This window comes from Hymenobacter edaphi, assembly GCF_003258365.1.
GTDB classification, from domain to species: domain Bacteria; phylum Bacteroidota; class Bacteroidia; order Cytophagales; family Hymenobacteraceae; genus Solirubrum; species Solirubrum edaphi.
The window spans coordinates 1-55,715 of the sequence record NZ_QHKM01000011.1 but is presented as its reverse complement, the minus strand read 5'-3'; the positions used below and the strand labels follow the sequence as shown (position 1 = coordinate 55,715).

Annotated in this window: 49 protein-coding genes (1 of these 49 running past the window's edge); 17 read left to right on the top strand and 32 right to left on the bottom strand. The window is 68.1% G+C overall.

Annotated features, from left to right (window positions below):
- A protein-coding gene (locus DLM85_RS22265; protein WP_111480392.1) for an efflux RND transporter permease subunit crosses the window boundary here: on the bottom strand, positions 1-1,994 show its 5' portion. Its footprint begins 247 nt before the window's first position; 1,994 of the gene's 2,241 nt are visible here — the first part of the coding sequence; its start codon is at positions 1,992-1,994; its stop codon lies off the left edge, out of view.
- Positions 1,995-2,204: 210 nt separating this feature from the next.
- On the opposite strand from DLM85_RS22265, the gene DLM85_RS22260 reads away from it, so the two are divergent.
- From DLM85_RS22260 to DLM85_RS22250, 3 genes are all read left to right on the top strand, one after another.
- The gene (locus DLM85_RS22260) at positions 2,205-3,110 is read left to right on the top strand and encodes a UbiA prenyltransferase family protein (RefSeq protein ID WP_133257206.1); all 906 of its coding nucleotides are present in this window, start codon (positions 2,205-2,207) and stop codon (positions 3,108-3,110) included.
- A 4-nt stretch (positions 3,111-3,114) separates the two neighbouring features.
- Positions 3,115-5,748: a PEP/pyruvate-binding domain-containing protein gene (locus DLM85_RS22255; RefSeq protein ID WP_111480390.1), complete on the top strand. Its 2,634-nt coding sequence runs from the start codon at positions 3,115-3,117 to the stop codon at positions 5,746-5,748.
- 183 nt (positions 5,749-5,931) lie between these two features.
- Positions 5,932-6,999, top strand: coding sequence for a hypothetical protein (locus DLM85_RS22250; RefSeq protein WP_111480389.1), 1,068 nt, complete (start codon positions 5,932-5,934; stop codon positions 6,997-6,999).
- An 83-nt stretch (positions 7,000-7,082) separates the two neighbouring features.
- Here DLM85_RS22250 and DLM85_RS22245 read toward each other — a convergent pair whose 3' ends face one another.
- Complete coding sequence (locus DLM85_RS22245) at positions 7,083-7,532, bottom strand: GNAT family N-acetyltransferase (protein WP_111480388.1); 450 nt, start codon at positions 7,530-7,532, stop codon at positions 7,083-7,085.
- A 161-nt stretch (positions 7,533-7,693) separates the two neighbouring features.
- Between DLM85_RS22245 and DLM85_RS22240 the strand changes: the two genes are divergently transcribed.
- On the top strand, positions 7,694-8,596 hold the full coding sequence (locus DLM85_RS22240; RefSeq protein ID WP_165822253.1) for a LysR family transcriptional regulator: 903 nt from the start codon (positions 7,694-7,696) through the stop codon (positions 8,594-8,596).
- Positions 8,597-8,859: 263 nt separating this feature from the next.
- Here the strand turns inward: DLM85_RS22240 and DLM85_RS22235 are convergent, their stop codons facing one another.
- Genes DLM85_RS22235 through DLM85_RS22225 form a run of 3 tightly spaced genes read right to left on the bottom strand, consistent with a single transcriptional unit; the run spans position 8,860 to position 12,647 of the window.
- On the bottom strand, positions 8,860-10,062 hold the full coding sequence (locus DLM85_RS22235) for an aminoglycoside phosphotransferase family protein (RefSeq protein ID WP_111480386.1): 1,203 nt from the start codon (positions 10,060-10,062) through the stop codon (positions 8,860-8,862).
- Positions 10,055-11,185, bottom strand: coding sequence for a DUF3419 family protein (locus DLM85_RS22230; protein ID WP_111480385.1), 1,131 nt, complete (start codon positions 11,183-11,185; stop codon positions 10,055-10,057). The genes DLM85_RS22235 and DLM85_RS22230 overlap by 8 nt, the downstream gene beginning before the upstream one ends.
- Before the next feature lie 16 nt (positions 11,186-11,201).
- Positions 11,202-12,647, bottom strand: a complete 1,446-nt coding sequence (locus DLM85_RS22225) for an AMP-binding protein (RefSeq protein ID WP_111480384.1) — start codon at positions 12,645-12,647, stop codon at positions 11,202-11,204.
- Positions 12,648-13,052: 405 nt separating this feature from the next.
- Here DLM85_RS22225 and DLM85_RS22220 point away from each other — a divergent pair, with 405 nt between their 5' ends.
- On the top strand, positions 13,053-14,078 hold the full coding sequence (locus DLM85_RS22220) for an alpha/beta hydrolase family protein (protein WP_111480383.1): 1,026 nt from the start codon (positions 13,053-13,055) through the stop codon (positions 14,076-14,078).
- Between the two features lie 25 nt (positions 14,079-14,103).
- On the opposite strand, the gene DLM85_RS22215 is transcribed toward DLM85_RS22220, so the two are convergent.
- The gene (locus tag DLM85_RS22215; protein WP_111480382.1) at positions 14,104-16,569 is read right to left on the bottom strand and encodes a TonB-dependent receptor; all 2,466 of its coding nucleotides are present in this window, start codon (positions 16,567-16,569) and stop codon (positions 14,104-14,106) included.
- A gap of 147 nt (positions 16,570-16,716) precedes the next feature.
- On the opposite strand from DLM85_RS22215, the gene DLM85_RS22210 reads away from it, so the two are divergent.
- Positions 16,717-17,454 (top strand): MarR family winged helix-turn-helix transcriptional regulator, encoded by a 738-nt coding sequence (locus DLM85_RS22210; RefSeq protein ID WP_111480381.1) that lies wholly within the window; start codon positions 16,717-16,719, stop codon positions 17,452-17,454.
- 71 nt (positions 17,455-17,525) lie between these two features.
- Here the strand turns inward: DLM85_RS22210 and DLM85_RS22205 are convergent, their stop codons facing one another.
- From DLM85_RS22205 to DLM85_RS22150, 12 genes are all read right to left on the bottom strand, one after another.
- The gene (locus DLM85_RS22205; protein ID WP_111480380.1) at positions 17,526-19,187 is read right to left on the bottom strand and encodes a M28 family peptidase; all 1,662 of its coding nucleotides are present in this window, start codon (positions 19,185-19,187) and stop codon (positions 17,526-17,528) included.
- Between the two features lie 77 nt (positions 19,188-19,264).
- On the bottom strand, positions 19,265-19,939 hold the full coding sequence (locus DLM85_RS25190; RefSeq protein ID WP_133257204.1) for a DUF6000 family protein: 675 nt from the start codon (positions 19,937-19,939) through the stop codon (positions 19,265-19,267).
- Between the two features lie 42 nt (positions 19,940-19,981).
- Complete coding sequence (locus DLM85_RS22195) at positions 19,982-20,593, bottom strand: hypothetical protein (RefSeq protein WP_111480378.1); 612 nt, start codon at positions 20,591-20,593, stop codon at positions 19,982-19,984.
- A gap of 121 nt (positions 20,594-20,714) precedes the next feature.
- Entirely contained in the window at positions 20,715-21,074 is a 360-nt protein-coding gene (locus tag DLM85_RS22190) for a hypothetical protein (RefSeq protein ID WP_111480377.1), read from the bottom strand.
- 25 nt (positions 21,075-21,099) lie between these two features.
- A complete protein-coding gene (locus tag DLM85_RS22185) occupies positions 21,100-22,404 on the bottom strand; it encodes a PAS domain-containing protein (protein WP_111480376.1) in 1,305 nt (434 codons plus the stop codon).
- 182 nt (positions 22,405-22,586) lie between these two features.
- On the bottom strand, positions 22,587-23,033 hold the full coding sequence (locus DLM85_RS22180) for an SPOR domain-containing protein (RefSeq protein ID WP_111480375.1): 447 nt from the start codon (positions 23,031-23,033) through the stop codon (positions 22,587-22,589).
- Between the two features lie 111 nt (positions 23,034-23,144).
- Entirely contained in the window at positions 23,145-24,047 is a 903-nt protein-coding gene (locus DLM85_RS22175) for a fatty acid desaturase (RefSeq protein WP_111480374.1), read from the bottom strand.
- Between the two features lie 378 nt (positions 24,048-24,425).
- Complete coding sequence (locus tag DLM85_RS22170) at positions 24,426-24,704, bottom strand: hypothetical protein (protein ID WP_111480373.1); 279 nt, start codon at positions 24,702-24,704, stop codon at positions 24,426-24,428.
- 130 nt (positions 24,705-24,834) lie between these two features.
- The gene (locus DLM85_RS22165) at positions 24,835-25,806 is read right to left on the bottom strand and encodes a D-2-hydroxyacid dehydrogenase family protein (RefSeq protein ID WP_111480372.1); all 972 of its coding nucleotides are present in this window, start codon (positions 25,804-25,806) and stop codon (positions 24,835-24,837) included.
- Positions 25,807-25,830: 24 nt separating this feature from the next.
- Complete coding sequence (locus DLM85_RS22160) at positions 25,831-26,337, bottom strand: hypothetical protein (RefSeq protein WP_133257203.1); 507 nt, start codon at positions 26,335-26,337, stop codon at positions 25,831-25,833.
- Between the two features lie 181 nt (positions 26,338-26,518).
- The gene (locus DLM85_RS22155) at positions 26,519-27,586 is read right to left on the bottom strand and encodes an SIMPL domain-containing protein (RefSeq protein ID WP_111480370.1); all 1,068 of its coding nucleotides are present in this window, start codon (positions 27,584-27,586) and stop codon (positions 26,519-26,521) included.
- A gap of 171 nt (positions 27,587-27,757) precedes the next feature.
- Positions 27,758-28,207, bottom strand: coding sequence for a GNAT family N-acetyltransferase (locus DLM85_RS22150; protein WP_111480369.1), 450 nt, complete (start codon positions 28,205-28,207; stop codon positions 27,758-27,760).
- A gap of 142 nt (positions 28,208-28,349) precedes the next feature.
- Here DLM85_RS22150 and DLM85_RS22145 point away from each other — a divergent pair, with 142 nt between their 5' ends.
- On the top strand, positions 28,350-28,874 hold the full coding sequence (locus DLM85_RS22145) for a hypothetical protein (RefSeq protein WP_111480368.1): 525 nt from the start codon (positions 28,350-28,352) through the stop codon (positions 28,872-28,874).
- An 84-nt stretch (positions 28,875-28,958) separates the two neighbouring features.
- Here the strand turns inward: DLM85_RS22145 and DLM85_RS22140 are convergent, their stop codons facing one another.
- On the bottom strand, positions 28,959-29,909 hold the full coding sequence (locus DLM85_RS22140; protein ID WP_111480367.1) for a 3-oxoacyl-ACP synthase III family protein: 951 nt from the start codon (positions 29,907-29,909) through the stop codon (positions 28,959-28,961).
- Between the two features lie 216 nt (positions 29,910-30,125).
- On the opposite strand from DLM85_RS22140, the gene DLM85_RS22135 reads away from it, so the two are divergent.
- A complete protein-coding gene (locus DLM85_RS22135) occupies positions 30,126-30,557 on the top strand; it encodes an EamA family transporter (protein WP_111480366.1) in 432 nt (143 codons plus the stop codon).
- A gap of 182 nt (positions 30,558-30,739) precedes the next feature.
- Here DLM85_RS22135 and DLM85_RS25620 read toward each other — a convergent pair whose 3' ends face one another.
- A complete protein-coding gene (locus tag DLM85_RS25620; RefSeq protein WP_165822252.1) occupies positions 30,740-31,000 on the bottom strand; it encodes a hypothetical protein in 261 nt (86 codons plus the stop codon).
- A 106-nt stretch (positions 31,001-31,106) separates the two neighbouring features.
- Here DLM85_RS25620 and DLM85_RS22130 point away from each other — a divergent pair, with 106 nt between their 5' ends.
- Positions 31,107-31,730 carry a DUF4136 domain-containing protein gene (locus DLM85_RS22130; RefSeq protein ID WP_165822251.1) on the top strand — a complete coding sequence of 208 codons (624 nt, stop codon included), beginning with the start codon at positions 31,107-31,109 and terminating at the stop codon, positions 31,728-31,730.
- On the opposite strand, the gene DLM85_RS22125 is transcribed toward DLM85_RS22130, so the two are convergent.
- The gene (locus DLM85_RS22125; protein ID WP_133257202.1) at positions 31,631-32,446 is read right to left on the bottom strand and encodes a hypothetical protein; all 816 of its coding nucleotides are present in this window, start codon (positions 32,444-32,446) and stop codon (positions 31,631-31,633) included. The two genes, DLM85_RS22130 and DLM85_RS22125, sit on opposite strands and share 100 nt — an antisense overlap.
- A gap of 260 nt (positions 32,447-32,706) precedes the next feature.
- On the opposite strand from DLM85_RS22125, the gene DLM85_RS22120 reads away from it, so the two are divergent.
- The gene (locus DLM85_RS22120) at positions 32,707-34,689 is read left to right on the top strand and encodes an ATP-binding protein (protein WP_165822250.1); all 1,983 of its coding nucleotides are present in this window, start codon (positions 32,707-32,709) and stop codon (positions 34,687-34,689) included.
- Between the two features lie 47 nt (positions 34,690-34,736).
- Here the strand turns inward: DLM85_RS22120 and DLM85_RS22115 are convergent, their stop codons facing one another.
- A complete protein-coding gene (locus DLM85_RS22115) occupies positions 34,737-36,410 on the bottom strand; it encodes a hypothetical protein (RefSeq protein WP_133257201.1) in 1,674 nt (557 codons plus the stop codon).
- A gap of 193 nt (positions 36,411-36,603) precedes the next feature.
- Between DLM85_RS22115 and DLM85_RS22110 the strand changes: the two genes are divergently transcribed.
- From DLM85_RS22110 to DLM85_RS22090, 5 genes are all read left to right on the top strand, one after another.
- Positions 36,604-38,814, top strand: coding sequence for a TonB-dependent receptor (locus DLM85_RS22110; RefSeq protein WP_111480361.1), 2,211 nt, complete (start codon positions 36,604-36,606; stop codon positions 38,812-38,814).
- Between the two features lie 263 nt (positions 38,815-39,077).
- Positions 39,078-39,788 (top strand): hypothetical protein, encoded by a 711-nt coding sequence (locus DLM85_RS22105; RefSeq protein ID WP_111480360.1) that lies wholly within the window; start codon positions 39,078-39,080, stop codon positions 39,786-39,788.
- A 96-nt stretch (positions 39,789-39,884) separates the two neighbouring features.
- Positions 39,885-40,961 carry a sensor histidine kinase gene (locus DLM85_RS22100; protein WP_111480359.1) on the top strand — a complete coding sequence of 359 codons (1,077 nt, stop codon included), beginning with the start codon at positions 39,885-39,887 and terminating at the stop codon, positions 40,959-40,961.
- Between the two features lie 155 nt (positions 40,962-41,116).
- Positions 41,117-42,589, top strand: coding sequence for a S41 family peptidase (locus DLM85_RS22095; RefSeq protein WP_111480358.1), 1,473 nt, complete (start codon positions 41,117-41,119; stop codon positions 42,587-42,589).
- 113 nt (positions 42,590-42,702) lie between these two features.
- Complete coding sequence (locus tag DLM85_RS22090; RefSeq protein WP_111480357.1) at positions 42,703-43,479, top strand: LytR/AlgR family response regulator transcription factor; 777 nt, start codon at positions 42,703-42,705, stop codon at positions 43,477-43,479.
- Positions 43,480-43,596: 117 nt separating this feature from the next.
- Here DLM85_RS22090 and DLM85_RS22085 read toward each other — a convergent pair whose 3' ends face one another.
- Complete coding sequence (locus tag DLM85_RS22085) at positions 43,597-44,235, bottom strand: chloramphenicol acetyltransferase (protein ID WP_111480356.1); 639 nt, start codon at positions 44,233-44,235, stop codon at positions 43,597-43,599.
- Between the two features lie 338 nt (positions 44,236-44,573).
- Between DLM85_RS22085 and DLM85_RS22080 the strand changes: the two genes are divergently transcribed.
- Positions 44,574-45,290 (top strand): HAD family hydrolase, encoded by a 717-nt coding sequence (locus DLM85_RS22080; protein WP_111480355.1) that lies wholly within the window; start codon positions 44,574-44,576, stop codon positions 45,288-45,290.
- 56 nt (positions 45,291-45,346) lie between these two features.
- Here the strand turns inward: DLM85_RS22080 and DLM85_RS22075 are convergent, their stop codons facing one another.
- The 6 genes from DLM85_RS22075 to DLM85_RS22050 all read right to left on the bottom strand — a co-directional run bounded on the left by DLM85_RS22075 (position 45,347) and on the right by DLM85_RS22050 (position 50,622).
- A complete protein-coding gene (locus tag DLM85_RS22075; RefSeq protein WP_111480354.1) occupies positions 45,347-46,753 on the bottom strand; it encodes a T9SS type A sorting domain-containing protein in 1,407 nt (468 codons plus the stop codon).
- 74 nt (positions 46,754-46,827) lie between these two features.
- Positions 46,828-47,595, bottom strand: a complete 768-nt coding sequence (locus tag DLM85_RS22070; protein WP_111480353.1) for a LytR/AlgR family response regulator transcription factor — start codon at positions 47,593-47,595, stop codon at positions 46,828-46,830.
- Between the two features lie 93 nt (positions 47,596-47,688).
- Positions 47,689-48,717 carry a sensor histidine kinase gene (locus DLM85_RS22065; protein WP_111480352.1) on the bottom strand — a complete coding sequence of 343 codons (1,029 nt, stop codon included), beginning with the start codon at positions 48,715-48,717 and terminating at the stop codon, positions 47,689-47,691.
- A gap of 37 nt (positions 48,718-48,754) precedes the next feature.
- Complete coding sequence (locus tag DLM85_RS22060) at positions 48,755-49,177, bottom strand: hypothetical protein (RefSeq protein WP_111480351.1); 423 nt, start codon at positions 49,175-49,177, stop codon at positions 48,755-48,757.
- Between the two features lie 99 nt (positions 49,178-49,276).
- A complete protein-coding gene (locus tag DLM85_RS22055; RefSeq protein ID WP_111480350.1) occupies positions 49,277-50,122 on the bottom strand; it encodes a hypothetical protein in 846 nt (281 codons plus the stop codon).
- Positions 50,123-50,163: 41 nt separating this feature from the next.
- Positions 50,164-50,622, bottom strand: a complete 459-nt coding sequence (locus DLM85_RS22050) for an ABA4-like family protein (protein ID WP_111480349.1) — start codon at positions 50,620-50,622, stop codon at positions 50,164-50,166.
- 417 nt (positions 50,623-51,039) lie between these two features.
- On the opposite strand from DLM85_RS22050, the gene DLM85_RS22045 reads away from it, so the two are divergent.
- Complete coding sequence (locus tag DLM85_RS22045; protein ID WP_111480348.1) at positions 51,040-51,717, top strand: hypothetical protein; 678 nt, start codon at positions 51,040-51,042, stop codon at positions 51,715-51,717.
- Between the two features lie 124 nt (positions 51,718-51,841).
- Here DLM85_RS22045 and DLM85_RS22040 read toward each other — a convergent pair whose 3' ends face one another.
- From DLM85_RS22040 to DLM85_RS22030, 3 genes are all read right to left on the bottom strand, one after another.
- A complete protein-coding gene (locus DLM85_RS22040; RefSeq protein ID WP_111480347.1) occupies positions 51,842-52,240 on the bottom strand; it encodes a hypothetical protein in 399 nt (132 codons plus the stop codon).
- Between the two features lie 178 nt (positions 52,241-52,418).
- Positions 52,419-54,599 carry a dipeptidyl-peptidase 3 family protein gene (locus DLM85_RS22035; protein ID WP_133257200.1) on the bottom strand — a complete coding sequence of 727 codons (2,181 nt, stop codon included), beginning with the start codon at positions 54,597-54,599 and terminating at the stop codon, positions 52,419-52,421.
- A gap of 231 nt (positions 54,600-54,830) precedes the next feature.
- Positions 54,831-55,415, bottom strand: coding sequence for a hypothetical protein (locus DLM85_RS22030; protein ID WP_111480346.1), 585 nt, complete (start codon positions 55,413-55,415; stop codon positions 54,831-54,833).
- Positions 55,416-55,715 lie beyond the last annotated feature (300 nt).

Here is a 55,715-nt window from a genome sequence, read left to right as displayed (position 1 = left end):
CTGCGCCGGGCCTCGCGGTAGTGGTGGATGTAGTGCACCGTGTCGTCGACGCAGAGGCCGAGCACGATGGCGGCAATGCTGGCCGTGGCCGTATCGAGCCGGATACCGCACCAGCCCATCAAGCCCAGCAGCACTAGTACCGGAAACAGGTTCGGCAGCACCGTGAGCAGGGCCAGGCGCAGGCTGCGCACGTACAGCCACACCAGCCCGAACACGGTGACGATGGAGAGCAGCAGGCTCTGGGTCTGCGAGGTCGTCACGTACTCGGTGATGCGGGCGTACATGGGCTGGTAGCCGGCCGGGCGCACCCGCGCTACCGGCCCGAAGGTGCGGGCGGCCAGGCGCAGCAGCGTGTCGGTTTTGGCCGTGAGCTGCCGCGCCGACAGCATCCGGCCCGCCACGGTGATGCGCCCGGTGCCGCTGGCGCGGTGAATAAACTCGGCCGCCAGCTGCGGGTAATCGGCCGCGAGCCGGCGGTCCACGGCGTTGAGCAGGCTCTGGCTGCCCAGGGCCCGGCGGCCGCGGCCGGGAAACTGCGTTTCCAGCCCGGCCTGGTAGAGCGAGTGAAAGCCGAATACCCGCCCCACGCCCGGCAGCTGCCGCACCGAATCGGCAAAGGCGGCCGCGGCCTGCACCACGGCCGCGTCGTGGAGCCGGTGGCCGGGGCGGGGCTCCACCAGCAGCTCCAGCGGCAGGTAGGGGCCCCAGGTGGCTTCCATGCGGCGGTGGTCCTGCACCACCGGGTGGTCCTGGGGGAAATAGCCGAGCGTGTAGGTGTCGGCTTTGATCAGGAAGATGCCCGCCACCGCCAGCAGCGTAAGCGCGGCCGCTACGGCGGTGAACCGGCCGCGGCGGGCCAGCAGGTAGGCGTAGAAGCGGGCCAGGCCGCGGCTGGTGGAGCGCGTGGCCCGGGGCGCGGGCGTGGTGAGGGGCAGAATGAGGGCGCCGAGCACGAAGGTCAGCACCAGGCACAGGGCAATGCCGAGGGCCGCGAACAAGCCGAAGTTGCGCAGAATGGCCATCGGGCTGGTGACCAAAGCCAGAAAGCCGGCCACGGTGGTGAGCATGGTGGCCAGGCAGGGCGAAAACGTGCGCTGCAGCGCCTGCAGGGCCGAAGCGCGCGGCGGCAGGCCGGGCGCGGCCAGCAGGTTTCGCTCGTTGATGACGTGCATGGCGTCCATGATGCCAAGCAGGATGAGCACCACCGGCAGCAGCACCGTCATCAGGTTCAGCCGGTGGCCCAGCAGCCCGTACACGCCCAGCGTCAGGTAGGTGGCCCCGCCCACGATGCCGAGCACGTACACCAGCAGCCAGCCGTTGCGGTACAGCAGCAGAAAGACGCCGAACATCAGCGCGTAGCCCAGGCCCAGAAACAGCCCGAAGTCGTGCTGCGAGAGGGCATTCAGCCCGGCGAAGATGATGCCCACGCCGCCCAGATACGCCCGCTCGCGGGGCACGTGCCGGTACACCGTGCGCGTCACCTCCTCCAGAATGGCGCCGCGCCGCTCGTCGAAGCCGGGCAGCCGGCGCAGCACCACCACGAAGCGGGCCGTGCGCAGGTCGGGCGAAAACAGCTGCTCCTGCAGCACGGGGTGCGCGGCCAGCGTGCGGTGCACCTGGGCGGGCCGGGCCGCGGGCGGCAGCAGCGGCTGCGGCCCGGTGCGGCCGGGCACCAGCGCGTTGCCGGGCCCGATGACGGCCGCCACGCCCGGCAGCCCTTCCAGCGCCTGGCTCAGGGCCCGGAACCGCCGGAAGTACGCGGGCGTCAGCAGCGGCTGGGCCTCGTCGTGCACCACCACGATGACCACTTCGTCGTTGCCGAAGCGCCCTTGGAAGTCGCGGTAGGCGCGCAGGCTCGGGTCGTTTTGCAGAAACCAGGCTTCCAGGCTGTTGTCGACCTGCACGGCGGCGCGCACGCCGGGCCAGAGCGCCGCGCCCAGAGCCACTAACAGGCCCAGCAGCCAGTACCGGAAGCGGTATACTCCTTCAATCATGCGGTAAAGTAGCGCGCCGGGGGCAGCTTTGGGTGCTGCCAGACCAAGCAGCGCCGAATTGCTAAAGTCAGGCCGCTGCCCGGGTCGATGCGCCAATCAGCCCCGCAGGCGGCACTACGGCGGCTTTATTGGCCCGATCCGCCGTGCAATAAAGTCGGATCCGGCGCGGCATTGGGCGGTGCGGTGGTCCGCAGAAGCTAATTTGGCAGGATGAAAAGTCGAGCGTTGTGGGCCTACCTGCAGGAGCGGTTTCCGCCGGTCAACATGGCCCTGTTTGCCATCCTGTTTCTGACGGTGTACGCCGTGGCGCGGGCCACCCAGCCGGCCGCCGCGGCGCTGGCCGGGTTCGGCGCCCGCGAGGCGCTGGGCATAGTGGCCGTCATTTCCTTTTTCTTCCGCCTGCGCGTCTTCGACGAAATCAAGGACTACGCCGCCGATGCCGTCAATTTTCCCGAGCGGGTGCTGCAGTCGGGCCGCGTGACGCTGGGGCAGCTGCGGCGGCTGGCCGGGGCCGGGCTGCTGCTCGAAGCGGCCTGGTCGCTGTGGCTTGGGCCGGGCACGGTGCTGGCCTGGTTGCTGGCCGTGGGCTACAGCCTGCTGATGCGCTACGAGTTTTTTGCCCCGCAATGGCTGCGGGCCCGGCTGGTGCTCTACGCCCTCACGCACCTGCTCATCATGCCGCTGATCATCGGCTGGGTGTGGGCTGCCTACGCCGCCCGGCCGCTGCTCACGCTGCCCTTGCTGCTGCTCGGGCTGCTGAGTCTGCTCGGCGGGCTGGCCTTTGAAATTGCCCGCAAAATCAAGCCCGCCCCCGCCGAGCGGCCCGGCGTCGACTCCTACTCGCGCACCCTGGGCTACGCCGGCGCCATGGCGGCGGTGCTGCTGGTGCTGCTGGCCGGCACGGTGGTGCAGGGCTACCTGCTGCGGCTGCTGCACGCCCGCAGCTGGCCGTTCGGGCTGATGGCGGCTTTGTTTGCGGCTACTGCGGCGGCCTACGGGCTGAGCTGGCGCCGCCCCGCGGCCCGGCCGCTGAAAGTGGCCGAGCTGCTGGTGTCGCTGTTTATGCTCACCAGCTACGTGGCCATCATCGTGGAAATCGTTGCGCAGGTGCGCTAAGCTCATGGTTCTTGCCATCCACAAACCGGCGGGGCCGGATTACACCATCGGCGGCAAGGCGGCCGGGCTGCGGCGCCTGCAGGCGGCCGGCCTGCGCGTGCCCGATTTCGTGGTCATCCCCGCCGAAGAATTCGACCTGCTGCCGGCGGCCCCGGACGCCACCGACGCGGAGCTAACCGCCCGCCGGCAGCAACTGACGGCATTTGAGCTGCCCGAAACGCTGCTGGCCCTGCTCCGCAACGTGCTGTACGGCTGGAATTTCCCCGCGCAGCCGGTGGTGGTGCGCTCCTCCGTGGCCGACGAAGACGGGCAGCACGCGGCCTTCGCCGGGCTGATGGATTCGTTTCTGAACCTGAGCTCGGAAGCAACGGTGCTGGACGCCGTGGCCCGCTGCGCCGCCTCGGCTTACTCCGAGCGGGCCCTGGCCTACCGCCGGCAGAAGGGGCTGAAACTCGCGGCCCGGCCGGCCGTCATCGTGCAGCGGCAGATTACGCCCGTGGCCAGCGGCGTCATGTTCACGACCTTCCCCGAGTACCCGCAGGAGCTGGCCCTCCACGCCGTCTGGGGTTTTGGTGAGGGGCTCGTCGGCGGGCAGCTGCAGCCCGATGAGTTTTACTTCGAGAAGAAAACCGGCCAGCTGCATCGACAGCTCATTGCCCCGAAGGATGAGCAGCTGGTGGCCCGGCCCGCGGGCGGCCTCGCCGCGCAGGCCGTCGAGGCCGGGCGGCAAACCGCGCCCTGCCTGCGTGCGGCCCAGCTCACCGAGCTATTCGATATCGGCCAGCGGCTGGAAGCGGCTTTCGGCGGCCCGCAGGACGTGGAATTCGTGGTCGACGCGGCCGGGGCGGTGTGGGTGGTGCAGGCCCGGCCCGTCACCCAGCCCATTCCGGAGGTCGTCGTGTACGACAACAGCAATATCCAGGAAAGCTACTGCGGCGTCACCACGCCGCTGACCTTTAGCTTCGCCCGCCGCGCCTACGCCACCGTGTACCGCCAGACCATGCACGCGCTGGGCCTGCCCGCCGCCCAGATTGCGGCCCAGGAGCCGGTGGTGACCAACCTGCTGGGCCTCGTGCAGGGCCGCATCTACTACAACATCAACAACTGGTACCGCGGCCTGCAGCTGCTGCCCGCCTTCCGGCAAAACAAGGACGACATGGAGCGCATGATGGGCCTGGAAGAGCCCGTCGACTTCGTGCAGACCCGCGAGAAAACCCTGGCCGATAAGCTGCGCCTGGCGCCGCGCCTGCTGCTGAACCTCGCGCGCCTGCTGCTGGCCTTTGCCCGCCTCGACGGATCGGTGCGCCGCTTCCACGCCCACTTCGCCGGGCATTACCAGCGCTTCTACGCCCGGCCGCTCTCGGCGCTGAGCCCGGCCGAGCTGCTGGCCGAAAAAGCCCGCCTCGACCAGGAGCTGCTGGGCCAGTGGACCACGCCCATCGTCAACGACTTCTACGTGATGATGACCAACGGCCGCGCCTTGCGCCAGCTGCGGCAGCTGGGCGCCCCGGAGCCCGAGGAGCTGCTGCGCCGCTACCTCGCCGGCGACCAGGACCTGGCCAGCACCCAGCCCACCCGCCGCCTGCTGGCCCTGGCCGCCCAGGTGCGCCCGCTGGATGCGCTGCGCCAGCTCGTCGTGGCGCAGCCCGACGACTTGCCCGCGCAGGTACAGGCGCAGTTCCCCGCCTTTGCCGCCGAAGTGGCCGCGTTCATCGCGCAGTTTGGCGACCGGACGGTGGGGGAGCTGAAGCTCGAAACCCAGACCATGCGCACCCGCCCCCAGATTTTCTACCAGTACCTGCGCAACTTCCTCGTCGGGCCCGCACCCGCCGAGTTCGGGGCTGCTGACAACGCCGTGCTGCGCGGGGCCGAGGCCGAAGTCGAGGCGCTGCTGCGGGGCCGGGGGGCGTGGCAGCGGCGCCAGCTGCGGCAGCGGCTGGGGCAGCTGCAGCGCGCCATTGCCCACCGCGAGTCGCTGCGGCTGGAGCGCACCCGGCTGTTTGGCATGTACCGCGGGCTGTACCTGGCCCTGGGCGCGCAGCTGGTGGCGGCCGGGCAGCTGGCCGCCCCGCGCGACGTGTTTTACCTGACGGAAGCCGAAATCGAAGCGGCCGCCCGCCGGCTGACCGGCGAAACGGCGGCCGAAGCCGGGCAGGTGCTGCCGCCGCTGGTGGCCGAGCGGCAGCAGGAGTTTGCCCGCTACGCCCATCAGCACGCGCCCAGCCGCGTGACGGTGCCCGCGCCGCCGCTGGCCGCCGCATCCACCGCCGAAGATGAAGGCGCCCTGCGCGGCACCGGCTGCTACCCCGGCCAGCTCGCGGGCGAAATCATCGTCGTCACCAGCCCCGACGACGACCTGGCCGTGGCCGGCAAAATCGTGTGCGCCCTGCGCACCGACCCGGGCTGGGCCGCCCTGTTTCCGGTGTGCCGCGGCGTCATCATCGAAAAAGGCTCTTCGCTCTCGCACTCGGTCATTCTGCTGCGCGAGCTGGGCATTCCCACCATCATCAACGTGCCCGGCCTCACGCGGCGCCTGCAAAGCGGCCAGCAGGCGCGCATGGACGGCGCCACCGGCGAAATCGAACTGCTGGCTGAGCGGGCCGGGCTGGCGCCGGGTCAGGAGCCGCAGGCGACGTAGCCGGCGCCAGCCGCAAAGCAGGCTTCCCGGCTGCGTTTGGCGGCCCCAGGTGAGTTGCCGTGGGTATCCGGGGCCGACCTGGTGCCGCAACGTTCCACGCAGGCGGGAAACCTGCTTTATTTCGGACCCCGGCTATGCTCACGTCGTTTCGCTAAACCGGCGCCAGCCGTACCAACACCCCGCATGACTCCTTTGCACCGCCTTCCTTACCACGGTCAGCTGCCCGACGCCTTCTGGGCGGTACCGGCCCGCGTGTACGCCGATCAGCCCTGGCACCCCACCGAAAACCGCATTCTGACGGAACAGCTATTCGCCCAGGAAGCCGAACGCAACGAGCTGATTATCTACACCGACGAGGCTACGCTCCGGCTGGTCGGCATCTTTCCCCACGACTCGGACGAGGCCTTTTTCGGCTTTTGGGAAAGCACCAACGACCCCGCGCGCAACCAAGTCGCTTTCGACGCGCTACGCGCCGATGCCCGGCAGCGCGGCCGGCGGCGCCTCGTCGGGCCGTTGGATTTCAATACGTTTCACCGCTACCGCCTGCGGCTGCCGCCCGCGCCCAGCTGGGGGCAGTTCGACCGGGAACCCATCAACCCCGAGTACTACCCCGCGCTGCTGGCCGGCCTGGGCCTGGTACCCGTCACGACCTTCGAGAGCCGCCGCATCCGGCCCCAGGACGTGCCCGCCGTCTTCACCGAAAAAGACATGCTGCTGCGCGAGCTGGCCCGGATTCCCTTCGACTTTATTCCGCTCAACGAGCACAGCTGGCAGGAGCACGAAACGGCCATTTTCGAGCTGGTGCAGGCTATTTTCGGCGCCAACCCCGGCTACCGGCCGGTGTCGCTGGCGCAGTTTCGGCTGCTCTACAACCCGCAGTACGCCGCCAAGCTGTGCCCGCATACCTCGGTGCTTTTCCGCGACCAGGCCACGGGCGCGCTGGCCGCGCTCAGCTTCTGCCACCCCAACTACACCGAGCTGCACCTGCCCGACAACCGCCCGCCGGTGTTCGAGCGGGACTTCGCGCGGCTGCAGCGCCGGCAGCTGCTGGCCAAAACCGTGGGCGTGCACCCCGACTACCGCCAGCGCGGGCTGATGTCGTACCTGGGCGCCTACGGCATGGTGCACTTCCGCGAGCGGTACGATGACGTCGTCTTCTGCCTGATGCGCACCGGCAACTTTTCTCTGCACTTCACCGACGGCCTGCCCGCCGAAACCGCCCATTACGCGCTGTTTGGCCAGGAGCTGTAAAGCGCCGGCGGTCCTGCCTCTGCAAGTCGCAGGACCGCCGGCGTTGGGAGTCGGAACGCCGCTGCGCGCCGACCAGCCCGCGGCTACACGGCCTTCTGCATGCACACGCTGTTGTCGATGCCGATGTACTGGCCGTAGTTCGGCACGAGCTGGTAGCCGCTTTGCTGGTAAAGGCGGATGGCTTCGGGCTGCTTTTTGCCGGTTTCGAGCACGCAGCCGGCGTAGCCCAGCTCCCGCGCCCAGCCTTCCAGCTCGGCCAGCACGGCCCGGGCCACGCCACGGCCGCGGTGTGCGGGCTGCACAAACATGCGCTTGATTTCCACCGCGGCCTCGTCGTAGGGCTTGAAGGCGCCGCAGCCCACGGGCGCGTCGTCGAGGTAGGCCACTACTACGTGCCGGATGGTGTCGACTTTGTTGAACTGGGCGTAGAACGAGTGCTCGGCGCCGTCGCGCACCTGCAGGTCCTGGTCGAGCAAGCGCACCAGGGCGCGGAAATCGGGGTGGTCGGAGTCGGTGCGGAGGAGGTGCAGCATGGCGGGCGAAAAAGGGGGGGAATCTGCGCAGCGGCTGGGCCTGGGGCCTGCAGGATGCCGGGCAGCTGATAGACAAATGGTGGGTGACCGGGGCAAAACTAGGACTTGCTTTGATGCGCAGCAATGCTGATGTTGCCGCTATTCATGCAGTTATTGCATCGATGAACCTGCACCACATTCGCTACTTTCTGCGCCTGGCTGAGCGCCTGCACTTCTGGCAGACGGCCGAGCTGCTCGGCCTCACGCAGTCCTCGCTCAGCCGCCATATCCAGGGCCTGGAGCAGGAGCTGGGCTTTGCGTTGTTTGAGCGCCGGCAGCGCACCGTGCGCCTGACGGCCGCCGGCGAGCTGCTGCAAACCGAGTGGGCGCGCCTGCTCGCCGAGCTGGAAGCCGTGCAGCGCCACGCCCGGCAGGTCAGCGCCGGCGAAGTGGGCAGCCTGCGGCTGGGCCACGTGGGCTCGGTGGCCTATGCCTGGCTGCCGCGGCTGCTGGCCGGCTTCACGGCCCGCTACCCGCTGGTGCAGCTGGAGCTGCGCGAAATCGGGGCCGCCGACTCGCAGGCGCAGCTGCTCACCTACCAGCTCGACGTGGGCTTCTGGCGCGAGCCCGCCCGCAACCCGGCGCTGGTGTCGGTGCCCATCTTCGATGAGCCGCTGGCCCTGGCCGTGCCCGCCGCGCACCCGGTGCGGGCCGACACGTTCACCTCCCTGGCCGCGCTGCGCGACGAGCGGTTTATCCTGCCTTCGCTCAGCGACGAGGGGGCCTATGCCCAGGCCCTGCGCCGGATGTTTGAGGGCTACGGCTACCAGCCCCGCCGCACCATCACCTCCGATTTTGGCGCCACCATCCTCAGCCTGGTGGCGGCCGGCCTGGGTGTGGCCGTGCTGCCCATGTCCTACGCCGACAGCCCGACGCCCGGGCTGCGCTACCTGCCGCTGCCCCACCACTCGACCGTGTACCTGACCTGCCGGCGGGACGAGCGGTCGGTGGTGGTGGAGAACCTGCGGGCCGAGGCCACACGGCTGGCGGCTGCGCAAGCAGCAGGACCGCATCAGGCGGTATAGGTGGCTGAAAAAACTTCTGAAGAAATGCTGAGCCTGTCGAAGCAGAGCAGTTCTGCTGCTTGGTCGCACTGCTCACTAGCCCAGGGTTGAAACCCTGGGCAATCGATGGGGGTCGGTCCAGGAATGATTAAATCGGAGCAGTAGAGGGGGCTTCGCCGGGCTCAGCAGGCCGCCCTTTGCTGGCGACTCCATTCCCGCAAAACCAGCGCGCCCCGCCCGCCAGCGAGGCGAACGGGGCGCAGGGCCATAATGGAAGCCGAGAATCAGGCGTAGGCCGGCTCCGGGCGCAGGGGCTGCAGCTGGGCCAGCGTGTCGAAGTAGCTGTCGACCACGCGCGGCAGGTAGGGGTAGGGGCCCACGGCGTGCGCCATTAGGTACATGCCCAGGCGGTGCAGGCCGAAATCGAGGGCGGCCAGGCCGGTTACGCGGCGGAAGGCTTCGGCATCGGCGAAGCGGCCGGTGCGGGCGTGCAGCTGCTGGCGGTAGTACTCCAGGTAGTGCGGGCGCAGGTGGTAGCGGTCGGCGTCGAGCACGAAGCTGAGCAGCTCCACCACGTCGTACTGCGGCACGTGGTAGGTGGCCAGCTCCCAGTCGTAGGCGCAGAGCTGCAGGCGGCCATCGGCGGCGCGGCGGAAGCAGGTGTTGCGCGGGTTCAGGTCGTTGTGAATCAGGGTGCGCGGGGCGGCGGCCAGCTCGGCCCAGTACTCGGGGATGCGGGCAATGGCCTCGCGCAGCAGCTCGGCGCGCGCCGGGCCGTAGAGGCCGGAGTGGTGCTGGGCGGCGTTGGCGAGCAGGGCCTGCCAGAGCGGCGTGAGCTGTTGCATATAGGCCGCCGAAGGCAGGTCGGGCCAGGTTACGGGCGCGGCGTCGGTGCCGGCGGGCAGCAGGTGCCGGGCGTGCCAGGCGGCCAGCTCATCCAGGGCCGCGCGCAGGTGGGCATCGGTCCAGGCTTCGGGCTGCATCACCGTGTTCAGCAGCTCCACTTGCTCACCGAGATATTCCATCAGGATGGCGTAGACCTCGGCGGTTTCGTCGTCCTGGTGCAGGCCCCAGATGCGCGGCATCAGCGCGGCATCGGCGTGGTGGGCGTAGAGTGCCAGCTCGCGGTGGTGGGTGTGGTGAAAGCCGCTGCGGGCGGCAAAAGCCGGGTACGTCTGGGCCAGCTCGCCCCCACAGGCTTGGGCCAGTCCCGCCAGCATAGCCGATACCTCGTGGCCGGGCGGCTTGAGCTTGAGCACCATCCGCTCGGTACGGGCCGGCTGCCCGTCCATTTCGAAGGTGACCTGCAGGCCGAAGTGACCCACCGGCCGGCTGGTTTGCCCGGCCGTGAGCACGGCCAGGATGCTGGCGGAGCTGTCGACGGGCAGCGGCTGCACGTCGAGCACGCGCAGCTGGCGCTGCGGGGCGTGGGCGCGCATCAGGCCTTCCACGAAGGGGCGCGCGCAGTAATAGGCGGGGCTATGCATACGCTTGGGAGGGGGAAGAAAGGGGCAGGGAAGGTGCGGGCGCGGCGTCGAGCACGCGCACGTCGCGGAAGTAAAAGCAGCTGCCGGGCAGTTGGGTGCGGGCCGGGGTCGTGGCCAGGTCGGTTGGTTGGGCGGCGTCGCCCTGGGCCTGCAGCAGGTTCCAGTACACGGCGCGCAGCGGGGCCGCCGCGGGGCGGGCCAGCAGGGCCGCGCGCACCTGGGCAAAGTCGGCGGGGCTCACGTATTCGAAGATGTTGGAAAGGCTGGCCTTGCTGATGCTCCGGCCGGCGTCGCTGAGCAGGTAGGCGCTGGCCTCGCCCTGCACGGTGCGCAGGCGGTGGAGGCTGGCGCGCAGCCGGGCGTGGTGGCGGGCCTGGTAGCAGGGCGGCAACACCGCTTCGGGCAGGCCTTCGGGGCCGAAAAAAAAGAAGCGGAAAAAGAAATTGTCGCGCACCAGCTCGGTGCTGAGCTGCCCGGCGAGGCGCTGGTAAAATGCCCGCCCGCCCGATTCCTCGGCGTACTTGAATAGTTTCGGGTCGCGCCCGCGGCTGAGGTTGGCTTCGTCGAAATACGCCACGAACTGCGCCTCGAACGCGGTGCCGTGCAGCTGCTCGCGGAACCAGCGGTACTGCGCGGCCACGTCGTCGAACTCGACCAAGCGGCGCACGCGCTGCTGCAGCGCCGGGCTGAGCGTGGGCAGAAAGCCCAGCAGGTAGCTTTCCAGCTTGCCGGCCGGCAAAATGCCGCCGGGGTGGCTTTCGAAAAAGGGCGCCCAGTAGGCCCGCAGCGCCGGGGGCAGCGCGGGCTCCAGCTGCTGCCAGGTGGGTAGCACGGCGGCCGGCCCGTCGAGGCCGAGCAGGGCGCGCAGCACCCGGTGGTCGTGGTGCCGGATCAGGTAACGCTTCAGCTCCAGCAGGTGCAGCTGCACCGGATTCAGGTCAATGGCCGTGACGCGCCGGGCGCCGAGCAGCAGGGCGTTGAGGGCGTTGCAGCCGGCCGAGCAGATGACCAGCAGCTCGTCGGCGGGCTGCACGTCCAGCGCGGTGGCCAGGGTGCGGTGGCTTTCCCACACCAGCGAGTAGCGCAGACGGTCGAGGGCGACGTTATAGAATTCGGAATGCATCACGGCGTAGGGGCGCTTAGCGCAGTTGGTCGTAGAGGATTTTGGAGTGGTGGCGGCCGTCGACGGGCAGCGCGGTACGGCGGTGCAGCTGCTTGCAAAGACCGGAAGGAAACTGCGCCGCCAGCGCGGCCCGCACCGCTTCCAGCTCGGCCGGCCCCTGCACGTAGACGGCAAAGCCGGTGGCCGTGGCGCGGGCGGCGGCGCGCACCACGCCGGGCAGCTGCTGCAGCACGTGCTCAATCTGGTAGTGCTGCACCCCGCGGTGCAGCGTCTCGTTGCCCTGCCGGCCAGTCAGCCACAGGCACTGCGCGTCGTCGAAGTAGCCGAAGTCGCCGGTGCGCAGCCAGGCATTGGGCTCGGCGGCCACGTGCGCGCCCTGCACCGTGATTTCGCCCACCACGAAGCGGCGGCCGTCGGGCAGCTCAACGCTGGCGCCGTTGCCCTGCAGCCGGCACTGCAGCCCGGCCACCACCGGCCCCACGCAGTAGCCCTGGCGCGGGTCGGCCGGCCGGGCGGTGTCGTAGCGGCGTACGGCAATGGGCTCGGCTTCGGAGGAGCCGTAGATGCCGTACACGGCCGCCTGCGGCAGCTGCTCCTGCAGGCCTTGCAGCAGCCATTCGGGCACCGGCGAGCCGCCCACACCCACGGCGCGCACGGCCGGCAGCGCCGTAGGCTGCTGACGCAAGTGCGTCAGCAGGCGGCTGAAATAAAACACGTTGCCAGTCAGTGTTTCGACGGCTGTGTCGCGCAGCTGCGCCAGCACGCGGGCCGCGTCGAAGCCGCTCAGGCGGGCCCAGGGCACATCAGGCAGCACCGTGACGGCGCCCACGGCCAGGTTGTGGAGCAGCACGTTCGGAAACAGCGGAAAATCGCGCTGCCCGGGCCAGGGCGGAAACACCTGCTTGAGCACCTCGTGCTGGGCCGTGAGCACCTGGTGGCTGCGCCGAATGGCCTTGGGCCGGCCCGTGGAGCCTGAGCTGTGCGACACCAGCGCCGGCAACTCGACGGCTACCGGCTGCGGGGCCAGCGGCACCGTATTGGCTTCGGCGGCCGGGGCACCCAGCAGGCGCAGGCCCAAGCCACGCGTCAGCCAACCAAAGCGCCGGGCCAGCCGAGCCGGGGCCAGCGCCGCCCGAATGCCGCCGCGCCGCCGCAGGGCCAGCAGCCCCCGTGCCGATACGCCGGCGGGCGGCAGCACCGGCACGGCGCCCAGGCTCATCACCGCCAGCAAGCCGCAAATCAGCTCTACGCCTACCGGCAGCAGTAGCAATACCGGCTGGCCGGCCACCACGCCGCGCTGCCCGAGCAGCTGCTGGTAGGCGCCGATGCGGCCGGCCAGGTCGCGGCCGGTGTAGGTGGCGGTGCGGCCCTGCGGCCCCGTGCCCGGCCACTCCAGCAGCACGGCCTCGGCCTGCTGGCCGAGGGTGCGGTGGACGTGCTGGTAGAAGTTGGGGACGGTCATGGCAGCAAAGCGAAGCGGTATTCCAAAGCTGAGAAATCAACCGGACTTACCCACCCCGAATCATGGCCTCCGCCTGACTTTTAAACATGGCACTAGCCGCGACTGGGGTACGCCCGCGGTGCCAACGAGTGCAGGAGTGAAAAAGCTGCTGGCGGGGTTGCAATAATGAATTGTACTGGTAGAATCAGCTGCCGGCAAGCCGCTTTATCAAGGCCAAAATGCTGCCTGTATCTGACTTTTGCTTAGGGTAGATAAACGGCAGAAAAAGACCAAAACCACCCGAATATGTGAGCGGAAGCTCCTAGCCACCGGGTGGCTTGCTGGCCTCGGGAGCATCGCGGCAGTCCAGTGCAAGCCCTCGGCAAAGCGGCGCGGGCTACCTTGCCGGCTTTCCGTTATTCAGGCATGATTCGCTTGCTGCTCACCACGCTGCTCGTCGCCGCCGGATTTTTACCGCTGGCCGCGCAGCCCACTATTAAAAGACCGGCCGACTACGGCTACCGCCACCTGCGCGTGCCCTACGGCCCCGACACCGTCGACGTGCTCATTCTGTCGAAGCCGGGGGAGGAGCAGCGGCGCAAACCCCTGCTGCTGTTCGTGCAGGGCTCCTTGCCCAAGCCGCTGCTGCTGGTGCACGACAAGGGCACGTATCCGCTGTTCCCGTTCAAGGGCAGCGGGCTGTACGATGCCTTTCACCTGGTTATCATCAGCAAGCCGGGCATTCCGGTGGTAGCCGACGTGAAAACGTTGCAGCCCAACTTCAGCTACTTCGACCCGCGCACCCAGGCCCCGCCGCTGGCGTACTGCCAGCGCAACCACCTCGATTACTACGTGGCCCGCAACGCGGCCGTGCTGAAATACCTGGTGCGACAACCGTGGGTGGATGCCCGCACGGTGGTAGCCGCCGGGCACTCGGAGGGCAGCACCGTGGTGGCGAAAATGGCCGCTACCGACCGCCGCCTCACCCACGTGGTGTCGTTGAGCGGCAACCCCGCCGGGCGCATGGCCACCATGCTAGCGCAGCAGCGCGGGGCCGAGGGCGCCGACGCCGCGGCGCTGTTTCGCTACTGGCAGCACGTCGTCGACCATGCGGCCGAAGTCACCTGCACGCCCGCCGACGCACCCAAGACCACCTATTCGTTTTCGGTGCCGCCGGCGGAGTACTTGCGCCGCAGCCGCGTGCCCGTGCTGGTGCTCTACGGCACCCGCGACGCCGGCGCGCCCTTCAACGACGCCTTCCGACTGGACCTTATGCGCACCCGCAACACCCGCGTGACTTTCCACGACTACCCCGGCCTGGAACACAATTTCTTTGCCTTCAAGGACGGCCGCATCAACTACGACGATTACCGTTGGGACGAGGTGGCCGCCGATTTCGGGCGCTGGGTGCAGACCGGCCGCGTAGCCGCAGAACCGACCACGCGGCCCTAGACGCAGCGCGGCACGGCGGGCAGGGCTAAAACTCGAAGATGAAGCCGATGGTGGGCGTGGTCAGCGCGTCGTCATCCGTCAGCAGCAGCGGAATGGCGTTCGAGCCGTCGGGGCGCACCGGCTGGCCATCGGTGCTGGCAAAGTCGGAGTTGTCTTCGAGGCGCTGGAAGGTGTAGCTGGGCTGGCTGGGGTTGACGATGGCCAGCGCGTTCTGCAGGTCGATGAAGAGGTCGAGCGTGGTGCGGCGCCAGTTGATTTTCTTGTCGAGGCGGAAATCGAGCTGCTGGAAGCTGCCCAGGCGCAGGGTGTTCAGGCGGGCGTAGTCGGGCACGCCGCGGCCGGTGGCCAGGTAGCTGGCCCGCGAGACGGCCTCGTCGTAGGGCGTGTAGGGCGAGCCGCCGGCAAAGCGGTACTTCAGGCCCAGTTCCCAACCGCGGCCGAACTTGTAGCCGAAGAGGGCCGAGGCCAGAAAGCGCGAATCCCAGGCTGAGGGCACGTATTGCCCGTTCAGTCCGCTAAACTCCGAGCGGAAGGCCGTCAGCGAGGTCACCGCAAACACCCGCCGGGTGAGCTTCTGCTGGAAGAAAAACTCCACCCCGAAGCTGCGGCCCCGGCCGGTGCTCGTCACTGCCTCATTGCCCAAAGCCGCGAAGTCGCCGCCCAGGTTGGCCAGCGAAATTCCGTCGCGCACCGACACCGGGTAGTGGGCGTAGCGCTTGTAAAAGCCTTCGAGGGTGAAGCGCGTGGCCGGGCCGGGCAGCCACTCCAGGCCGGCCACGTAATGGTCGGCGCGGATGTAGCGGCTGGGCTTGTTTACCGGGTTGCCCGCCTCGTCGCGGAAGCCCAGGATGGTGCTGGGCGGAATCTTGTAGTAGCGGCCTACCGAGGCGTTCAGGTTCCACTTATCGGCCAGCCCGTAGGAGGCCGACAGGCGCGGCGAGAGGGTGCGCAGCGGGTTGGCGCCGTCCTCGATGAAGGTGTTGCCGTCGGCGCGCAGGCCGGCCGATAGGGTAAGCCGGTCATCGGGCAGCAGCGTGCGCGTGACTTGCCCGAAGGCGCCGTAGCGCAGGAAGTTCAGGTCGGTCTGAAAGCGCACGTCCACGTTGGGCGACACCACGTTGCCCTGGGCGTCGCGCACCTCGCGGCGCAGGCGGGCGAAGTAGCGGCTGTCGTACTCGATGAACTGCGCCGAGCTGCCGTAGGCCCACTGCCACTTGCCCCGGGCCTTGTTCACGTCGAGGCGCAGCTTGTTTTCGGCCTCGCCCGAGCGGGTCAGCAGCACGCGCTTGGCCTCGTCGCCGGTCTGCCCGTCCTGAAACTGGTCGAGGCTGTTGTGGAGCTGGGTACGGCTCAGCGCCAGGTTCAGGTAGCCCTGGTCGATAAGCCGGCGCAGGGCGGCGCCCACGGTGTAGTTCCACTGGTCGACGCTGGGATTGGAGCGCAGCACGTACTCCTTGTCGGGCGAGGAGTTGCGCGGCACGGCCAGCCGGAACTTGTCAATGGCCCCGATGCCGAGCGTGGTCAGGGTGGTTTTATCGGAGAGCTTGGTGGTGGTTTTGAACTGAAAGTCCCAGTAGTTGGGCCGGATGGGAATGTCAATCAGCCGGAACAGGTACTGCAGATAAGAGCGCCGCGCCGAGGCCAGAAACGTGGTTTTCGGAGCCAGCGGGCCTTCCAGCGTGCCGGCCACCTCGGTACCGCTCAGGCGCACGTTGCCCTGCAGGCGGTCGGGGTTGCCGTCGCGCTGCCGAAACTGGAATACCGACGACAGCACGTTGTCGTAGCGCGCCTCGAAGGCCGAGGTACTCAGGGTCACGTCCTCGATAAACGACACGTTCAGAATGCCCGTGGGCCCGCCCGCCGAGCCCTGGGTCTGGAAGTGGTTGATGACGGGCACCTCGATGCCGTCGAGGTAAAACACGTTTTCGTTGGGCGCCCCGCCCCGAATGATGATGTCGTTGCGGAAGCCGGCCGTGCCGCCGGTGCCGCCCCCGCCCACGCCCGGCAGGCTCTGCACCACCTTCGAGATGTCGAAGTTGCCGCCGGGGTTGGAGCGGATTTCCTCCACGCTCAGCCGCTGCACCGACAGGGGCGTTTCGGCCGTGGCGACGCGGATGGCGCGGTTGGCCACCACCTGCACCTCACCCAGTTGCTGGGCCGCCGGGCTCAGCTCCAGGTTCAGGGTGTTGGCGTTGCCGCTGGTCACCACCACGTTGGCTCGCAGCAGCGCGTCGTAGCCCACGAAGGAAGCCCGCAGGTTGTAGCTGCCCGTCGGCACGCCCGCCAGCCGGTAGCGGCCCTGCTCGTCGGTCACCGTGCCAAGGCTGGCGCCTTCCAGCCCCACCGTCACGCCCGGCAGCAGCTCCTGGGTGCGCCGGTCGCGCACGGTGCCGGTGATGATGCCGGTGGTCTGCGCCAGCGTGGCGGGGCTGCTCAGCAGAGTTGCGGCGACGAGGGCCGCGGGCCGCAGATGGGGTAGAAACTGACGCATGTGGAATGTTTTTAGACGTTATCCGGCCGCAATGTTAGCTGATTTGGTCTAAAAACGTTCTATCAAAACATTTGTTTTAAATGTTTTTGTACCTTTCGTCAGCGGCACAGCCGGCTTTAGTTGCGGGCTGCCCGCAGTGCATTTTGTATGAATTACAGCCTTGTCAAGCAGCTGGTGGCCCTGGCTGAAGAGTTTCACCGCGAGTCCGGCGCGGCCGGCACCGACCCAGCCGTCGAGCTGACCGATTTCAGCCGCTGGCTGCAGGCCCGCACCGGGGCCACCGCCGCGCCGCCGCGCCAGTCGGTGGAGCGGGAGCCCAGCCACCCGATGGAAACGGCCGCCTCGGTTATCGGGAAGTTCGTCACGTTTATGTACCGCTACCTGCGCACCTACTCGCGTTTGGCCCTGCTCCACACCCCGCTTATCACCTACGACGACTTTTCGTACCTGGCGGCGGTGTACGGCCGCGGTCCGCTCAGCAAGAGCGAGCTGATAACCCGTAACATCCACGAAAAGCCCACCGGCTCGGAAATCATCCGGCGGCTGCTGGCGGCCGGCCTTATTCAGGAAGCGCCCCACGCCACCGACCGCCGCCGCAAGCTACTGAGCCTCACCGCCGCCGGGCAGCAGGTGCTCTTTGAAGCTTTTGCCAGCATGAGTCAGGTGGCCGCCATGGCCGCCGGCAACCTCAGCCCGGCCGAGCAGGAGCAGCTGGCCTACCTGCTCACCAAGCTCGACGCGTTTCACTTCCCCGTCTTCGCCGCCGCCCGGCCCGCCAGCCTGGAGGAAATGCGCCAGAAGCACTTCCCGCACGTGCCCACCGACTGGCGCCCGGCCGGTTTTGGTGGGCCGCCAGCCGCGCCTGATTCTGAGGCTGGGCGTTAATACAAACGGGCCGCTGGTGTTGTACCAGCGGCCCGTTTGTTGATGGCAGCATCGTGAGGCTAGGGGCGCCGCTACCGCCGCGCGCCGCCGAAACGGCCGCCGAAAAAGTCGCCTTTGTTCCAGGTGGGGCGCGGCGGGTCGTTGGCCACCTGGTAGCCGATGAGGAAGTTCAGCTGCACGTACTTCACGCCCGCCTCGAAGTCGAACAGGCCGTTGATGTCGTCCTGGGGCTTGTGGTAGGTGTCGGCCCGCCACTTCTGCACCAGCTCGCTGAGGTTGTTTTTGCCGTCGGCGGTTTTGTTGCCGTACTTGATGTGCAGCGCCGGAATGCCCTGCATCACGAAGCTGTACTGATCCGAGCGGATAAAGCGGTTCTGCTCCGGCTCCGGGTCGTTTTCGACGCTCAGGTCGAGGTACTTGGCCGCGCGCTGCACCGGCTCCATCAGCGAGGAATGCTGCGCGCCCAGCGGCACCACCGAGAGCAGCGGGGCAATGATGGTGGGCATGTCGGTGTTCACGTCGGCCACAATCTTGCTCTTGGGCACGGTGGGGTTGGCCGCGAAATAAGCCGAGCCGAGCAGACCCAGCTCCTCGCCGGTCTGCAGCACGAAGAGCACGGAGCGCTTGGGCCGCTGCTTGTCCTTGAGCTGCGAGTACAGCCGGGCAATTTCCAGCACCGAGGCCACGCCCGAGGCGTTGTCGTGGGCGCCGTTGTAGATGGAGTCGCCCTTCACGGCTGCCGCCACGCCGAGGTGGTCGAGGTGGGCCGAATGCACCACGTACTCCTTGCTGAGCGTCTTGTCGGAGCCCGGTAGCTGACCCACCACGTTGTAAGACTCAATGTCTTTGTAGGTGTTGCCAAAATCCACCCGCGCCACGGTGCGCAGCGGCAGCGAGGCCGGCTTGCCCCCGCGCAGGGCGCTGAGCACCTTGGCCGTATCGGCCTGGGCCGAGGCAAACAGGCGCTGCAGCGTGGCGGCCGTGGTGGCGCCCACCAGGCGCAAGCCCACGCCCGGCACGTAGCTGCGCGAGGCCGCTACCTTGCCCTTGGCGTCGAGCACGCTGTACACGCCGCGCTTGAAGTTGGGCAGCTGGCCCTTGGGATTGGTGCTGGCCACCAGCACGCCGACCGCGCCGTGCTTGGCCGCGTTCTGCATGATCATCAGCAGATCCTGGCTGGCGGCGGCAATGGTTGAGGGGAACGACTTGGGCGCCCCGCGCACCACTAGCACGATTTTGCCCTGCACGTCGAGGCCCTGGTAGTCGTCGTACTTCAGCTCCGGCGCCGAAATGCCGTAGCCGGCAAACACCAGCGGCGTTTCCTGAAATACCTTGGCCTGCTCGGGATTGGGGTAGTACACGAAGTCCTCGCCGGGGCGCAGCGGGGTGGGCACTTTCTTGTCTTCGATGAGGGCCAGCAGCGGCTCGGGCTGCACGAAAGCCCGGCGCAGGCGTACCTTCTGCACGTAGCTGCCGTTGTCGCCGGCCGGCTTCACCCCGAACGACTGCAGCTGCTTGGTCACGTAGTCGACGGCCATCTGGTAGCCCTCGGTGCCGGGCTGCCGGCCGCGCAGCTTGTCGTCGGCCAGGTACTGAATGTGGGCCTTGACGTCGTCGGCCTTCACCTTCTTCAGGGTTGAGGCGACGGATTTATCGAGGGTGAGGGACTGGGCCGCTGCGGTCAGCGGCAGGCACAGGCTGGCCAGGGCAAGCCAGGAACGGAAATGCATCATAAGGGGCAAGTACGCGGAAAGCACAAACATACGGCGCCGGACGGGGCGCGTTGGGGGCGCAGGCTTTCCCGTCTGAGCTAGTGGCCGAGGTCCAGGCGCATTCGCCGGATAACGGCTGCGCAGGCCTGCAGCTGCTCCGTGGTACGCTGAAGATTCCAGTTTGGCTTGTCGGCCACGAACTTGAGCCAGGCTTCCGCAAACTCAGCCGCCGCGGCCGTGTCGAGCAGGGTCAGCGCTGCCAAGGCGTCATTCTGGTCGAACCACAGATCGGGCCGGCGTAGATAATAGTGCAGGTACTGCTGCAGATAGTCCTTGGCTTCGGCCGTGCCAAACAGCAGCAAGGCCAGACAGTAGCCATCAGCCGCGTAGCATACCTCGCTTTTGAGTAGCAGCCGACCGATGGCATCGGTAAACTGCTGGTAGTTGTTGATAGCGGCGAAGTAAGCGCCGGTGAGGCGTGTGCGCCAGTTAAAATCGCCCAGCAATTGTGTAACAATCTTGGGCGTGATGCGCCGAGCCGCTGCCACAAAAGCGGCGTAACTCGTGGCATCCAGATCGGAAAGCCGCTGCATGTAAAACGGCACCACCCACTGCTCGATAAACTCCGCGCCCAGTGGCGCGTCGTTGCCGGGTACCGCCAGGTTCTCAAACGGATTCCGGGGCCGCCCCGTAGCCCCAGCGGAATGCAACGCCGCACGTAGCTGTTCGGGCGCCAACGGTCCTAGCAGCTTTCGGAGGTTCTCCAGGTTCATTGGCGCCAACTCAGGTATGCGTCGCGTTTCGCCGTCTGGCCCTTACTCCGGCCGCTCCACCGCCACCAGCTGCTGCTGCTGCTTCATAATCTGCAGATCCAGCTGCGTCAGGTCGAAGGGCTCGGCGTCGTAGTTTTCGGGCAGGTCCAGCTGCTCGATTTCGCCTTCGCGGTCGGTTTCGAAGTTGTTCTGCTTGAGCCGCACGCTGTTGCCGTTCACGGCCGTCACCTTCAGCAGGGTATAGTAGCCGGGCGCCTCGGAGCGGATGTGGTAAATGTCGCCGATGTGGGGGTGGGCCAGCCGCTCCTGGTTTTGCACCTGGTGCCAGGCCCCGGCCGCAAAGCTGCCGAGCACCGCCACGCCGGCCAGCAGCAAGCCCAGGCAGTGGCGCAGCGGGGTACGCGTCTGGGCGCGCAGCTCCCGAAACTCGGCTTTGAGTGCCCGGGGCAGCTCCTTGGGGCGCAGCACCAGCTGGCACTGGCTGCACTGCACGCCGCCGGTCTTACCCAGCGGCAGCAGCGGCAGCCACTGCAGGTGGGCGTAGCGCCCGTACACGCTCATGCGCAGCGCATCGGGCGCGCCGCAGCCGGGGCAGGCCGTGGCGGGCACCGCCGTAGTGCTCAGATGCGAGGAGTGGTAGCCGTAGACAATCATCCGAAGTAGCCTTACGCCAGACAGCCGCCGCGGACTCCGGGTCCCGCGGCGGCTGCAAGATAAGCGGCGGCGGCGAAGCGGCCACCGGAAACGGTGATTTTCAGTTGGCTGCGTGGCGGCCTCAGGCGGCAGTGGCGGCCTGCTCCAGGGTGAGCAGTAGGTTTTCGATGCGCGCCGCGTGGGCGTCGACGCGGTCGAGGCCGGCGCGGGCCTCCTCGATCTGGCCGCGGCGGTACTGCTTCACCAGGTCCTGGCCGGTATCGAGCATGCGCTGCAGGGCCCGCTCCAGCTCGTAGGCTTCGGGGCGCGAGCCGTAGGCCGGCCGGATAACGGCGTCGAACCACTGGCCCAACGGGTTGTCGCGCAGCGAGAACAGGGCCGGGTCGGCTTCGCGCACCCCGTAGAGCACCGAGCGCAGCCGCGACTTGAAGAGCACCTGCTTGATCCTGGCTTGCTGAAAATCCAGGTTGCTGAGGTTCATAGAAAAGGAAATAGGCCGCGAAGGATTAATTGCCGGACGGATTGGTGAGGCGTTCCAGGACCTTGCGGGCCTGCACCAGGCTGGTCACGTCGTAGGCAAAGACGGTGATGCCCGCTTTCTGCCCGTTTTCCGAGAACAGCTGGTAGGTGAAGTTCAGGTACAGGGGCTGCCCGCTGCCGTCGGGCTGCTCCACCATGATCATGATTTCGTTGCCGTAGAAGGTTTCGCCGGTGTGGTACACGCGGTCGAGCAAATCCACGAAGCCTTGCTCGATGACTTCCGGCAGGGCTTCCACCACCGTCTTGCCCACCAGCTGGCGCCCCGCGAACAGCTGCTGGTAGGGCGGGTTGACGAAATCGAAGCGGTGCTCGGCGCCGCGCAGAATGCAGATCAGCGCCGGTGCCTGCATGAAGAGGTTGTGGAAGGTTTCGCGCTGGCTTTCGGCCAGCTGGTAGGCCTGGTAGGCCTGGTCGGAGAGGCTGGCCTGCTGCTCGTTGGCGTCGAGCAGCTCCTGCACCATCTGCTTCTGGTTGTGAATGTCGAAGGCGCCGCCCACCCACATGGTAATCTGCCCGTCGGCGTTGCGGCGCGGCTGCGAGCGGGCCAGCACCCAGCGGTAGCTGCCGTCGTGGCGGCGCAAGCGGTACTCCTGCTGCGACTCCTCGCCCGTCTGCACCGACTGCCGCCAGTTGTCCGTCACCCGCTGCCGGTCGTCGGGGTGCACGTCCTCCGTCCAGGCGTGGCCGAGCAGCTGTTCGGTGCTTTTGCCGGTAAACTGCTGCCAGCGCTGGTTGAAGTAATCCACCTCGCCGGCGGGGTCGGTGGTCCACACCATCACGGGCAGGGCTTCCAGGGTGAAACGAGCCCGCTCCTGGCTTTCGGTCAGCTCCTGCTGCATGCGGCGGGCGTGCAGCTCGGCCAGGTGCTGCTCGGTCACGTCCTGGGTGCGCTGCACGATGTACTGCAGGCTGCCGGCCGCGTCGAGCACCGGGTAGTGCGTGGCCTGCCAGTAGCGCTCCTCCAGGCCGCCGCCCTGCTCGGCCGGCCGCTCCAGGTCGTAGCGAATCAGCGGCATGGCGTGCGGCTGCTTGTAGCGGCGCACGTGCTCGTGCGACTCGCGGATGATGTCGGCCTCGTTCTGGCTGGCGGCGGGGTAAGCCTCGAAAAAGGGCTTGCCCACCACTTCGGCGCGGCTTTTCATGGCCACGGCCGCGTGCCGTTCGGTGTCGTCGAGGATGGTTGCGTCGGCGTCCGGGGCGATGACGAGGAAGTTATCGGCCAGGGAGCGGAACAGGTGCTGGTAGTCGATGGAAGGGGCTTGGTCGGCCATGAGGGGGCAGCGAGGGAATCGGAGGATAACGAAGCGGAAGCGTGCCGCGGCGCCCGCCGTGGCACGAAGGTAGTGCCGCTACGCAGGCTAGTACGAAGCTCAACCGTAGACGGACACAAAAAAATCGGCGCGGGTTCCTAAAAACCCGCGCCGATGAAATTGGTTTCGAAGTACCCTGTACCCTACAGCGGGCGCAGCGGCTCGCCGGGGCGGCGCTCGATGATGCGGCTGCGGTGCGGGCGCAGCTCGGCGTCGAGCGCGCTGTCGCCCACGGCGCCGCGGTGGCCGATGCCGATTTCGTGCACGTCGACGGCGCCGGCCGCGTCGAGCAGGTCGCGGGCGCGCTCGGCCTCGGCGTAGGTATCGAGGTGCACGGCCACGAAGCCGTGGCGGCGGGCGTCGTAGCGCGGGCCCGAATGCGCGGCGGGCGGCCCGAAAATGGCCATGATCAGGTGGTGAAACCCGTCGTTTTCGGGGAATTCCCCGGTGGGATTTTCGGTGGTCGTGGTGTCGTGGTCCGACACCTCCACGCTGTCGGCGGCGAAGCCGTGTTGGGTGAGCTGGTCGGCGGCGCGCTGGGCCGCTTCGACGGTGCCAAAGGCGCCGACGACGGTGTGCGGGTGTACCATGAGGGGAAGGAGTTGGGAATGAAGGATGCGCCGCGGCCCGAACGGCCGGCGGGTATTTTTCAGGCTGAACGCAGCAACGGCGCGGCGGGTTGGGCGGGCGGCCGCAGGGGCTTACTTCTGCCACCAGAAGCGCCAGCGCAGCGGGCCGGTGCGGGCGCGGCGGCGCTGGGTGGGCGTGTGGCCCACGGCCTGCACCCGCCACACCAGGCCCAGCCACTGCAGCAGGCGCACGGCGGGCCAGCCCAGGTCCACCTCGTACCAGGCCGTGCTGAGCTTGGCCGACGCGGGGTGGGCGTGGTGATTGTTGTGAAACCCCTCGCCGAAGGACAGCAAACCCAGCAGCCAGTCGTTGTAGCCGCTTTCGGTGGCCTGCTCGATGCGGTAGCGGGCGTAGCCGTAGGAGTGCACCATGTAGTTGACGAACCAGTGGCCCAGAATGGCCGTGCTGATGCGGGCAAAGCCGCAGACCACCGCCACCTCGGGCCCGAACGCCACGGCCAGCAGCGCGATAAAGCCGAGCACGTGCCAGTACCAGGTTTTGTCGAGCCAGCGCAGCCAGGGGTCGTGGAGCACGGCGGCGGGCAGGGGGTAGCGCGCGTCGTCGGCGGGCTGAAAGGCCAGGTGCAGGTTCCAGAAATAGTCGCGCAGGGCCGAGTGGCGGTAGGCGAAGTAGCGCGGGCAGTCGGGCTGGTTTTGCCAGTAGTCGCGGTAGTGGTGCACCCGAATCCAGGCCAGCGGGGCGCCCATGCCCGCCTGCACCGCCAGGTAGGCCAGCACGCCGCGGGTGAGGCGGGAGCAGCGGTAGGCCCGGTGGATCAGCCCGCGGTGCAGCCCGATGGAGTGGCCCACGCCCACCGTCGCGAAGGTGAGCAGGGCCGAGGCCACGAAGCGGGGCCAGGTGAAGGCGGCCGGGGCCCAGAGCAGGGCGGGCACCAGCATCAAATACAGCCAGAGGACTTTCGGCCAACCCACGGCGAGCCGGTCGCCGGGGGCAATAACACGGTCAGCGAGCATAATAGAAGGGGCTTAAATACCTACTGAAGATACGCGGCGCCGGGCGGAAAAACCGGAAATAATGTGCTTTTTTGGGGCCGCGGGGCCGTTCGTTTCACCCCGCGCGCTGGGCACCGGGCGCACAACAGCGGCGCCCGGTTTGTCGTTAGCAACATCCCGTTCATTCACCCTCAACCGTTCCCCAACATGGCTAAAGCGCAAGACGCCCGCAAAGAGAAAAAGAAAGAGCCCACCAAGTCGCCCAAGGAAAAGAAGGCGGCCAAGGACGAAAAGAAAAAGCTGCGCGACCGGAGCGAATAACGCCGCGTCGGATAACAGGCCAACGGGCCGCCCCAGCGTGCTGGGGCGGCCCGTTGTGCGTAGCGGCGGGGGTGAGGCTTACTTGTTGTCTTCCACCGGCACCTTGGCGCCGTACACGCGGTTGCCGCCCACGGCGGCTACGTTCACGTTCAGGGGGCCTTCGAGGCCCGTCACGCGCACGTTGATGGAGCCGTCGTTGTTGACGAGCAGGGGGCGGCTGGTTTGCAGCTCCTGAGCCGGAGCCGCCACGCCGCCGGCCGTAGCGCGGGGCAGCAAGTCGACGCCGCGCAGCACGAGCACGACCAGGCAGAAGGCAATAACGGTGAGCACGGACTTGGTGTACGCGTCGGTTTTCATCGGGAGTAGTGGTTAGCAGGTTCAGCCGGCGGGGCTGCAAGAATCTTTCCGAAATCAACTTCTGCTGCTGGCAAAAGCGCGGCGGCAAATGGTTGGGCCTCGCCGGCAGCACCTTGCAGTCCGCGCCGCGTCATGGCCGCGCCAGCACCTCGGGGTTGGCCAGCTGCTGCGGGCGGCCTGCGCCAAAGGCCACCACGTTGTCGAAGGCCTGGCCGAAATACAGCTCGTAGCCGCCTCGCTCCACGTAGCCCAGGTGCGGAGTGCAGAGCACGTTGGGCAGCTGCAGCAGCGGGTGCGCCGGGTCGAAGATGGGCTCCTGCTCGTACACGTCGAGGGCGGCGAAGCCGGGGCGGCCGGCCTGCAGGGCGGCCAGCAGAGCGCCGGGCTGCAGCAGCTCGGCCCGACTGATGTTGACCAGCAGCGCATCGGGCTTCATCCGGGCCAGGTCGGCGGGGCCGATGAGGTAGCGGGTGGCGGCGGTCAGGCGCAGGTGCAGGCTCACGATATCGGCCGTGGCGAAGAAGGCCTCCCGACTGGCGGCGGCGCGGTGGCCGTCGGCCTCGGCGGCCCGGCGCGAGGCCTCGCTGCCCCACACCAGCACCGGCATCTCGAAGGCCTGGGCGTAGCGGGCCACGCGCCGCCCGATCTTGCCGTAGCCCCAGATGCCCAGCGTCTGGCCCTGCAGGGCCCGGCCCAGGTTCACCTGCCAGCGCCCCTGTTTCAGGGCTTCGATAGCGGCCGGCAGCTCGCGGCGGGCATTGAGCATCAGCGCCCAGGCCAGCTCGGCCGGGGCCACCGGCGAGCCGCTGCCCTCGGCCACGGCCACGCCCGCGGCGGTGCAGGCGGCCAAATCAAGGTGCGGGGCGATTTTGCCGGTCTGGCTGATAAGCCGCAGCCGGGGCAGCCGCGCCAGCAGCGCGGCGCCGATGGTGGTTCGTTCGCGCGTCAGCACCAGCGCGTCGGCGTCGCGGAACCGCTCGGCCAGCGTGGTGAGGTCCGCCGCGGCGTCGTGGTAGAGGGTGACCTGGTGGCCCTGGAGCTTGCGGAAGCAGTCGAGGCTGTGGATGACGTGCTGGTAGTCGTCGGGAATGATGATGTGCATGGCGCAAGAACGCACTGCCGGCCGCTACAGCGGCCCGAGGGAAACGGTTAGTTCGAGGTTATAGCCGGTGCTGCCGACTTTACGGACCTTTGCCAGCGCCACGGTTTCGCGGATTTCCTCCCCGTCGTAGTGCAGCTCCTGGTTGAGGGCCGGGGCCGCTTTGGCACCGGCGGCGCGGGTCAGCGCGGCGGCGGCCTGCAGCGGGTGGACGGGCGCCTGAAGGCCGGGAGCCGTCTGGCGGAGCAGGGCCGCCGCCTGACGGTACCAGGCGCGAGTGTCGGCGGGCACGGTGCGCAGCTGGCCCTCGAAGCGGAACGTGAGCGTGTAGTACTCGCAGCCCGCGTTGAGCAGGGTGAGCCGGGTGCCGCCGCCGAGCTGCGCGGTTTCGGTGCCTTCCCGGCGAGCCTTGTTCAGCTGAAACTTCGCGGTGGGGAATACGGCCTTTTGCAGCACCGGCTCGGGCAGGCCGCGGACGCAGTCGTCGGTTTGGGCGCTGGCTGCCAAGGGCGCCGTCAGCGCAACTAGCAGCATAGGCAGCGGAAAAATCAGGGTATGGCGCATGGTATCAGGCAAAGCGTATCGGCCGCAATAGTCGTCAATCTTCTGATGCGAGGCCAACTGCCCCTTCAGCTGCAGCACCTCCGTTCGACGATAGTGGTCCTACGACTCTAAGTCGTAGGACCACTTCGGCCTGCGTAGCCGGATCGAGCGGCTAGTCCTTGTCCTTCTTGTGGCCCTTCTTCTGCCTGGCTTTTTCGGCTTCGTACTCCTCGTACTGCTTCTGGTTTATTACACTGTAGCGCACGTTCAGGGTGTAGATCAGTTGCACGCGGGGCTCGGCAAAGTCGGCGTGGAGCACCGTGTCGAAGGAGTTGTAGGGCGTGCGGTTGTAGTAAATCGTCTGGGCCTTGTCGGCGGTGCGCACGATAAACTCCGAGTCGTCTTCGCGGCCGCGGGCGGCGGCGGGGCGCACGTGCACGGTGGCGTTCTGGGCGCTGACGTACACGTTGGCCGCGGCGGCCTTGCGCTGCCGGGCCAGGCGCACTTCGTCCGGGGTGCTGCCGCTGCGGTAGGCGGTGTAGCTGGCGTAGCGCTCCAGCGGGTACACGGCCTGGAAGCCGTCGGTCATGTTCTGCACCTCGATGTGCAGGCCCATGCGACCGTAGCTTTGCTCTTTCTGCTTGATGACCTCGGCCGCGGCCCGGCGCAGCTCGTCGTAGGCGGTTTGCAGCTCGGCCAGGTTGTAGTCCACCTTGGCCAGGTCGTAGATTTCGGCGCGGCCCAGGCGCGTCACCAGTTGGGCCAGCACCTCGTGGTCGGTAAACACCACGTGCAGGTTTTTCTTGAGCTCGAAGCCGGTGGGCACCTCGTTGGCCGTGCGGCTGAACTTCTTCTGCTCCAGCTGCATGGCGTACGTCGGCACCAACGACACCACGTCGAGGTGCAGGGCCTCGGGCCGGATGCCCAGCTCGCCCAGGGCCGCGCGGGCCACGTTCAGCCGCAGGTTCATCAGCGAGTCGGTTTCGGTGGCGGTGCGGCCGTGCTGCGTCACGCTGAAAATGGCCACGTAGCTGGTGGCTTTCACGTTGCTGAGCACGTTGGCTTCCAGCACCACCTCGCTTTGGTGCAGCACGTCGGCGTTGAGCGGGGCGCGGCGCACGGCTCCGTAGTCCTGCTGGCTGCCGCGGCTGCTGTACACGGCGTTGCCGGCCGATTGGGCGCGGGCCGCAAAGCTGCCGGCCACGCTGAGGGCACTGAGAAGGAGTAACGAAATTTTCATGGGAATAAGGGAAAATAGGTGAGCCGATACCGCCCAGGCCGCCGGCCACGGGGGCAGGCCGGGGCCCGCGCCGGCACCAGGTAATAACTTAGATAGGGAATAGCCGCCGGCGTTTAACGCCGGGTTAGAAACCTGGTGGCCGCGGTCCGCGCGCGGTAGCACCGGGCCGACTCAGTCGCGCCGCATGTAGATGTGCGGAATGCCGTCTTCCAGGTAGCCTGCGCCCTGCTGCCGGAAGCCGAAGCTCTCGTAGAACGCCCGCAGGTATTCCTGCGCCCCGATCTTGATGGGCTGCGCCCCGAACAGGGCCGCGCACGCCTCGATGGCCCGCTGCATGAGCGCCCGCCCGAAGCCGTAGCGCCGCAGGCGCGGCGCGGCCACCACCCGCCCGATGCTCACCTCGGCATAGCTCCGGCCGGGCCCGAACAGGCGGGCGTAGGCGGCCAGCTCACCGTCGGGGGTGCGGCCCAGCAGGTGGTGGGCCTGCTGGTCCAGCCCGTCGAGGTCCTGAAACGGGCACTGCTGCTCCACCACAAACACCTCGCTGCGCAGTTGCAGCAGGGCGTACAACTCGGTGGTAGTAAGGTCGGCGAAGGGCTTGAGGGTCCAGGTCAGGGTCATGGCAGCGAAAAAGTAGGGCCGCAAAGGTAGCGCAGGGCCGCCGGGAGTGGCTCGGGGCGCCGCCGGCAGCAGATATGGGGCGACGACGGAAACGTGGCCGGCACGGGCTGCGTAAGTGCTACCTCCATTCCAACGAACCATCATGAGCAAGAAAGTCAAATTCGCCCGGGCCCAGCGCCCTGCCGGTGCCAGCACCAGCGCCGAACACGGCGACGCCAGCAAGTCCAAGCGCAAGGGCGTCAGCAAGAACACCCTCATCGGAGCCTCGCTGCTGGCTGCCGGGGCGGGCGCCCTCTACGTGCTCGGGCGCCGCAACTGGCCCGCCATCAAGCAGCAGGCCGGCAAGCTGAAGGAGCAGGCCGGGCAGGTGGCCGCCGACCTGAAAGACCAGGCCGGCAAAGTAACCGCTGACCTGAAAGACCAGGCGGGCAAGGTAACCGCCGACCTGCGGGAGCAGGCCGACCACCTGACGGCCGACCTGAAGGAAAAAGTCGATAAGGTGACGGCCGACCTGCGCGAGAATACCGGCAAGGCAAAAGGCGCGAAGCCGGGCGCCGACGCCTCCGTGGACGTGCCGCTGACCAACGAGGTGGCCCAGGCCACCAAATCCAGCCCGAAAGCGGCCGGCGGCTTCACCGACGAAGGCGCCACCGGCAACAACGACTAAGCGCCACGCGCGACAAACGCCAGGCCCCGCCGCCCGCCAGTAGTGGCGGACGGCGGGGCCTGGCGTTTGGGGGCCGAGCGGGGCTTACTCGCGGGTGAGCAGCATGGCCCCGTAGGAGTAGCCGCCGCCGAACACCGTCACCACCACCCGGTCGCCGGGCTGCAGGCCGGGCAGCGTGTCGGCCAGGCCGATGGCGGCGCCCGCGCAGCCGGTGTTGCCCAGCGTCTCCACGTTCGAGACGAGGCGCTCGGGGGGCAGGCCGGTGTTGCGCAGCACCACGTCGCTGATGCGCTTGTTGGCCTGGTGCGGAATCAGCCAGCGCAGGTCCTGCACCGTGAGGCCGTGGCGCGTGAGCACCTGCTGGGTTACCTGCGTCATGTACTGGCAGGCGTACTGAAACACGTCGCGGCCGTGGGGCATCACGATGCCGCGCTCCACGGGCTTGAGCGTGACGCTGGTGGTGGCCTTGCCCACCGTAGCAGCCCCGGCCGTGACGACCTCGTCGACGCGCAGGTCGGTGGGGGCCAGCTTGTCGGCGCAGAGCAGCAGGGCCGCCGCGCCGTCGCCCCAGAGGTGGCCGGCCATGGTGTCGTGCTCGTTGTTGTAGGCCGTGTTGTGCTCGGAGGTGATGACCAGCGCCCGGCGGGCCTTGCCCAGGGCAAAGTAGCCTTCCACGATTTCCACCGCGTTCAGCAGCGAGGAGCAGGCCGAGGAAATGCTGACCACCGGAATGTCGGCCACGCCCAGCGCGTGCTGCACGGCGTGGGCCACGGTCACGATGGTGTCGTGGGGCGTGTAGGTGGCGCCCACGATGAGGTCGATGTCGGCCGTTTCGATACCGGGCGCTTCGCGCAGCACCCGCTCGGCGGCCGCTATGGCCATGGTATTGGTGTTTTCGTCCGGGGCGGCGCGGCGCCTCTCGCGGATACCGGTACGCTCAATAATCCAGTCGGAGGCCAGCCCGTTCAAACGGGTAAAATGGTCGTTCGGAACGACGGTGGCGGGCAGATAAGCCGCAACGTGGTGCAGGTACACGGAAAAAGATGGGGTAGGCAGACAAGGAACAACGGCGCCGGAATGGGGGAAAACGCCGCGCCGAAGGTAGGCAGCCTTTGCGTACGGCGGGCAGACGGCGGCGTTGCGGCCGGTAGGGCTCCGGTAACTCTGAGCCGGTCCCGCCGTACTTGCCGGGGCGCGGCGGCCACCCGCCGGGGCTGCTCCCGCCCGTAGGCTGCCGGCTGATTGTCAGGTATGTGGATTGTCTTTTCCCTGTTGGCCGCCCTCTCGGCCGCCGTCGTAGTGACGCTCACCAAAATCGGCGTGAAAAACGTGGCGCCCCCACTGGCGTTTGCCGTGCAGGCCGTGCTGATTCTGCTCGTGTCGTGGGGGGTGGTGGCCTGGCAGGGCAAGCTGGGTGAGCTGGCCGCCATTCCGCGCCGCGACCTGCTGTTTCTGGCCGCGGCGGGCGTCATCACCTGCCTCTCGTCGCTGTTCTCGTTTCAGGCCCTCAAGCTCGGCACGGCCTCCCGCGCCGGCACCCTCGACAAAGTCTCGCTGGTGTTCGTGGTCATCCTGGCCGTGCTCTTTCTCAAGGAAAAAGTAAACTGGCAGCTGGTGGTGGGCGCCGTGCTGATGGCCGGCGGGGCCGCGCTCATTGCCCTCTCGCAGAAGTCGGCGGGGTAAAAAGGCGTTGGGCGTTGTCAGCTGCCAGGGACGCTCAGCATAGACCATCAGCGCTCGGGCCCTGGCTTCGGTGCAGGCCTTGTAGAAATGCCGGCAGCCCCGAGCGTTGGTATGGCCCCGGGCCCGGCTGCCGCGCCTGACCGCCCAGCAGCAACTTCAGGCCATGCGCATATCGACTTGTTTCAAGGCGGGCCGGCTACTTGGCCGGCCCCGCCCAGCTGGTAAAAACCCCAGATGCAGTTGGAAAACTCGCCGGCGGCGAAGAGCACCGGCGCGTCGGGCGGCCCGATGACGTACACCCCGAATACCTTGCGCACGCCGTAAATCGGGTCGATGACGGTGGCCGGCTGCGGCTGGTGCTGCCAGCGGTGCTGCCACACGTCGAGGCCGCCGATGCGGAACGATTCGCCGTCGAGGCAGCTACCGAGAAAATGCCAGGTCATGCGCGGAAAAGGGAAGAAACAAGGCCGGCAACGGGCCCGGCCCGTAAACATAGGGCCCGGGGGCGCCGCCAGGTGCCCACGCGGGCCCACTTCACTTGCTGCTGCCATGAAAAAGTCCCTGCTGCTAGTCGCGCTGGCCCTGCTGACGGCCTGCTCCGCCACCGAAGTCAAATCGACGGAACAGGCGCCGGGCGTCGACTTCACGGCCTACCGCACCTACAACTTCCTGCCCGGCGAGGCCCGCAACGAAGCCGCATTCCGCACGGCCGGCGTGGGCGTAGACGACGTGCAGCAGGCCGTAGCCCGCGAGATGGAGCGCCGCGGCTACCGGCGCGCCGAGCAGCCCGAGCTGTGGATCAACATTGGGGTGGTGAACGAGGAAAAAGTGCAAACCCGCCAGACCGACTTCCGCACCGACGGCGCCCCGTACTACATCGGGCAGCGCAACTACCACTGGCAGTCCGGCGAAGTGCCCGTGGGCACCTACCAGGTGGGCACCGTCACCGTCGACGTGGTGGATGCCCGCCGCAACGACCTGGTGTGGCAGGGCGTGACGGCCAGCCCCCTGAGCAAGGACGCCGCCAAGTCGGCCCGGCGCGTGGACGAGGCCGTAACGGAGCTGTTCGGGCGCTACCCGGTGCCGGCGCGCCAATCGAAGGGGGCGACGCTGGTGATGCGCAAGCGGCCGTTTTTCTGCTCGACGGTCAGCGTGACATCGGCCAGGCAGTAGAGCTGCCGGGCGTCGGCGTAGCCCTGGAAGCTGCTGTCGGCGGCTGTCACCGGGAGCCAGAAGTCGGTCCGGCCGACCGCGTCGTAGGGGGTGATGAGTACCGGATAGGCCAGCCGCCGAACCACCGGGCTGCGGCTGCTGGGAGCGGCGTGTACCACCACGTCGGGCGTGGTGCCCACGAAAGTCACAAACGGCTCGAAATCCAGCTGCCGCACTAGCTGACTGTGCCGGTCCTCGTCCTGCAAGTACGGATACGTGGCCGTCAAGCGGCCGGCGGAGTCGCGCCTGATGGTGCCGCCCAGCCGCAGGAGCTGCTGCAGCCGGGCGTAGCCGCTGCCCTTGCTGGATGAGTTCAGAAAGTCGGAAACCAAGCCCGCCTTGCCGTAGATGCCCCCGCCCATCGACACGGCTACGCTTTCATCGACCAACGCCAGCAAGCCGCGCTGGTCGCGCCGGGCGCAGGCCCGTAGCACCTGCTCCACAAAGGCTTGTAGCTGCGGCTCCCGCGGCGTCTCGTCGACGGGCGGAATCGTGTACGGGTAAGTGCCCGGAGCCGCCGCTGGCCGCGTGGTGGCCGCTTGAACCCGGGCCGCGGCTGGAGGCGCCGTGGAATCGGTGGTAGTAGCCGGCGCCGCTGCAGTCGGCGTTTCGGCCGACGGAGCTTGGCAGGCCAGTAGCCCGCTGAGTAGAAAGCCCGCAACAGCACAACGAAGCATGCGCTAAAGGTAAGCAAGGCGGTTGTTCCGCGCTACCGGTAAAATTCGAGAGGAAACCAGTCGAAGCAACCCTGAGAATGGCTGTTTGAGGGCCAGCCGAATTGGTAGCGGACTGTCGGCCGCAGCCAGCGGGCAGCCCGCGCAGTTACTGCTGCGCGGGCGCAGTTGATAATGGTATGATAAACCACTAAACCTGCTGATATATTTGTGTTTCCATGCCCGGCGGCTGCCCACTCCAGCCGTGCCCTACCTGCCCTATTGTGTCTCTTTCTTTGTTTTGCCGCTTCCTGCTGCGCGGGCTGATCTGCGTGGTGGCCCTGCTCGGGCCGACCCGCAGAACCCTGCTGGCCGCGCCCCGCGCTTCGGTGCTCGACAGCCTGGTGCGCCGGGTGCGGGAGCCGCAGCTGCCCGATACTGCCCGCGTGCTGCTGCTCTGCCGCATCAGCGACCAGTACTGGGTGCGCAGCACCGACTCGGCTGCGGCCTACGCCGACCGCGCCCTGGGCCTGGCCCGGCGCATCGGCTACCGCCACGGCGAGGGCGAGGCCCTGAACCGCCAGGGCGCGGCCCTGCGCGAAAGCAACCTGGCCCGGGCCCTGGAGCTGTTTCAGACCTCGCTGCGCTTGGCCCAGGCCACCCACGATGTGCCCCTGCAGGCCCAGAACCTGCGCAGCATTGGCATCATCTACGTGTACCTGCGCGACCGGCAGGTGGGCCTGAGCTACTACTTTCAGGCCCTGCGCCTCGGCCGGCAGCTGCGCGACGAGCGGCGGCAGGTGGTGGACCTGAGCAACATCGGGCTGGCCTACGACCTGTATAACCAGGTCGACTCGGCCCAGTACTTCCAGCAGCAGGCCTACGCGCTGGCCCGGCGCCTGCACACGCCCACCAACTACATTCTCTACGGCCTCGGCCAGGTGGCCCGCAAGCAGGGCCGCCCGGCCGAGGCGCTGGACTACTACCGCCGCAGCATTGCCGAGTCGCGGCGCCTGCACCATCTGCGCAGCCTGAACTTCGCCTACGTGGGCCTGGCCGCGCTCTACCAGCAGCAGCGCCCCGATTCGAGCATTTACTACGCCCGCCTGGGCTACCAGGCGGCCCAGACCAACGGCTTCCTGCGCGGGGTGCTCAACGCCAGTACCCTGCTCACCCAGGAATTTGCGCGGCGCGGGCCCGCCGACAGCGCCCTGAAGTACCAAGGCCGGATGCTGGTGATGAAGGACACGCTCTTCGGCCAGGAAAAGGTGATGCGCCTGCAGAGCGTCGACTACCGGGAGCGGCAGCGGGCCCAGCAGGCCACCGCCGCCCAGCAGGAGCTGCGGGCCCGCTACCAGCGCTACGCTCTGCTGGGCGGCCTGGCGGTGCTGCTGACGCTGGTGGCCCTGCTGGGGTGGCACCAGCACCAGCAGCAGCGCACCAATGCGGCCTTGCAGGCGTCGCTGGCCGAGCTGAAGCATACCCAGGCTCAGCTGGTGCAGCGCGAGAAAATGGCTTTTCTGGGCGAGCTGACGGCCGGTGTGGCCCACGAGTTGCAGAATCCGCTGGGCTTCGTGAAGCAGTTTGCCGCCGCCGGCACCGACCTGCTGGCCGCCATCAACGGGCAGCAGCGCCTGACCGGCGACGGGGCCCTGGACCGCGAAATCCTCGACGGGCTGAAGGACAACCTGCTCAGCATCAGCCAGCACGGCCAGCGCGCCACGGCCATCATCCGCGGCATGCTCGACCACGCCCGCACCGGCCAGGCCCCGCGCCAGCCCACCGACCTCAATGCCCTGGCCACCGAGCAGCTGAACCTGGCCTACGAGGGCCTGCGGCAGCAGTTTCCGGACTTCGAAGCCGGGCGCCACCTCGACCTGGCCCCGCCGCTGCCGCCGCTGCCCGTGGCGCCCCAGGACCTGGGCCGGGCCGTACTGAACCTCTGCACCAACGCGTTTTACGCCACCCGGCAGCGCCAACTCGGCGCCGCGCCCGACTACCGGCCCGCCGTGACGGTGCGCACCCGCCCGCTGCCCGGCGACGGGGTGCAGGTGCAGGTGCAGGACAACGGCGTGGGCATGAGCCCGGCGGTGCAGGCGCAGGTGTTTGAGGCCTTCTTTACCACCAAGCCCGCGGGAGAAGGCACCGGCCTGGGCTTGGCTCTCAGCCACGACATCGTGACGACCGGCCACGGGGGCACGCTCACCCTGCACTCGGAGGAGGGCGTGGGCACCACGTTTACCATCACGCTGCCGGGCCGGGCGTAGCGCGGGCTTCAGCCCGCGGTGGCCCATCCGGAACCGTGTCTGGCTGCTCAGCGCGGGTAGAACTCGTACTCGAACCGGTTGAACAGGCGGTTGGCGTAGGTATTCGCGGGCCAATCGGGCCAGCGGCGGCGCACCTGCTGCACCTGCTGGCTCAAGCGGCCGGGCGCGGGCAGCAGCAGCAAGCGGGCTACGCGAGCATCCACCGTATCCTGGGGCTGGCGGCGGTAGTTCGAGCGGTTGTAGGCTGTGCGCAGCTCGGCGCGGCGCAGCAGGCCACCCCGATAGTCGAATTGCCAGCGGAATACGTTGCTGCCGCGCCAGTGCAACAAGGTATTGAGCGGCAACAGGGAGTCGGAGGTGGCGGGCGTAATGGGTTCGGGCGGCAGCTTCAAGGCAAGCGACTTTTCGCGGAGTGCCACCAGCATCTCCTCACGCACCTGGCCGCGCCAGTTGCGTTGAAGCAGGTGGTACACCGGGGCAAAATCGTAGTAGTCCAGCTGCTGGCGGTGGCCCTGATACTGCCAGCGGGCAACGAATTGTCGGTACTGCTGGCTGTTCGTTTGGCTACGGGTGAGCAGCCGGCCGCGCCGGCCATAGCGCAGGCTGTCCAGTATGCTGCGGCCGGATGTACCAATGCGGGCCGTAGAATCGTGCAGCGGAAGTCGCAGCACGCCTTGCCGCAGCAGCGCGGTATCCAGTGGAAACGACGGGAGGCTGTTGCGGAAATACTGCCGTTGCCGCCGCTCGGCCACGCGCCGACGGCCCCGGTACTCCACCTCCCGAACCTCGGTGTACCACAGCCCGAACGTTGTGGTGTCCAGTTCCAGGAAACCGAAGGGCGTGAATAGATCAGGTCCATCGGCTATTACCTCGCGCACCAGCTGACCGCGGGCGTTGTAGGTGCCGTGCCAGCTGCCGGTCAGCCGGCTGGCCCCGCGAAACAGCGAGTCGCCGACGGTGGCATAGGTGGCTTTGCTGGTAAGGCGGCCGGCCGCGTCGTACCGATATAATTCCTTTGTCCAGTACGGGAAGTACAGCAGCCGCGGATCGGCGTCTTGGTAATAGGGCTGTCGAATGCTGGAATCGGGCCGGAAATCGGGGGCATTGTACACTTCACGCACCATGTAGCCCTTGGTAAGCAAGCGGCGCAGCTGGCCGTTGGGGGCATAGTCGTAGTAGTCGCGCTGGTGCAGCGGCGTCAGGTTGCTGAAACGGGCGCTGGCGGGGGATACTTCGCAGCGTTGGCAATCGACGGCGAAGCGGGATTCCATCAGGCGGCCGGCCGCATCGTAGCGAAACTGCGCACGGCGGCTGTTTTCCATTACGCCGGGGACAAGGTGCCCCGTCAGCAGCGAATCCTGCCACTCGGCTTGCAGCAGCCGCCCTTGTGGGTCGTACTCGTAACGGCTGCGCCAGGCCACGCGGGCTTCGGTATAATCCTGCGGACCATACTCCGGCATTTCGCCGATAATAGCCGTGAATTCCCGGCCGAAGTCGCCGCTGTCTTTTTGCTTTTCCTCCAGCGCAAAGCCCCTGCCGCTGATGGTCAGCCAGTGCACCCGCCGGCGCCGCAGCTGCTTGGCCGTGAGGTGAAACGGGTACGCCGGCTCATTCCAGTACAACGGCCCCGGCCAATCGGGAAGTAAGCTGTACCCCGTCAATGATTCGGCCACATCCCGATAAGCGCGGTACTGGGCCGAGGCGGCGCTAGTCAGTAGCAATAGCAGAAAGCCGGACAGTAAGAGCAAAAGGCGCATAACACAAGCGGTATCAGCCCCAAGTTACCGGTTCCCGCCCCGCAGCTCATCCGCTCCGACGCCGCTTCATCCGCCTCATCCGACGCTTCGGTAGCAGCAAGTGGCGCGCGCGGCCCCGGGCGGCCACTTTTGACGCAGAACCTCGCCCTTCTGCGCTATGAAACTCCCGCTCCTGCTGCTCCTGTTGCTGACGGCCCTGCGCCTCGCCGCCCAACCCACCACGCTCAGCGGCACCGTGCGCGACGCCGCCGGCCAGCCCCTGCCGGGGGCCAACGTGTTTCTGAAAACCACCTTCGACGGGGCCACGGCCGACTCGCTGGGCCGGTTTCGCTTCACCACGCGCCAGACGGGGGCGCTGCCGCTGCTGGTCACGCTGATGGGCTACCAGCCCCAGGAGCAGCCCGTGGTGCTCGACGGCCAGCCCCACCGCTTCACGCTCACCCTGAAGGAAGTGCGCAACCAGCTCGGCGACGTGACCATCACGGCCGGCGCCTTCGAGGCCAGCGACGAGAAGCGCAGCACCGTGCTCACCGCCCGCGACATCGTGACCACGGCCGGGGCCCTGGCCGACGTGAACGGGGCGCTGAACACGCTGCCGGGCACCTCGCGGGTGGGGGAGGAGGGCAAGCTGTTTGTGCGCGGCGGGGCCGCCGGCGAAACCCGGCAGTACCTCGACGGGCTGCCCCTGCAAAGCCCCTACAGCGCCTCGGTGGCGGGCGTACCCGCGCGCGGCCGCTTTTCGCCGAACCTCTTTCGGGGCACCGTGTTCAGCACCGGCGGCTACTCGGCCGAGTACGGGCAGGCCCTGTCGGCGGTGGTGGGGCTGAACTCCTACGACCTGGCGCCCGAAACGCAGACCGGCATTTCGCTGCTGTCGGTGGGGCTGAGCCTCTCGCACCAGCAGCGGCTGGCGCGCAGCTCGGTGGCCGTGACGGGCGACTACACCAACCTGCAGCCCTACTACGGCGTGGTGCCCCAGCGCTTCGGCTGGACCACGGCCCCGCAGGCCGCGGGCGGCTCGGTGGCGCTGCGCCGGCAGGTGGGGCGGGCGGGGCTGGTCAAGGTCTACGGCGCCGCCACGCGCGCCGCCCTGACCCTGCGCCAGCCCGACCCCGGCTTCGACGGCGGGCGCCCGGTGGCCCTGCGCAACGGCAACCAGTACCTGAACGCCACCTTCCGCAGCCCGCTGCGCCGCGGCTGGAGCCTGCAAACGGGCCTGGCCGGCACCGGCGACGAGCAGCACATCCGGCCCGACGTGCAGCGCGTGCACGAGCTGGAGCAGAGCCTGGCGGGCCGCGCGGTGCTCACCAACGACTCGGCCGGCGCCTACTGGAACCTCAAGCTCGGCGCCGAGGGGCTGCGGCAGCGCTACCGGCAGCAGTATCAGGCCGAAGCGGCCGCGCCGGTGCTGCGCTCGGGCTTCGACGAAACCCGGGTGGCGGCCTTTGCCGAATCGGAGGTGGCCTTCTCCAACGAGCTGGTGGCCCGCGCCGGCGGCCGGGCCGAGTACTCGCGGGTGCTGGGCCGCTGGAACGCCGCCCCGCGCCTGGCCCTGGCCTACCAACTGGGCGAGGGCACGCAGCTCTCGGGCGCCTGGGGCTACTTCTACCAGACGCCGGCCAACGATTTGCTGCGCTTCGGGCAGTACAACCGGGCGTTGCGCTTCGAGCGGGCCGCGCACTACCTCGTCACCTACCAGCGCATCCAACAAGACCGCACCCTGCGCCTGGAAGCCTACTACAAGGATTACGCCCAGCTGACGCGCTACGCCGCCCCGGCCCTGACCGGCGACGTGCCGCTGCCCCCCGACCCGGCCAGCTACCAGAGCACCGGCCGGGGCCACGCCCGCGGAGTGGACGTGTTCTGGCGCGACAAGCAGACGGTGAAGAACCTCGACTACTGGGTGAGCTACGGGCTGGTGGATACGCGCCGGCAGCAGCGCCAAGACCCGGTGCCGGCCGTGCCCACCTTCGCCTCGCGCCACAACCTGGCCGTGGTGGGCAAGTACTGGGTGAGCCGGCTGCACACGCTGGTGGGCGGCACCTTCAGCTACGGCTCGCCCCGCCGCTACCACGACCCGAACCAGGCGGGCTACAACCAGGGCCGCACGCCCGGCTTTCAGGACCTGAGCCTGAACCTGAGCTACCTCACCAGCATCCGCCGCAACCTGACCATCGTGCACGTGTCCTGCTCCAACGTGCTCGGCCGCGACAACGTGTTCGGCTACCGCTACGCCCCCGCGCCCGACGCCACTGGCCACTACCCGGGCGTGGCCCTGACGCCCTCGGCCCCGCGCATGCTCTTCGTGGGCCTGCTCATCTCCATCAACAAAAAGCGCCCCGCCGACACCGAAACCGCGCCGGAATAAGTGGTGAGGTGGTGCGTTCGGGCGTTGCCGTTCCGGTGTCGTTTCTCGCAGAGGTGCGCGGGGAGGGCAGCGCGGTCCGGATGCTTCACGGAGTCGCCAAGTCACCACCACGCTTAAGCACCGCAATGCTCCGGTTCATCGGCTCCATCCGACGCTTCGGCAACGGAAAATTTCAGCCCGGCACCCGGCACTCCACCTTTGAATCACCACGGCGGCAAACGCCCGCCGCGCCTGCTGACAACCCCTTTTTTTTCCCAACGACCATGAAAACGCCCCTGCTCATCCTTGCCCTGGCCGCCGCCACGCTCAGCACCGCTGCTGCCCAAACCCAAACGGCCCCGACCCCGGCCCCGGCCGCGCCCGCCGGCTACCAGGAAATGCTCGGCGCCACCATTCAGGAAGTGATGAGCACCGGCGACGCAGCCGTGCTGAAGGAGCTGGCCGGCAAGCTGGAGCGGGCCGCCACCGTGGCCCCGCAGGACTGGCTGCCGCGCTACTACCAGAGCTACGCCCTGCTCATTGCCACCTTCCAGGGCAAGGAAGACGGCGACGTGAAAGACCGGCAGCTCGACCAGGCCGAAGCCGCGCTGCAGCAGGCCCGCCGCCTCCGCGGCGACGAATCGGAGCTGCTGGTGCTGCAGGCCTACATTTACCAGGCCCGGCTGGGCGTGGCCCCGGTGACGCGCTCCATGCAGTACGCCGGCAAGGTGAACGAGGCGCTGGCCGACGCCCGGAAGCTGAACCCGGCCAACCCGCGCATCTACCTAGTGCAGGGCAACAACCTGTACTTCACGCCCAAGATGTTCGGGGGCGGGGCCGAGGTGGCCCGGCCCGTGTACGAGGAAGCCAAAGCCCGCTTTGCCGCCTTCCGGCCGGCTACGCCCAACGCGCCCGGCTGGGGCGAGCGGCAGCTGCTGGGCCGCCTGGCCGCCTACCAGCAGCCCGCCGGGCCGCCGCAGGCCGCCTCCAAATAAGCTGCGCCCGGCGGGCCCGCCGTCCCCGGGCCCGGCTTGCCCGCAGTATCTTGCCCCGCCCGCCGCGGGCCGCCTTCACCCCTGATTCACTCCGCCATGATGACCAGCTCCTCCCGCACCATGCCCCCGCTCCGCCAAGGCCGGCAGTGGCTGCGCACGCTGCTCATCATGGCGGGGGTGGCCCTCGGCATTGCCCTGGCTTCCTGCCCGAGCTGCTGGGCCAACCCGCGGCAGCTGGGCGTAAACCTGACGCTGACCTTCGCCTACACCGTGAGCCTGTGGCTGGTCAACGGCTACTCCGTGGAGTGGCTCGACGGCTACGCCCGCTGGCGCACCGAGCCCGTCAAGCGCCTGCTGCTGACGGTGGTCGTGTCGCTGGGCGGCTCGTTGCTGGTCATTCTGCTCATCAACTACGCGTTTATCGTGCTCTACCTGGGCCGCCCCGTGCAACTGCTCTGGGAAGCCGGCGCGCTGGGGCGCTACCTGTTTCCGCTGGTGTTTACCTGCATCGTGTCGTTGGTGCTCCACAGCCGCTCGTTTCTGCTGAGCTGGCGCGAGGCCCTGGTGCAGAACGAGCGGCTGCAGAAGGAAATGGCCCAGGCCGAGGCCGAAACCCTGCGCCAGCAGCTCGACCCGCACTTCATGTTCAACGCCCTGAACGCGCTGACCTCGCTGGTGGAAGACGAGCCGAAGGTGGCCGTGCGCTTTATCCGCCAGCTTTCTTTGGTGTACCGCTACGTGCTCGATGCCCGCGGCCGCGAGGTGGTGCCCCTGCACGACGAGCTGGCCTTTGCCGAGTCCTACCTGTTTCTGCAGCGCATCCGCTACGGCGAGGCCCTGCAGGTAACCATGCCCGCCGCCGCCGCGGTGCCGCCCCAGGCCGTGGTGCCGCCGCTGAGCTTGCAGCTGCTGATCGAAAACGCGCTGAAGCACAACGTGGCCACCGCCGCCCAGCCCCTGCAGCTGCGCATCGAGCTGGACGCGGCCGGCCGCCATCTGCGCGTGGTGAACACGCTGCGCCCGCGCCGGGTGGCCCCGGGCGAGTCGGCCGGCATCGGGCTGCCCAACCTGCGGGGGCGCTACCGCCACCTCACCCCGGAGCCGGTGCAGGTGGCGCACGGCGAGGCGGAGTTCAGCGTGACGCTGCCCGTGCTGACGCTGGCGGCGGGGTAACTCCGGCCTGCTTGCCCGGCCGAACAACAAGCCCGGGCTGCCGGGCAAGCAGGCGCGCTGGCCTGCCCGCTCACATGCTTATGTGAGCGGACAGCGGGCAACGGTGGTCGGGGCGGCGGCATCTATCAGGCCACAACCCACAACCTGCCACTGCTATGAAAACAGTTCTGACCATCGGCCTCAGCCTGCTGCTGGGCTCGGCCGCCTTTGCCCAAACGTCGCCGGCGGCCCCGGCCGCTGCCACCTGGCACCCGCGCGTCTTCAGCCCGCAGGAGCTGCGGCAGGATTTCGACTCGCTGCACGCCTGGCTGCAGAGCACGCACCCCGACCTGTACGTGGCCGTGCGCCGCAAACGGGCCGAACGCCGCTGGCAGGCCGCCCGCGCCCAGCTCACTCGCCCCATGACGCGCCGCGAATTCTTGCTGCTGACGGCCCCGCTGACCACCCAGTACCAGGACGGGCACACCGGCCTGTACCTCGATGCCGAGGACGAGGAAGGCCGGGCGTACGACGAGCACGGCCGCCGGTTTTTTCCGCTCAACGTGCGCGTGAAAGACGGGCAGCTGTACGCCGCTAACAGCCTGAACAGCCAGCTCATCCGGCCCGGGGCGCGCATCACCCGCCTCAACGGGGTGCCCGCCGCGCAGCTGGTGGCGCAGATGAAGCCCTACTGGTTTCACGACCACGAGGCCAACCTGGAAAGCACCCTCTCGCGCTTTTTCAACACCTCGCTGTGGTTTGTGCGCGGCTGGGGCCGGCAGGTCGAGGTGGAGTTTGTGAACTACGGCACCCGCCAGCGCCAGCGCGAAACCCTGGCCGGCGTGCCCTACGCACAGGTGGCCCCGTACATCTACCCCGGCCGCAAGCGGCAGCGCCTGACCATTCACGAGCCCGAGCGCCTGGCCGTGCTCGAATTCACCGGCTTTGCCGATACGCCCGCCACCAGCGCCTTCCTCGACTCGGCCTTCACCGTCATCCGGAGCCGCCACATCGGGCACCTGGCCGTGGACATCCGCCGCAACGGGGGCGGCAACTCCGCGGTGGGCGACAACCTGCTGCGCTACCTCACCCGCAAACCCTACCTGCAGGGCGCGGCCAAGGAGCTGAAGTACTCGACGGCCGTGCCCGGTCTGGCTCGCAACGCGTGGTTTCGGCGCAGCCTGGTGGCGCACGCGGGCCAGTTCGTGGACAACCGCCTCCGCCTCGATTTTACCCCGACCACCCCCGCGCCGCTGGTCCGGCCCGAGCTGTTTTTCACCGGCCAGGTGTACCTGCTGACTTCGCCGCGCACTTTTTCCTCGGGGCACATGCTGGCCGCGGCCGTCAAGACGTATCAGCTGGGCACAGTGGTGGGCGAAGAAACCGGCAACGCCATGAACTTCTTCGGCGAAGTGCTCGGCTTTCAGCTGCCCCACACCGGCCTGGAGGCTTCCTGCTCGGCCGCGCAGTGGTGGTCGGCGGGCCTGACCGACGCCAACCGGCGCCGCGGCGTGCAGCCCGACGTGCCGGTGCCCACCACCATCCGCGACCTGGCCGAGGGCCGCGACGCCGTGCTGGAATACCTGAAAACGACCATCCGCGCCGGGGCCGGCAGCCCCACCGCCTCGGCGGCCAGGGGGGCTCGGTAGCGGAACAGGCGAGAAGCCTCGGGCCGCCGGTGGCCGGGGCACCGTTCAAATGCCGCGGCGTCCGCGCATTTTCCCACATTTGCTTTCCGTCCCTCACTTTCCCCATCTTCCCGATGACCGCTTTTGTAGTCGAAGACGAGCCCCTGGCCGCCCGCCGCCTCACCGACCTGCTGCGCCGCCAGCAGCCGCCCGTGCAGGTGCTGGCCACCGCCGATTCGGTGGAGGCGGCCGCGGCCCTGCTGCTGGCGGCGCCGCAGCCGCCCGACGTGCTCTTTCTCGACATTCACCTGGCCGACGGGCTGAGCTTCGAGCTGTTTGAGCGGGTGCAGGTGCGCTGCCCGGTCATCTTCACCACCGCCTACGACCAGTATGCCCTGCGGGCCTTCAAGGTCAACAGCATCGACTACCTGCTCAAGCCCATCGACGAGGACGAGCTGCAGGCGGCCCTGCACAAGCTGCGGGCCGTGCGCGCCACGCCGGCCGCCGCGCCGGCCTTCGATGCGGGCGTGCTGGCCCAGGTGCTGCAGCAGCTGCAGCCCCAGCCGCAGTACAAAAAGCAGTTTGTGGTGAAGGTGGGGGAACACCTGAAAGTGGTGCCCGTGGAGCAGGTGAGCTACTTCTTCAGCCTCGAAAAAGCCACCTTCGTGCAGACGCGCGAAAACCGCCGCTTCGTGCTCGATCAAACCCTGGAACAGCTGGAAAAGCTGCTCGACCCCCAGCAGTTCTTCCGCCTCAACCGCGCCTACCTCGTCCACCACGAGGCCATTCAGGACATCATTCATTACACCAACTCCCGCCTGAAAACCACCCTGCGCCCCGCCGCCCCCGAGGGCGACGTGCTGGTCAGCCGTGAGCGGGTATCCGCCTTTCGCCAGTGGCTGGATCGGTGAGTGGTGACAGGTGATACGGGAAAGGTAAAAAGGGCGCATCCCCCGCGGAGCGCACCAGTACCACCCTGTCACCTGTCACCTGTCACCTGTCACCTGTCACCTGTCACCTGTCACCTGTCACCTGTCACCTGAATCCAGCGCCTGCTGCAGCTGCTCGAAAAACAGGCCCACGTGGTAGCCGTCGGCCAGGCCGTGGTGGGCGTTGACGGCCACGGGCATCAGCAGCTGCTGGCCGGCCGGCCGGGTGCGGCCCACCGATATTTTCGGCACCGAATCGGGGTAGCCAAACGCGCGGGCGTGGGTGAGGCCGGTGAAGCTCAGCCAGGGAATGGCGGAGAAGTGAATCACGTCGGGGCGGGCCGTCACATCGTTGAGGCGCAGGCCGCTGCTCCGGCGCACAGCCTCGATTTCGGCCAGCAGCCCGGGCCCGAAATCGGCCAGCGCGGGCGTGTAGGGCACGAAGCTGAAGCCGAAGGTATGGTCGGAGCGGGTGAGCGTGGCCGAGGCGTGAATGGCCTCGTAGCACCACACTTGCCCGTCCTCGATGCGGTAGCGCAGGGCCTCCACCGCGTTGACGGCCCGGAGCACGGCGTGCAGGTAGAGCTGAAAAAACGACACGCCCAGCTGCTTGGCGCGGGCGTAGGCGCGGGCCGCGTCTACCTCGGCCACCACGCCGAAAAAGGGCTCCTCGAAGGCCGAGAAAAAGGTGAAATGCTCCCGGCGGTTCCAGCTGCTGAGGTCAATCTGATGCTTCATGGCGGGCAAAGGTAGAACCGCAGATAAGAACGAATGCCTGACTGGAATGCGGCCGACGGTAGCACCCCGTAGTCATTGCGAGGCGTAGCCGCAGCACCCGCCGGAAGGCGTCGCCAATTCTGCCTCCGGGAGTGCCGCCGCTGCAGTACCCACAACCGAGAAGAGCACCGTCCGAAACCACAGGCGCGGGGTTCGGGCGGGGTTGGTTGATTGGTCGGCACGTTGGCCAGGCCCGATTGCCACCGCTGGATGCGCGGAATGTCGGGCCTCTTCGCCACGACTGCCATTCGAGCCGTCAGCGGCCGCTACCTTTGCCAGCCCGCTATTTGCCCGTTCACATGCCCGCTCCCTCGCTCATTGCCTTCGACGCCGACGACACGCTGTGGCCCAACCAGCCGCACTACGACCAGGCCGAGGCCCAGCTCTACGAGCTGCTCACCCACTACGCCGACGCCGACACGCTGGGCCGCCGCTTCTACGAGGTGCAGCGCCGCGACCTGCCCCTGCTCGGCTACGGCGCCAAGTCGTTTATCATTTCCATGATCGAAACCATCATCAGCCTGACCGAGGGCCGGGTGACGGGCCGGGAAATCCAGCAGATCATCGACGCCGGCAAGCGCCTGCTCGACTTCCCCATCGAGCCGCTGCCCGACGTGCGCGCGGTACTCGACGTGCTGCAGGAGCAGGGCCACCGGCTGATGCTGCTCACCAAGGGCGACCTGTTCGACCAGGAAAGCAAGCTGGCCCGCTCCGGGCTGGGCGACTATTTTGCCCACGTCGAAATCGTGAGCGAGAAGAACGAGGCCACCTACCGGCGCCTGCTGCAGCGCTACGGCCTGCGCCCCGATGAATTTGTGATGATCGGCAACTCGCTGAAGTCCGACGTGCTGCCGGTGGCCCGCCTGGGCGCCCGCGCCGTGCACGTGCCCTACCACACCACCTGGGCCATGGAGGAAGTGCCCGCCGAGCAGCTCGTGGGCGTGCCGTTTCACCGCGTGGAGGCCCTGGCCGAAGTGGTAACCTACCTGGAAACCCTGGCCGCCGAGCAGGCCTGACCAAGCCGACCGCCCCGCTTCCGGCCGCTGACCGGGATGGGGCGGCCGCTGGGGCCTTACTGCAGCACCAAGCGCTGCTGCTGCGCGTACTGGCCGGCCGTCACGCGCACCACGTACACGCCCTTGGGCTGCTGACGCAGGTCCAGGGCCACGGGCTGACCGGCCGCCGGCAGGGTGCGGGCCAGCACCTCGCGGCCCAGCACGTCGCAGATGCGCAGGCGGGCGCCGGCCGGCGCCGCGGTGTGCAGCTGCACGATGCCATCGGCGCTGGGGTTGGGGGCGAGGCTGAACGCGGCCGGTCCGGCCGCGGCGGGGGTGGCCGCCAGCATGGCCTGCGTGGTGCGGTACACGCCGCCCGTGCCGTTGGCGTCGGTGTAGGCGCCGAAGTAGCCGGTCGTGGCGTTGGCGTAGTCGAAGCTGAGGAAGAAGGTGTTGGCGGCCAGCTCCCGCCAGGTGCGGCCCTGGTCGTAGCTGTACGATACACCGTAACTATTGCTGTTGTCGTAGTCGGGGCCCACGCTCAGGTAGAGGCCCGCGGTGCCCGGAATGGCCTTGACTTTGGCGGTATGCAGCGGTCCGGTAAACGCTTCGAACTGCCAGGAAGTGCCCTCGTTCGTGGTAGTCAGGATTCCGCTCCGGCTGGCCAGCACGCCCGTGCGGGCATCGGAGAAGGCCAGGGAATACCGGTCGTAGTTGCCGCCCAGGCCCTGGATGGGCGCACTAGCCGTCCACCGCAGGCCCCGGTCGTTGGAGCGCAGCAGGCGGGGCGGCGCCACAAAGTCGCTGTCGGCGGCCATGACCCACATGGTATTGCCCAGTGTCGTCAGGCTTTCGGACAGCACGATTTCCTTGGACGACGCGGCCGGCAGGTTGGCGGCGGGCAGGGGCGTCCAGGTGGTGCCGCCGTCGGTGGTGCGCAGCCCCTGCAGCCCGCCGGCCGGGCCGCGGCTCTGGCCCAGCACGATGCCCTCGGTGGGGCTGTAGAAATGCACGAAGGGAAACCGCGGCAGCTGCGCGGTGGGCAGCACAACGGCCCAGGTGCCGCCGCCGTCGGTGGTGCGCTGCAGCGTCATGTTCTGCCAGCTGGCGTCGTAGAGCAGCACGAAGGCGGTGGTGGCGCTGGTGGGCGTCAGCTGCTCGGCGCGGATGGTGGCGCCGCCGCCGAAGGGGCGGTACTGCCAGGTCTGGCCCCAGTCGTCGGTGCGCGAAATGCCGTAGCCGCGGTTTTGGGGCGGGTTGTTGAGGTAGTCGGTGCTCAGCAGCTGCCAGGCCGTCTGTCCGTTCACGGTGCGCATTTCCTGCGACACGGCCCACGGCGGGGTCTGGACGGTGCCCGCCAGGTTTTGCCGGTACCACAGCGGGCCGGAGGTGTAGCAGGGCGTCGGGTTCATGTACTGGCCCTGGGCCCGGGCGGCGGAACTCAGGCCCAGCACGCTCAGCGCGAGGAGTAAGGGTGCTTTCATGCGGTAAGGATTAAAGAAATGAATCGGCCTAAAATAGGCTGAATTGTATATAACGCCAAATCGGCGCGGGGCGGCTAGCCTTCCAGCCAGCTTTTCACCGCCGCCGCCTTTTCCCGGCTCACCAGCACTTCGTCGGCCGGGGCGGGCTGCAGGTCCAGCTTGAGCTTGCCGTTAAACCACGGGTGCAGGCGCTGCACGGCCGGCAGCTGGGCAATGAACTGCCGGTTGAGCCGGAAAAACTGCCGCCCGTCGAGGCGCTGCTCCAGCTGCTCCAGGGTGTAGTCGACGAGGTAGCGCTGCCCGGCCTGGGTGACCAGCGTTACCGTTTCGTGGCGGCTCTGAAACCAGGCAATGTCGGCGGCGGCCACGGGCAGCAGCTGCTCGCCCTGCCGCACCAGAAAGCGCGTTTTGGGCACCGCCGGGCTGCCGGCCGGGTGCAGCGTATCGTACAGGCGCTCGGCCACGGCCGAGGCTGCCAGCGCCGGGCGGTGCCACTGGCGCAGCTTGAGCAGGGCGGCCTGCAGCTCGGCCAGCTTGATGGGCTTGAGCAGGTAATCGACGCTGTGGGTGCGGAAGGCGCGTAGGGCGTATTGGTCGTAGGCGGTGGTGAAGATGACGGGCGTGGTCACCACCAGCTGGTCGAACACGTCGAGGCTGATGCCGTCGGCCAGGTGAATGTCGGCCAGAATCAGGTCGGGCGCGGGGTGGGTGCGCAGCCAGTCCACGGCGCCGGCCACCGTGTCGTGGTGGGCCAGCACGCGGGCCTCGGGCGCGGCCTGGGCCAGCAGCCGCTGCAGCCGCTCGGCGGCCGGGTATTCGTCTTCGAGCAGCAGAACGGTCATGGGGAGTGAGATGGTGAGGTGGTGAAATCGTGAGCTGATGGTTGGGCTGCGCGGTACTGCGCAGGCGGCGCAAAGAGAACAATACTCACCATTTCACCATTTCACAAGTTCGCCGTTGATGAGCGGCAGCCGCACGGTGAAGGTATCGGGCGCCGCGTCGATGTCGACGGGGCGGGCGGGCAGCAGCAGGGCGTACCGCTCGCGGATGTTGCGCAGGCCGGTGCCGGTGCCGGGCGGGGCGAAGCCGGTGCCGCGGGCGCGGCGCGGGTTGCTCACGGTCAGCCACTGGCCCTCGGCCGCCACGCGCACGTGCAGCGGGTGCCGGCGCGAGGCCTCGTTGTGCTTCAGCGCGTTTTCGATCAGCAGCTGCACGCTCAGCGGGGCCACGTGCTGGTCGAGCAGGGCCGGCGGCACCGCCTGCTGCACCTGCAGGTTGTCGCGCAGGCGGGCTTTCTGCAGGGCCACGTAGGCGTCCACGAAGGCCAGCTCCTCGCGCAGCGGCACGGTGCGCCGCTCCCGGCTGAGCAGCACGTAGCGGTACACGTCGGCCAGCTGCTCCACAAACTGCTGGGCCGGGGCGTTGTCGGGCTCCACCAGGGCGGCCAGGGTGTTGAGGGAGTTGAAGAGGAAGTGCGGGTCGAGCTGCTGCTGCAGGGCTTCGAGCTGGGCGCGCTGGCTGGCGCTCTGCAGCTGCTCGGCCCGGCGCACGTTTTCGGCCCACTGCAGGAAGAAGTGCCGGCTCTCGTAGCCCAGCATCACGATGGTGGTCGGAATCAGGTTGAAAACGATCTGGCCGAGCAGCGCCTCGGGGGTAAACGGGAAATACGCGGGCATGACCAGGTGCAGCAGCGCCACCAGGGCCACGGTGGCCCCGCTGGTGTAGAGCAGGCAGCCCAGCAGCAGCCACCACAGCCGCCGCGCGGTTTGCTCCACCCGCGGAAACCGCTCGACCAGCAGGGCCCAGATAGTGCGCGTGCCCTGCCAGAGCACGGCCGTAAACAGCAGTGAGATGCCCCAGCTCACGGCCGCTTGCCCCCAGGAATACCAGTGCTTGGCACTCAGCACCGCAATCAGGAGGCTCAGTGCCGGCATGCCCACGAGGCGCAGACGCAAATCGTTCATGGCCTAAAGATGCCGCGGGCTGCCCACAATTCGCGCATCAGGCGCTGCGCACCAAGGCCACGCCCAGCGTCACGGTGCTCAACGTCAGCAGCAGGGCCCCGGCGTAGATCAGGGCCAATCCGGCCCGGCCGGGCCGCACGATATTCCGGCCGGCGGCCGCCGCGAAAAAGCCGCCGCTCACCAGCATCGGGGCCAGCCCGAAGCCCAGCCGCACCGCCCACCCCAGTCCCGCGCCGAAGGTTAGCGCATCGATGAAGAGCTGGGCCAGCAGGCAGAGCAGCACCAGCACCCCGGCGTGGGCGTGGCCGGCCCGCATCAGCGACTTTTGCAGCGGATTCAGCCCCAGCTGCGCGTGCCCGCCGCCCAGGATCTGCAAAAGGAAATGGCCGCCGAAGGCAATGGTCGGCACCAGAATCAGCGCCGCGCCGCTGAGCAGCCGGGCGGGTTGGGAAAGGTCCATGACGAAAGAATCAGGCAGGAAAGGAATTGGCGGACTTCTGCCCGCGTCGCGCACGCAGGGCGGCCGGCGGCTTGGGCCAGGGCAGCCATCGGTGGCCAGCTAGAACAGCGGCAGCCCCCGCATGGCGTGCCAGAACAGCCCGCCCACGGCGGCGGCGTAGAGCAGGGCCACCGCGGCCACGGCCAGCACCTGGGCGGTGCGGCCGGCAAGCCGGCGGCCCAGCAGCCCGCCCGCCAGCGGCAGCGCCTGCAGGGCGTGCAGGCCCAGGAAGTGGGCGGCGCGCAGGTCGCCGTGGCGGGTGCTCCAGCCCAGGATGGGCAGGCCCGCGCCGCCGTCGGCCGCGCCCACGGTGTGGGCCAGCCGCCCGGCCATCACGCCGCCCACCACGCTGCCCACCAGAAATACCAGCAGCCCCAGCCGGATGCCCCACACCCAGGCCGCCGGGCCGAGGGGGCGGTGGCGAAACACCAGCACCACGGCCCCGACGATGGCGCCCGTGTTGAGGGCAATGAAGACGCCCATGAGCTGAAACACCGCCCCGTCGAAGGCCGAGCCGATGTTGAAGTGCGAGGTGGTGCCGCGGGCCGCCTGCCCCACCACGCACGCTATTTCCACCACCATGCTCAGCGCCACCAGCCGCCCGATGCGCCGGGCCGCGCGCTGCCCGGCGGGCGGCACGTCGGCCAGCAGCCAGGCCAGCGTCCAGAGGTAGATCAGGATGGAGAGGCTGAACTTGGCCGGCTTGATCCACACGTTCAGGCCGGTGACGCTGCGCCCGTCCAGCACCCAAAGCAGCAGGCAGGCCAGCAGCAGGCCCAGGTGCAGCCAGCCGGCCCGGACCAGCGCGGGCTGCGTGTCGGGCAGTGCCCACCGCCAGGCCGCGGGGCGGGCAGACTCGGGTGCGGCCGCAGATGGCTGAAAGGCGGGAACCAAGGCGGTTTTCATAGGTCAGAAGGCGGTTTGGTTGGCAAAGAAGGCCGCAGCCGTTAAGCTGCCGGCTGGGCGGCCGGCTGCGGCGCGGGGCGCAGCTGGCGCAGCGCGGCGTAGAGCAGCAGCCCCACCGGCCCGACCAGGAAGGTGAGCAGCAGGGCTGGCGCCACAATCAGCGGGGGCAGCCCGCGGCGCTCGGCGTCGCGCACTTCCCAAAGGCCCACGCACAGGTCGAAGCAGAGGTAATGCGCCCAGCCGGCCGTCAGCGCCCACGGGTCTTCAAACAGGGTGCGCACCTCGGCCAGGGAGCCAAACCCACCCGCAGCGGCGTGGGGGCCGAGGTAGTGGGTGAGAATGAGGGCGGCGTAGGCGGCGGCCAGCAGCAGGGGCCACAGCCCGCTGCGCACCAGCCGGCGCGTGAGGCCCCAGCGCGGGGCCACAACCAGCAGCAGCCACGCGGGCAGCACGGCCGCGTTGGTCAGGGAAAAAACAAGGTCGGGGGTGAAGGCGGGCATGGCGGCGGGGCGGGCAGATGAACGATGCCCAAAACTACGCGCCCGCCCCGCCGCGCCGAAGCCCGAGCGGGGTGAAGCGTACCCGCCGCCGGGTGAAGCGTGCGCGCGGCGCGGTGAGCCGGCCGCGCTGGCAGACCCGGGAAGTCCGAACCAGGTAGCTTCCGCTGCCGGGCGGCTGAGACCGGGCGGCGCCCAGGCTGGCACTGCCCGCAAGGCGGCCTCGTGCGCCGCGCCCCGCCGCCCGGTCTCGGCCGATTTGCGCGCGGCGCCGCGGCCCCGATTCGTTGCTTTGGCTGCCAGACCGTGCACCTGCCGGCGGCCGAAAAACGACGGCTGCCACGGCCCGGCGGCGGCGCTTACAACTTCCCGGCTTGCGCCGCGTAGTTTTGGGCCGTGAAAGCCTTACTCCGAACGGCTGTGCTCAGTGCCGCGCTGCTGCTGCTGCGGTCTGCCGCGGCGGCCCCGCCGGCGCCCGCCGACACGAGCCGCGTGCGCCAGGCGCACCGCCGCGTGGTGTTTCAGTTCGATCAGCGCTATTCCCTGCTGCAGCGCGAAATGGTGGGCATCAACGGCCTGAAGCTGGGCGTGGAGTGGCGCGGCCGCCTGCGCACCGGCGTGGGCGTGTACTTCCTGAGCAGCGCCATCAACACCCGCGCCGTGCCGCCCAGCTTCGTGCCCGCCGGCTCCGACGACAAAATCCGCTTCCGCTACGTGACGCTCTACGGCGAGTACGTGCTGCTGGGCACCCCGCGCTGGGAGGTGAGCACGCCCGTGCAGGCCGGGCTGGGCCGCTACTACGTGCGCTACCAGTACCCCGACGGCACGGTGTACCGCACCGCCCGCGAAAATATCTGGCTGATCGAGCCCACCATCGGCGGGCACATGCGGGTGTTTCGCTGGGTGGGGCTGGGCGCCGGCGCCGGCTACCGCCAGGCCCTGCTCACCGAGGACCGGCTGGAGGACGACATCAGCGGCGTCATCTTCTACGGCCGCGTCAAGCTCTTCCTCGGCGACCTGTACAAGGTGGTGCGGGGCCGGGAGCGGCTGTTCTCGCAGCGCGGCCTGCACCGCCGCGACTACCGCCCGCGCGAGTAACGGGGCGGATTCTGAGCCGGCCTCGCGGCGCCCCGGGCGGGGGCCACCCGGCCGCCAAACGCCGCACCGCCCGCCGCGGCTCCTCGGCTGCGGCGGGCGGTGCTCGGGCAACAGTGGCGGGAGGCTACTTGGTCACGTTCACGCCGGTAGACGTGCGCGGCCGGCGCAGCAGGTAGTAGCGGTTGCCGCTGGCGCCGTTGCGGTCGATGGCGGCGGAGGCGCTGCTCTGCACCACCTGCAGCACTTCCCAGCCCAACGAGCCCATGTAGTTCAGCGCGCTGATGGGGGTGGCAAACACCTGCAGCTTGCCCACTTCCAGCTTCGACAGCTCGGGGCCGCCCAGCTTCTCGGAGCCGTAGCCGAAGTCGGCGTAGACGTCTTTGCCCACCACGCGCACCTCGCAGTACTCGTAGCGCACCGCATCGGGGGCGGGCGTGGCCAGGTTGCGGGTTTGGGCGCGCAGGGCGGTGGGGCTCAGGCCCAGGGCCAGCAGCAGGCAGCAGGCGGGGAAAAGGTGTTTCATAACGGCTAGGTCAGAGGTCAGAACACGAAGAAAGCAAAAAGGCCGGCAGCAACGGCGCGTGCTGCCGGCCTTTCTACCGGAAAAAGTGCAAACAGGGTTGTTGGCTGTCAGTTGCGAGTTATCAGTTGGCAGGGCAGGCGTCAGCGCGGACTGACAACCGACAACTCGCAGCTGACAACTAGTTCACGTGCGGCAGGTAGGAGTACTTGCGGCCGTAGTCGAGCATCTGCTGGGCGAAGTCCGAGGGGTATTCCAGCTTCACGTCCACAATCTTGCCCTCGCGCTCCACCGGCACCAGCCGGGGCTGAATGAAGCCGGCGTAGGGCGCGATGTTGAGCTTCTGGTAGCGCTGCAGCACCTCCTTGTGCAGGGCCGGGTCCACCTTCACGCCGTAGTTTTCGATGAGGTTTTTGGCCCCGTTGTAGTCGCCTTCGCTGGTGATGCGCTGGGTTTCGCGCAGCAGCTGCCCAAACAGGCCGCGCAGCTTCTGGTAGTCGTTGACGCGGAAGTACACCTTGCCGTCCTTGGTCACTTTCTCGATGACCTTTTCCTTCTGGCCCTTCTCGTACACCCACTTGGCCACCATCTGGCGGTTGCGCATGTGGGCTTCCTCCACCGTTTCGCCCAGGGGCAGGCGCGAGAGCTGCGTCATCAGCCCGCCGCGGATATAGCTGTCGTACTCGGCCTTGCCCACCTCCAGGCTCGGCACCACCTTCATTTCCACCAGCTTGGGGTCCATCAGGTAATACAGCGCCACCAGGTCGGCGCGGCCCTCCTCGATGGCCGAGGCGTAGCTCTTGAGCGTTTCCTTAGTGGTGCCCACGCCGGGGTTGATCTGCCCCGAGGCGTGGCCGATAACCTCGTGCATGTCGGTGTGCAGCTTGCCCGCCAGCGAGCCGTACTGCCGGGCGCGCTGCCGCTCGGCGTCGGTAAGCGTGAATTCCTCCAGCATGCCGCCGGCCGAGGCCTGGTCGTAGGCCTCCACGATGTTGCCCAGGTTCACCGACTTCGAGCCGTGCTCCTTGCGAATCCAGGTGGCGTTGGGCAGGTTGATGCCAATGGGCGTGGCCGGGGCCGCGTCGCCCGACTCCACCACGGTGGTAATGACCTTGGCCGTGATGCCCACCACGTTCTTTTTCTTGTGCTCGGGCTTGATGGGGGAGTGGTCCTCAAACCACTGCGCCTGGTCGCCGATGGCCTTGATGCGCTTGGTAGCCTCCAGGTCCTTGAACGACACCACCGCCTCGTAGGTGGCGCGGTAGCCCAGCGGGTCGCCGTACACCTCGATGAAGCCGTTCACCACGTCGGTGCGCGACTTGGTGTCGTGCACCCAGGCAATGTTGTACTCGTCCCACACCTTCAGGTCGCCGGTGGTGTAGTACTGCACCAGCTTCTGCAGGGCCTTTTTCTGCTCGGGGTTTTCGGCCACGTCGGCGGCCTTGCCCAGCCAGTACACAATCTGCGTGATGGCCTCGCCGTACAGGCCGCCCACTTTCCAGGGCTGCTCCACCACGGCGCCGTTCTTGTCCTTCACCAGGCGCGAGTTCAGCCCGTAGGAAATGGGCCGCGGGTCCTTCTTGTCGATTTTGCGGGCGTAGTAGGCCTCCACTTCCTTCTGGGTCAGGCCCTGGTAGAAGTTGGTGGCCGAGGTCTGCACCAGGTCGGCGTCCTTTTCCTGGTTGACGCGCTTGGCGTCCAGCGTCGGGTCGAAGATGACGGGCGTAATGGTGGCCAGGAACTCGTCCACCGTTTCGCCGCCCACCAGCGGCAGCGCTTTGGCGTCGGCGGCCTTCACCAGCTCGGCGAAGTACTCGCGCGAGCAGTCAGGCACAAACTTGCGGGTGCTGTAGTGGTGGTGCACGCCGTTGGAGAACCACACCCGCTTGGCGTACACGTTGAACTTCTGGGCCTGCTCCACCTGCTGGGTGTTGCTGGTGGCGGCCATGCGCTGCTGGTTCAGCGGCCAGAGGGCTTCCAGCGTGCGGCGCACGCGCAGGTTGTGGCGGTAGTTCTGGTCGTAGGTGATGTCGCGGCCGGCCAGGGCGGCTTCGTAGAGGTAGTAGAGCAACTCCTTCTGCCGGGGCTCCAGCGTTTCGAAGCCGGGCACCTGGTAGCGCAGCACGCGCAGATCGGCAAACTGCTCGCTGACCGTCTGGAAGGGCTGGTCTTTGGCGGCTTCGGCCACCGGCTCGGGCGCGGCCGGGCGGGCAATGTCAAGGGCCGTGCCGTTGGTGGCGCTGATGGTGGCCAGGGTCACGGCGTCGGTGGTGGCAGGAGCCGTGGTGGCGGTGGCGCCGGCGCAGCCGGCCAGGCCCAGGCCCAGCAGCCACGCGGCGGGCCGCAAGCGGGTATGTTTCATTAAGTAAAAGGCGGGGGTGGATTATCGGCTGCAAAGCAACGCATTCGCGCCCGATTCCCAATCCAGGGGTAGTCAGCAGGTGAAGGAAACGGCCAGGGCACGAAACAAGCCGCGCGTCTGGCCCAGCCCCCGCGGGCCGGTTCTGAGCAGGGTGGGGCAGGCCATTGTTATGCAATGGTGCAGTTTGGCAAGATTCTTCAGCGCGAAAGCGCGCCCGCAAGCCCCGGTTCATTATGGGCGCAGCTCCCGCTGCAGTTCGGCTAGTTCAGGCGGAATTTGGGGAACAATCTGGGCCAGGGCTTGGCGCACGCACTGCAGGTAAAGCACCCGGTGGGACTGCCGGTAATTGGTGCGGCCGTACAAGCTGCCGCGCAAGACCGTCCGACCCTGCGCGTAATAAGTGCCTACCAATTCGCGCCGCTGGTTCCGAATATCGAGTTGTACATCGAGGGTGCAGTGGTAACGAACCCACGGGAACCCCAGCAGGGTGAGCCCGCCCAGCGTCAGGCCCGACAGAAAGGCATAGCCATGGCCCTGGCCATAGCGGACGCACCGGGTCGTGAGCACCGCAAAACCCCGGGAAGAGCCCGCGGGAGCCGCAATAACCTCGCGCACTTCGCGGGCAAATAAGGTATCCAGATCAGAAGCTACGTGCAGGGTGTCGAAGCCCGGACGGAAATGCGGCGCCTGGACTTCGGGCGTCAGCGGGGGCAGCCGCGTGGCCAGGGGCGCCGACGAGGGCGTCAGCAAGGCAGGGTCGAAGGCCCGGCAGCCAGTAAGGAAGAAGCCCGCAAGCAGGGGTAGTAGGTTCTTCATACCCCGGAAACGGTAAAAACGACCGCGCAGTATGCTGCCATAGGCTGGGGCTACGCGGGGTAGTTGCCCGGGCCCGCCAGTCATGGAATCTTAAGGTGGGCAAAGAATAAAACCGGGCAAAACCGCGCGAAACTGCGGCCGTACCCGGCGAGGCTTGTTACTTCTTCACTCGCCTAGAGCCTGTTATGGACTGGTGGCCTTAAAAACGCCTTTTGCTAGCAGCAAGGTGACAAAGGCGAAAAAATGAAATTGCTGCATGGTCACGGCCAGGCGCTCGTAGTCGCGGGCCAGGCGGCGAAA

Coding starts and splice junctions, on each gene's coding strand:
- DLM85_RS22170 (WP_111480373.1), bottom strand. CDS start 24,704: ATGAAAACCGACGCGTACACCAAGTCCGTGCTCACCGTTATTGCCTTC.
- DLM85_RS22245 (WP_111480388.1), bottom strand. CDS start 7,532: ATGCTGCACCTCCTCCGCACCGACTCCGACCACCCCGATTTCCGCGCC.
- DLM85_RS22085 (WP_111480356.1), bottom strand. CDS start 44,235: ATGAAGCATCAGATTGACCTCAGCAGCTGGAACCGCCGGGAGCATTTC.
- DLM85_RS22215 (WP_111480382.1), bottom strand. CDS start 16,569: ATGCGTCAGTTTCTACCCCATCTGCGGCCCGCGGCCCTCGTCGCCGCA.
- DLM85_RS22260 (WP_133257206.1), top strand. CDS start 2,205: ATGAAAAGTCGAGCGTTGTGGGCCTACCTGCAGGAGCGGTTTCCGCCG.
- DLM85_RS22180 (WP_111480375.1), bottom strand. CDS start 23,033: ATGGTACACCCGCACACCGTCGTCGGCGCCTTTGGCACCGTCGAAGCG.
- DLM85_RS22185 (WP_111480376.1), bottom strand. CDS start 22,404: ATGGCCGACCAAGCCCCTTCCATCGACTACCAGCACCTGTTCCGCTCC.
- DLM85_RS22080 (WP_111480355.1), top strand. CDS start 44,574: ATGCCCGCTCCCTCGCTCATTGCCTTCGACGCCGACGACACGCTGTGG.
- DLM85_RS22075 (WP_111480354.1), bottom strand. CDS start 46,753: ATGAAAGCACCCTTACTCCTCGCGCTGAGCGTGCTGGGCCTGAGTTCC.
- DLM85_RS22155 (WP_111480370.1), bottom strand. CDS start 27,586: ATGAAAATTTCGTTACTCCTTCTCAGTGCCCTCAGCGTGGCCGGCAGC.
- DLM85_RS22240 (WP_165822253.1), top strand. CDS start 7,694: ATGAACCTGCACCACATTCGCTACTTTCTGCGCCTGGCTGAGCGCCTG.
- DLM85_RS22040 (WP_111480347.1), bottom strand. CDS start 52,240: ATGAAACACCTTTTCCCCGCCTGCTGCCTGCTGCTGGCCCTGGGCCTG.
- DLM85_RS22160 (WP_133257203.1), bottom strand. CDS start 26,337: ATGCTGCTAGTTGCGCTGACGGCGCCCTTGGCAGCCAGCGCCCAAACC.
- DLM85_RS22105 (WP_111480360.1), top strand. CDS start 39,078: ATGAAAACGCCCCTGCTCATCCTTGCCCTGGCCGCCGCCACGCTCAGC.
- DLM85_RS22220 (WP_111480383.1), top strand. CDS start 13,053: ATGATTCGCTTGCTGCTCACCACGCTGCTCGTCGCCGCCGGATTTTTA.
- DLM85_RS22175 (WP_111480374.1), bottom strand. CDS start 24,047: ATGCTCGCTGACCGTGTTATTGCCCCCGGCGACCGGCTCGCCGTGGGT.
- DLM85_RS22150 (WP_111480369.1), bottom strand. CDS start 28,207: ATGACCCTGACCTGGACCCTCAAGCCCTTCGCCGACCTTACTACCACC.
- DLM85_RS22110 (WP_111480361.1), top strand. CDS start 36,604: ATGAAACTCCCGCTCCTGCTGCTCCTGTTGCTGACGGCCCTGCGCCTC.
- DLM85_RS22230 (WP_111480385.1), bottom strand. CDS start 11,185: ATGCATTCCGAATTCTATAACGTCGCCCTCGACCGTCTGCGCTACTCG.
- DLM85_RS22145 (WP_111480368.1), top strand. CDS start 28,350: ATGAGCAAGAAAGTCAAATTCGCCCGGGCCCAGCGCCCTGCCGGTGCC.
- DLM85_RS25620 (WP_165822252.1), bottom strand. CDS start 31,000: ATGACCTGGCATTTTCTCGGTAGCTGCCTCGACGGCGAATCGTTCCGC.
- DLM85_RS22030 (WP_111480346.1), bottom strand. CDS start 55,415: ATGAAGAACCTACTACCCCTGCTTGCGGGCTTCTTCCTTACTGGCTGC.
- DLM85_RS22070 (WP_111480353.1), bottom strand. CDS start 47,595: ATGACCGTTCTGCTGCTCGAAGACGAATACCCGGCCGCCGAGCGGCTG.
- DLM85_RS22090 (WP_111480357.1), top strand. CDS start 42,703: ATGACCGCTTTTGTAGTCGAAGACGAGCCCCTGGCCGCCCGCCGCCTC.
- DLM85_RS22190 (WP_111480377.1), bottom strand. CDS start 21,074: ATGAACCTCAGCAACCTGGATTTTCAGCAAGCCAGGATCAAGCAGGTG.
- DLM85_RS22130 (WP_165822251.1), top strand. CDS start 31,107: ATGAAAAAGTCCCTGCTGCTAGTCGCGCTGGCCCTGCTGACGGCCTGC.
- DLM85_RS22195 (WP_111480378.1), bottom strand. CDS start 20,593: ATGATTGTCTACGGCTACCACTCCTCGCATCTGAGCACTACGGCGGTG.
- DLM85_RS22255 (WP_111480390.1), top strand. CDS start 3,115: ATGGTTCTTGCCATCCACAAACCGGCGGGGCCGGATTACACCATCGGC.
- DLM85_RS22135 (WP_111480366.1), top strand. CDS start 30,126: ATGTGGATTGTCTTTTCCCTGTTGGCCGCCCTCTCGGCCGCCGTCGTA.
- DLM85_RS22050 (WP_111480349.1), bottom strand. CDS start 50,622: ATGCCCGCCTTCACCCCCGACCTTGTTTTTTCCCTGACCAACGCGGCC.
- DLM85_RS22035 (WP_133257200.1), bottom strand. CDS start 54,599: ATGAAACATACCCGCTTGCGGCCCGCCGCGTGGCTGCTGGGCCTGGGC.
- DLM85_RS22235 (WP_111480386.1), bottom strand. CDS start 10,062: ATGCATAGCCCCGCCTATTACTGCGCGCGCCCCTTCGTGGAAGGCCTG.
- DLM85_RS22060 (WP_111480351.1), bottom strand. CDS start 49,177: ATGGACCTTTCCCAACCCGCCCGGCTGCTCAGCGGCGCGGCGCTGATT.
- DLM85_RS22095 (WP_111480358.1), top strand. CDS start 41,117: ATGAAAACAGTTCTGACCATCGGCCTCAGCCTGCTGCTGGGCTCGGCC.
- DLM85_RS22100 (WP_111480359.1), top strand. CDS start 39,885: ATGATGACCAGCTCCTCCCGCACCATGCCCCCGCTCCGCCAAGGCCGG.
- DLM85_RS25190 (WP_133257204.1), bottom strand. CDS start 19,939: ATGAACCTGGAGAACCTCCGAAAGCTGCTAGGACCGTTGGCGCCCGAA.
- DLM85_RS22165 (WP_111480372.1), bottom strand. CDS start 25,806: ATGCACATCATCATTCCCGACGACTACCAGCACGTCATCCACAGCCTC.
- DLM85_RS22225 (WP_111480384.1), bottom strand. CDS start 12,647: ATGACCGTCCCCAACTTCTACCAGCACGTCCACCGCACCCTCGGCCAG.
- DLM85_RS22205 (WP_111480380.1), bottom strand. CDS start 19,187: ATGATGCATTTCCGTTCCTGGCTTGCCCTGGCCAGCCTGTGCCTGCCG.
- DLM85_RS22210 (WP_111480381.1), top strand. CDS start 16,717: ATGAATTACAGCCTTGTCAAGCAGCTGGTGGCCCTGGCTGAAGAGTTT.
- DLM85_RS22065 (WP_111480352.1), bottom strand. CDS start 48,717: ATGAACGATTTGCGTCTGCGCCTCGTGGGCATGCCGGCACTGAGCCTC.
- DLM85_RS22055 (WP_111480350.1), bottom strand. CDS start 50,122: ATGAAAACCGCCTTGGTTCCCGCCTTTCAGCCATCTGCGGCCGCACCC.
- DLM85_RS22125 (WP_133257202.1), bottom strand. CDS start 32,446: ATGCTTCGTTGTGCTGTTGCGGGCTTTCTACTCAGCGGGCTACTGGCC.
- DLM85_RS22250 (WP_111480389.1), top strand. CDS start 5,932: ATGACTCCTTTGCACCGCCTTCCTTACCACGGTCAGCTGCCCGACGCC.